Annotated in this window: 48 protein-coding genes and 1 pseudogene (2 of these 49 running past the window's edge); 39 read left to right on the top strand and 10 right to left on the bottom strand. The window is 59.8% G+C overall.

From position 1 onward, the window contains the following. A protein-coding gene (gene smc / locus CQR48_RS03220; protein WP_101451997.1) for a chromosome segregation protein SMC crosses the window boundary here: on the top strand, window positions 1-2,082 show its 3' portion. The gene continues 1,584 nt to the left of window position 1, outside the view; 2,082 of the gene's 3,666 nt are visible here — the last part of the coding sequence; its start codon lies off the left edge, out of view; its stop codon occupies window positions 2,080-2,082. 73 nt (window positions 2,083-2,155) lie between these two features. Here the strand turns inward: smc and CQR48_RS03225 are convergent, their stop codons facing one another. The 3 genes from CQR48_RS03225 to CQR48_RS03235 form a co-directional block, all read right to left on the bottom strand. Then, on the bottom strand, window positions 2,156-3,400 hold the full coding sequence (locus CQR48_RS03225) for a carboxylate--amine ligase (RefSeq protein ID WP_101451998.1): 1,245 nt from the start codon (window positions 3,398-3,400) through the stop codon (window positions 2,156-2,158). A gap of 52 nt (window positions 3,401-3,452) precedes the next feature. Further along, entirely contained in the window at window positions 3,453-5,000 is a 1,548-nt protein-coding gene (locus CQR48_RS03230) for a UDP-N-acetylmuramoyl-L-alanyl-D-glutamate--2,6-diaminopimelate ligase (protein WP_101452187.1), read from the bottom strand. A gap of 131 nt (window positions 5,001-5,131) precedes the next feature. Further along, on the bottom strand, window positions 5,132-5,902 hold the full coding sequence (locus tag CQR48_RS03235; RefSeq protein WP_101451999.1) for an exonuclease domain-containing protein: 771 nt from the start codon (window positions 5,900-5,902) through the stop codon (window positions 5,132-5,134). Between the two features lie 169 nt (window positions 5,903-6,071). Here CQR48_RS03235 and CQR48_RS03240 point away from each other — a divergent pair, with 169 nt between their 5' ends. Next, complete coding sequence (locus tag CQR48_RS03240) at window positions 6,072-6,695, top strand: sigma-70 family RNA polymerase sigma factor (RefSeq protein WP_244898942.1); 624 nt, start codon at window positions 6,072-6,074, stop codon at window positions 6,693-6,695. 48 nt (window positions 6,696-6,743) lie between these two features. Beyond that, a pseudogene (locus CQR48_RS03245) lies at window positions 6,744-7,043 on the top strand (hypothetical protein); the annotation flags it as partial. A gap of 898 nt (window positions 7,044-7,941) precedes the next feature. Here CQR48_RS03245 and CQR48_RS09435 read toward each other — a convergent pair. Together CQR48_RS09435 and CQR48_RS03250 are read right to left on the bottom strand one after the other, a co-directional pair. Next, on the bottom strand, window positions 7,942-8,016 hold the full coding sequence (locus CQR48_RS09435; RefSeq protein WP_369803150.1) for a 50S ribosomal protein bL37: 75 nt from the start codon (window positions 8,014-8,016) through the stop codon (window positions 7,942-7,944). A 101-nt stretch (window positions 8,017-8,117) separates the two neighbouring features. Continuing rightward, a complete protein-coding gene (locus CQR48_RS03250; protein WP_101452000.1) occupies window positions 8,118-9,059 on the bottom strand; it encodes an aldose 1-epimerase family protein in 942 nt (313 codons plus the stop codon). Window positions 9,060-9,328: 269 nt separating this feature from the next. Between CQR48_RS03250 and CQR48_RS03255 the strand changes: the two genes are divergently transcribed. Beyond that, window positions 9,329-10,336, top strand: coding sequence for a 4-hydroxy-3-methylbut-2-enyl diphosphate reductase (locus CQR48_RS03255; RefSeq protein WP_033492365.1), 1,008 nt, complete (start codon window positions 9,329-9,331; stop codon window positions 10,334-10,336). A 462-nt stretch (window positions 10,337-10,798) separates the two neighbouring features. Here CQR48_RS03255 and ybaK read toward each other — a convergent pair whose 3' ends face one another. From ybaK to CQR48_RS03270, 3 genes are all read right to left on the bottom strand, one after another. Further along, a complete protein-coding gene (gene ybaK / locus CQR48_RS03260; RefSeq protein ID WP_033492368.1) occupies window positions 10,799-11,308 on the bottom strand; it encodes a Cys-tRNA(Pro) deacylase in 510 nt (169 codons plus the stop codon). A 97-nt stretch (window positions 11,309-11,405) separates the two neighbouring features. Continuing rightward, window positions 11,406-12,461, bottom strand: coding sequence for a type I glyceraldehyde-3-phosphate dehydrogenase (gap, locus tag CQR48_RS03265; RefSeq protein WP_015450196.1), 1,056 nt, complete (start codon window positions 12,459-12,461; stop codon window positions 11,406-11,408). A 289-nt stretch (window positions 12,462-12,750) separates the two neighbouring features. Next, complete coding sequence (locus CQR48_RS03270; RefSeq protein ID WP_101452001.1) at window positions 12,751-13,539, bottom strand: thiamine diphosphokinase; 789 nt, start codon at window positions 13,537-13,539, stop codon at window positions 12,751-12,753. 351 nt (window positions 13,540-13,890) lie between these two features. Between CQR48_RS03270 and infC the strand changes: the two genes are divergently transcribed. The 11 genes from infC (at window position 13,891) to CQR48_RS03325 (ending at window position 24,477) form a co-directional block, all read left to right on the top strand. Next, on the top strand, window positions 13,891-14,592 hold the full coding sequence (infC, locus tag CQR48_RS03275) for a translation initiation factor IF-3 (RefSeq protein WP_015450199.1): 702 nt from the start codon (window positions 13,891-13,893) through the stop codon (window positions 14,590-14,592). 84 nt (window positions 14,593-14,676) lie between these two features. Continuing rightward, on the top strand, window positions 14,677-14,871 hold the full coding sequence (rpmI, locus tag CQR48_RS03280) for a 50S ribosomal protein L35 (protein ID WP_015450200.1): 195 nt from the start codon (window positions 14,677-14,679) through the stop codon (window positions 14,869-14,871). A 49-nt stretch (window positions 14,872-14,920) separates the two neighbouring features. Continuing rightward, window positions 14,921-15,304 carry a 50S ribosomal protein L20 gene (gene rplT, locus CQR48_RS03285; RefSeq protein ID WP_033492307.1) on the top strand — a complete coding sequence of 128 codons (384 nt, stop codon included), beginning with the start codon at window positions 14,921-14,923 and terminating at the stop codon, window positions 15,302-15,304. A gap of 429 nt (window positions 15,305-15,733) precedes the next feature. After that, entirely contained in the window at window positions 15,734-16,684 is a 951-nt protein-coding gene (gene xerD / locus CQR48_RS03290) for a site-specific tyrosine recombinase XerD (RefSeq protein ID WP_101452002.1), read from the top strand. 285 nt (window positions 16,685-16,969) lie between these two features. Continuing rightward, window positions 16,970-17,809: a ParA family protein gene (locus tag CQR48_RS03295; protein WP_029576527.1), complete on the top strand. Its 840-nt coding sequence runs from the start codon at window positions 16,970-16,972 to the stop codon at window positions 17,807-17,809. 98 nt (window positions 17,810-17,907) lie between these two features. Continuing rightward, window positions 17,908-18,720: a segregation and condensation protein A gene (locus CQR48_RS03300; RefSeq protein ID WP_044282214.1), complete on the top strand. Its 813-nt coding sequence runs from the start codon at window positions 17,908-17,910 to the stop codon at window positions 18,718-18,720. Then, window positions 18,717-19,400, top strand: a complete 684-nt coding sequence (gene scpB, locus CQR48_RS03305) for an SMC-Scp complex subunit ScpB (RefSeq protein ID WP_015450205.1) — start codon at window positions 18,717-18,719, stop codon at window positions 19,398-19,400. The genes CQR48_RS03300 and scpB overlap by 4 nt, the downstream gene beginning before the upstream one ends. Window positions 19,401-19,559: 159 nt before the next feature. Next, the gene (typA, locus tag CQR48_RS03310; RefSeq protein WP_015450206.1) at window positions 19,560-21,488 is read left to right on the top strand and encodes a translational GTPase TypA; all 1,929 of its coding nucleotides are present in this window, start codon (window positions 19,560-19,562) and stop codon (window positions 21,486-21,488) included. 195 nt (window positions 21,489-21,683) lie between these two features. Next, on the top strand, window positions 21,684-22,217 hold the full coding sequence (locus CQR48_RS03315) for an alcohol dehydrogenase (protein ID WP_101452003.1): 534 nt from the start codon (window positions 21,684-21,686) through the stop codon (window positions 22,215-22,217). After that, complete coding sequence (locus tag CQR48_RS03320; protein WP_101452004.1) at window positions 22,214-23,263, top strand: prephenate dehydratase; 1,050 nt, start codon at window positions 22,214-22,216, stop codon at window positions 23,261-23,263. Before CQR48_RS03315 ends, CQR48_RS03320 begins: the two co-directional genes overlap by 4 nt. A gap of 128 nt (window positions 23,264-23,391) precedes the next feature. Next, window positions 23,392-24,477 carry a prephenate dehydrogenase gene (locus CQR48_RS03325; RefSeq protein WP_371836378.1) on the top strand — a complete coding sequence of 362 codons (1,086 nt, stop codon included), beginning with the start codon at window positions 23,392-23,394 and terminating at the stop codon, window positions 24,475-24,477. 249 nt (window positions 24,478-24,726) lie between these two features. On the opposite strand, the gene CQR48_RS03330 is transcribed toward CQR48_RS03325, so the two are convergent. Further along, window positions 24,727-25,005, bottom strand: a complete 279-nt coding sequence (locus CQR48_RS03330; RefSeq protein ID WP_033492383.1) for a DUF6725 family protein — start codon at window positions 25,003-25,005, stop codon at window positions 24,727-24,729. Window positions 25,006-25,414: 409 nt separating this feature from the next. On the opposite strand from CQR48_RS03330, the gene CQR48_RS03335 reads away from it, so the two are divergent. The 13 genes from CQR48_RS03335 to CQR48_RS09390 all read left to right on the top strand — a co-directional run bounded on the left by CQR48_RS03335 (window position 25,415) and on the right by CQR48_RS09390 (window position 41,503). Beyond that, on the top strand, window positions 25,415-26,455 hold the full coding sequence (locus CQR48_RS03335) for a tyrosine recombinase XerC (protein WP_101452006.1): 1,041 nt from the start codon (window positions 25,415-25,417) through the stop codon (window positions 26,453-26,455). Window positions 26,456-27,034: 579 nt separating this feature from the next. After that, window positions 27,035-28,672: a peptide ABC transporter substrate-binding protein gene (locus CQR48_RS03340; protein ID WP_101452007.1), complete on the top strand. Its 1,638-nt coding sequence runs from the start codon at window positions 27,035-27,037 to the stop codon at window positions 28,670-28,672. Between the two features lie 310 nt (window positions 28,673-28,982). Beyond that, on the top strand, window positions 28,983-29,909 hold the full coding sequence (locus CQR48_RS03345) for an ABC transporter permease (RefSeq protein ID WP_101452008.1): 927 nt from the start codon (window positions 28,983-28,985) through the stop codon (window positions 29,907-29,909). Between the two features lie 19 nt (window positions 29,910-29,928). Further along, window positions 29,929-30,897 (top strand): ABC transporter permease, encoded by a 969-nt coding sequence (locus tag CQR48_RS03350; RefSeq protein WP_033505221.1) that lies wholly within the window; start codon window positions 29,929-29,931, stop codon window positions 30,895-30,897. A 13-nt stretch (window positions 30,898-30,910) separates the two neighbouring features. Further along, window positions 30,911-32,944, top strand: a complete 2,034-nt coding sequence (locus tag CQR48_RS03355) for a dipeptide ABC transporter ATP-binding protein (protein ID WP_101452009.1) — start codon at window positions 30,911-30,913, stop codon at window positions 32,942-32,944. A gap of 245 nt (window positions 32,945-33,189) precedes the next feature. Beyond that, window positions 33,190-34,050: an exodeoxyribonuclease III gene (locus CQR48_RS03360; RefSeq protein WP_101452010.1), complete on the top strand. Its 861-nt coding sequence runs from the start codon at window positions 33,190-33,192 to the stop codon at window positions 34,048-34,050. A gap of 126 nt (window positions 34,051-34,176) precedes the next feature. Continuing rightward, entirely contained in the window at window positions 34,177-35,118 is a 942-nt protein-coding gene (locus CQR48_RS03365) for a DUF3710 domain-containing protein (RefSeq protein ID WP_101452011.1), read from the top strand. 8 nt (window positions 35,119-35,126) lie between these two features. After that, the gene (locus tag CQR48_RS03370; protein ID WP_101452012.1) at window positions 35,127-35,873 is read left to right on the top strand and encodes a DUF3159 domain-containing protein; all 747 of its coding nucleotides are present in this window, start codon (window positions 35,127-35,129) and stop codon (window positions 35,871-35,873) included. A 183-nt stretch (window positions 35,874-36,056) separates the two neighbouring features. Then, window positions 36,057-37,358 carry a class I SAM-dependent RNA methyltransferase gene (locus CQR48_RS03375; protein ID WP_101452013.1) on the top strand — a complete coding sequence of 434 codons (1,302 nt, stop codon included), beginning with the start codon at window positions 36,057-36,059 and terminating at the stop codon, window positions 37,356-37,358. Between the two features lie 276 nt (window positions 37,359-37,634). Further along, window positions 37,635-38,183: a GNAT family N-acetyltransferase gene (locus CQR48_RS03380; protein WP_015450220.1), complete on the top strand. Its 549-nt coding sequence runs from the start codon at window positions 37,635-37,637 to the stop codon at window positions 38,181-38,183. A gap of 392 nt (window positions 38,184-38,575) precedes the next feature. Continuing rightward, window positions 38,576-38,944, top strand: a complete 369-nt coding sequence (locus CQR48_RS03385) for an ACT domain-containing protein (RefSeq protein ID WP_218971660.1) — start codon at window positions 38,576-38,578, stop codon at window positions 38,942-38,944. A 357-nt stretch (window positions 38,945-39,301) separates the two neighbouring features. Then, on the top strand, window positions 39,302-39,907 hold the full coding sequence (locus tag CQR48_RS03395; RefSeq protein ID WP_101452014.1) for a YczE/YyaS/YitT family protein: 606 nt from the start codon (window positions 39,302-39,304) through the stop codon (window positions 39,905-39,907). Window positions 39,908-40,891: 984 nt separating this feature from the next. Beyond that, complete coding sequence (locus CQR48_RS09390; protein ID WP_101452015.1) at window positions 40,892-41,503, top strand: type IV pilin protein; 612 nt, start codon at window positions 40,892-40,894, stop codon at window positions 41,501-41,503. A gap of 182 nt (window positions 41,504-41,685) precedes the next feature. Here CQR48_RS09390 and CQR48_RS03410 read toward each other — a convergent pair whose 3' ends face one another. Continuing rightward, window positions 41,686-41,982: a TetR-like C-terminal domain-containing protein gene (locus CQR48_RS03410; RefSeq protein WP_101452016.1), complete on the bottom strand. Its 297-nt coding sequence runs from the start codon at window positions 41,980-41,982 to the stop codon at window positions 41,686-41,688. Window positions 41,983-42,076: 94 nt separating this feature from the next. Between CQR48_RS03410 and CQR48_RS09120 the strand changes: the two genes are divergently transcribed. From CQR48_RS09120 to CQR48_RS03465, 11 genes are all read left to right on the top strand, one after another. Beyond that, window positions 42,077-42,214, top strand: coding sequence for a hypothetical protein (locus tag CQR48_RS09120; protein WP_180334526.1), 138 nt, complete (start codon window positions 42,077-42,079; stop codon window positions 42,212-42,214). Between the two features lie 178 nt (window positions 42,215-42,392). Beyond that, entirely contained in the window at window positions 42,393-42,887 is a 495-nt protein-coding gene (locus CQR48_RS03420; RefSeq protein WP_101452018.1) for an Rrf2 family transcriptional regulator, read from the top strand. Between the two features lie 81 nt (window positions 42,888-42,968). Then, window positions 42,969-44,045, top strand: a complete 1,077-nt coding sequence (locus CQR48_RS03425; RefSeq protein WP_101452019.1) for an NADP-dependent oxidoreductase — start codon at window positions 42,969-42,971, stop codon at window positions 44,043-44,045. 186 nt (window positions 44,046-44,231) lie between these two features. Beyond that, window positions 44,232-44,693: a sugar ABC transporter substrate-binding protein gene (locus CQR48_RS03430; RefSeq protein ID WP_143252468.1), complete on the top strand. Its 462-nt coding sequence runs from the start codon at window positions 44,232-44,234 to the stop codon at window positions 44,691-44,693. Window positions 44,694-45,028: 335 nt separating this feature from the next. After that, window positions 45,029-46,105 (top strand): YeiH family protein, encoded by a 1,077-nt coding sequence (locus CQR48_RS03435; protein ID WP_244898926.1) that lies wholly within the window; start codon window positions 45,029-45,031, stop codon window positions 46,103-46,105. Window positions 46,106-46,329: 224 nt separating this feature from the next. After that, a complete protein-coding gene (locus tag CQR48_RS03440) occupies window positions 46,330-48,108 on the top strand; it encodes an oleate hydratase (protein WP_015450234.1) in 1,779 nt (592 codons plus the stop codon). A 147-nt stretch (window positions 48,109-48,255) separates the two neighbouring features. After that, complete coding sequence (locus tag CQR48_RS03445; RefSeq protein WP_101452022.1) at window positions 48,256-49,116, top strand: LysR family transcriptional regulator; 861 nt, start codon at window positions 48,256-48,258, stop codon at window positions 49,114-49,116. A gap of 96 nt (window positions 49,117-49,212) precedes the next feature. Further along, window positions 49,213-51,762 (top strand): HAD-IC family P-type ATPase, encoded by a 2,550-nt coding sequence (locus CQR48_RS03450; protein ID WP_101452190.1) that lies wholly within the window; start codon window positions 49,213-49,215, stop codon window positions 51,760-51,762. 88 nt (window positions 51,763-51,850) lie between these two features. Next, on the top strand, window positions 51,851-54,568 hold the full coding sequence (acnA, locus tag CQR48_RS03455; protein WP_101452023.1) for an aconitate hydratase AcnA: 2,718 nt from the start codon (window positions 51,851-51,853) through the stop codon (window positions 54,566-54,568). A gap of 150 nt (window positions 54,569-54,718) precedes the next feature. After that, the gene (locus CQR48_RS03460) at window positions 54,719-56,839 is read left to right on the top strand and encodes a GmrSD restriction endonuclease domain-containing protein (protein ID WP_101452024.1); all 2,121 of its coding nucleotides are present in this window, start codon (window positions 54,719-54,721) and stop codon (window positions 56,837-56,839) included. Window positions 56,840-56,984: 145 nt separating this feature from the next. Then, a protein-coding gene (locus tag CQR48_RS03465) for a hypothetical protein (RefSeq protein ID WP_101452025.1) crosses the window boundary here: on the top strand, window positions 56,985-57,671 show its beginning. 1,422 nt of this gene lie beyond the right edge of the window; only the first 687 of its 2,109 coding nucleotides appear in the window; the start codon lies at window positions 56,985-56,987; its stop codon lies beyond the right edge, outside the window.

Genomic DNA, 57,671 nt, shown 5'->3' on the forward strand with positions numbered 1-57,671 from the left:
GCCCTCGGCGACTATGCGAGCGCGATTGTCGTCCCCGGGCAGGAGCAGATGCTCGCTGCTCTGGAACGTGCGCAGAACTATGCGCTCGGCAAGGCGGTGCTGCTGCATCCGCTCGGCGGGCAAACGGATGATGCTGCTGTTGGCACTGATGGCACTGATAACGCTGGCACTGATGATGCTGGTATCACTGCTGATACTGCCGCAAGCCGACCAAAACCGCACGAATCCACCGCCGCGCTGGTCGACGCGAACCCGCATGCTCAAGACCCTGAGTCCGCCCGTCGTGTCACAGCTGCGGTGCGTGCACTACTCGCCGACACCGCCGCGAAGGAGACCCGTGACGATGCCCTCAAGGCCGTCAATCAGGGCCCGTGGAAACGAGCGGTAACCCGTCAGGGAGAGGTACTTACCGCGGTGGGGGCGCAAGGCGGATCATCCCTGTCGCAAAGCGATTTGTCGCTGGCCGCAAAGCGAGACAAGGCGCTTGCCGACATGCAGGGATTGCGCTCCCGGCTTGCCGACGTCGACGCGTCGGTGGCTGAGTTGACTGAGAAACGCGACCAGGCCCGGCTCGACGTCGACCGTCAGGCGCAGTTGCGTACCGAGGCGCGAGTCAAGGCGCAACAGGCGCAACGAACGCTGAAGGCGGCGCAGGAACGGGCAGAGACCGCCGCACGGCAGCTCGCACGCGTCGAAGAGACGTTACACAGCGCGTCACAAGGGCGGCAGGACCATCAAGGCAAGCTTGAGGATGTGCGCAAGGCGTTGGCGACCGCACAGGAATCGCAGGATACGAACGCCGACCTTGACGACCTCGCCGCTCGCGAACATCAGCTCGAGCAGCAACTCGGGCAGACGCGCGAACAGGAGGTGTCCGCGAAACTCGCATGGAAGGAAGCCGACCGGCAAGCCCAGTCCTTGCAACGGCAAATCGGGCTGTTGCGCGACAATGCCGAACAGGCGAGACAACGACAAGTGCGAATCCAAGAACAGAACGACACCCGTCGTCGGCGGGCGGATGCGGCGAGCCAGGTCTCGAATGATGCCGCCGCCTGTGCACGGCTCGCCCATACGAGCGTCGCCCGGGCAGCGCAGCGCCGCGATCGTTTGCAAGCCGAACTGTCCACCCATGATGAGGAACTGAAAGCATTGCGGGCGGAGCGCGACCGGTTGGAACCCCAGGTGCAGCGTCTGCAGCGCGACGAACATGAGCTTGATGTGGAGCGTGAACGGCAGGCTGCCGCTTGGGGACAGCTCACCCAGAAGGTCGCGGACACGCTCGGTATGGATATGGACGAGCTGGTCGAGCAGTATTCCCCTGATCACCCGGTGCCGGTGTTGTCGCCGGAGCATGCCGCTGCTCCGGGGGAACACCAGTCGGAAGCGCAGAACGAGGATCAGGCAGCCCCGGCGACCGTCCCGTACGTGCGGCAGGAGCAGGTCAAACGTCTGGAACGCGCCCAGCGCGACCTCAAGGCCTTGGGCAAGGTCAACCCGCTCGCCGCCGAGGAATATGAGGCGCTCAACGCGCGCAACCAGTATCTGCACGACCAGCGTGATGATGTTGCGAAAAGCCGTCAGGACCTGCTCAAACTCGTGCAGGACTTGGACCAGACCATGGTCAGTGTGTTCTCCAGCGCGTTCGAAGACACGGCCGCCGCATTCCAGCATGTGTTCGCCACCCTGTTCCCGGGTGGTACCGGCCGGCTCAGGCTTGAAAACCCGGACGACATGCTGGGCACGGGCGTGATTGTCGAAGCGAGTCCCGCCGGCAAGCGCGTCAAGCAGCTGAGCCTGTTGTCGGGCGGCGAACGTTCGCTGACCGCGCTGGCCCTGCTGTTCGCGATATTCACGGCCCGCCCCAGCCCCTTCTACGTGATGGACGAGGTGGAAGCCGCGCTCGACGACGTGAACCTGACGAGGCTGCTGGACGCGCTGGACGACTTGCGCGAGCATGCCCAGCTCATCATCATCACGCACCAGCAGCGTACGATGGCCATCGCTGACGCGCTCTACGGCATCACCATGCGCGCTGACGGCGTGAGCGCCGCCATCAGCCAGCGGTTGGAACGTCGCGGTTGACGGTTGACGGCTGTTCCGCCAGCCGCCGCCGCCATGCTGGCTGATGGCAGCGCCGGCTGATGGCGCAAGCCGGTCAGAACTTCAAGCGCATATGCTCGAAGTTGACCCGGCCCCAGAACCGCTGCCTCAAGGTATCCTCGCGGCACAGCAGTGGGCTGCTCCAATGGCCCGAGTCGAACATACGCATGGCGTCATCATGCTTGGCCCCATGTGTCTCATGGTCGATGACGCTGCGCGGAACCATCGTGAACAGGAAATCGTCGTCGGCGGCAAGTTCCTTGGCGGACAGAGCATCATGCAAATCATGATGCATGACGAAATGCTCGATTAACGGCTTGACGAACGGGCACCCGGCCAGACTGACATAGTAGGTGTTCCTGCCGGGACGCGTGTTGACTTCCAGGAAATGGGGGTTGCCGTCGGCGTCATCCATGACGTCGAAGTTCGCATAGCCCTCGTAACCGGTATCCGCAAGGAATCGCCCGGCTGCCTCGAGCAAATCATGATGCTTGCCCGTGGACATGATAACCAGAGGATTGCCGATGCCGGTGGCGCTGCGGTCCTGCACAAGCACATCGCCGCTGACTGCCACGATGGCGGTGCCGTTGGCGTCCGAGAACGTGGTCAGCGTATGCAGCGACTCGTCGCTAGCGGACAGACGCTCCTGAATCAGCAAAGCATGCGAATAGCTTGACGCGGCGACGGCATCGTAGATAGAGAACAGCTCCTGTTCGGAAGAGACGATATAGACTTTGTTTTTCCCGGGGATATCGGCATAATGCCAGTCGGCGGAGTTCGAAGGCTTGGCAATGAGCGGATAGCTCAGTCCAGACAGTTCCCGCTTCTCGCGCACGACACGCATCGACGTGCCGGCAAGCACAGAATCGTCATATGAATCGGAGAACGGCACGACGATGGTCTTCGGATACGGTATGCCCAGTCGGTCGCAGCGGGCGTAGAAGCGGTCCTTTTGCGTAATGTCGTCGAGCAGGTCGAAATCGATATACGGAATCACATATCCCAGTTCTTCCAGCTCCTGCTTGTGCTTCGACAGGTTGCGCACATGCCAGTCGCTTGCCCCGGCGATGACCACGGGCTGCGCGTCGAAATGACCCGCATGGGCGTGGAGCCACTCCATCAGTCGCTGTTCTTTGTCGATATCTTCGATGGTGTGGTAATCGGTGAATCTACTGGCTGAAGAGTACTTGATGTCAGCGCCCGCCAGCATGGTCGTCTTGCTGGAATAACACCGGTGAAGCTCTCGCGCGTATGAATATCCGAGAGTGTCTCCGCCAAGAACGATTGGCTCAAAATCCATAATTATTCCTTACCTGTCATGAATGTCGAATGCGTTCGCTCTGTATGCCGCGTCAACCCAGCAAGCGTGCAAAAATCGCGTCATCGCCCTCATACGGTGTATGCCGGTTCAGTCGCTTGATCCAGCGTTCGTTCCCCTTGCCGATGGCGAGGATGACGTCGAGACGCTCCGGATGGCTTTTCGCGGCTGTCACGGCGTTTTCAACTGCCTGTGCACGATCGAGGATGATGTCGTACTCGACTTGCGGGTCAGTAACATAGCCTGCCATCTGCTTGCAGATATCCTCCGTGGGCTCCGTATTGGTGTCATCCTCGGTGAAGATGAACCGGCCGATTCGATGCTGGGCCGCTTCAACGATCTCCTTGCGGCGGTCGTACGCCTTGTTACCCGCGGAACCGGTGATCACGGTGATATTCGGGTGACGCGTGCCGAAGCGTTCGTTGACATAATCAAGCAACGCCGTCATGGAAATCCCGTTATGCGCGTAGTCGACGATGGCGACGGTATTCGTGGACGGGTCTTCGAAGCGTTCCATGCGTCCGGCAATCTTCACGTGCTCCATCGCATGCAGGGCTTCCGGCGACGCGTCAAGCCCCAAAGCGTGGACGATCGCCAGCGCCGCGGCGGCGTTCGCATAGTTGAAATCACCGTCAATTGCGAGCGAGAACAAGCCGAAATCGACGCCATCGGCCTCGATCCGGTACTGCGTGTGGGCGGGGTCCGCGGGGCTTGCCACAACATCGGCGGGCGTGGTGGGTTTCGCCTCGTCATGTAGCGCGAAGGTGACGATGCTCCGCCGGTCGCGCTGCGCCTGCTGCCTGATCAGATCGGCATGATCCGCGTCGGCGCCGAGCACGAGCGTGCGGCAGTTGTCGACGATCTGCCGCTTGCACCACAGGTAGTCCTCGAATGTCGGGTGCTCGATAGGGCTGATATGGTCGGGGGAGATGTTCAGGAACACGCCCACGTCGAAGGTCAGGCCGTACACGCGATTGACCTTGTACGCCTGCGAAGAGACCTCCATGACCAGATAGCGCATGCCGTGACTCACGGCCTCGCCCATCATGCGGAAGGCATCGAGCGATTCCGGCGTGGTCAGATCGGATTCCACATACGTGTGGCCGTCTACGCAGTTGTCGACCGACGAGAACAGCGCCGCCTTGCCGCCGCTGAGGGCGCTGAGCACGGCGTGGGTGAAGTAGGCGGTCGTGGTCTTGCCCTTGGTGCCGGTGATGCCGACCACGGTCAGCTTCTCCTGCGGACGACCGTAGAATTCCGCGGATAGCAGGCTCATCGCCTTGCGCACGTCGGACACGATCAGCCCCGGGGCGGTGGTGCGCTCGTGGAACTCGGTTTCGGACACGTATGCCGCCAGCCCGCGCACATCGATCCCGTCAAGATATTCCGGGCGGAACGCGCCCTTGCAGAACAGCAGCGTACCGGCTTCCACCTTGCGCGTGTCATAGGTGACCGAAGAGAACGGAGTGTCCGAACCCTCGAATTCGCCGGCGTCCAGCGTCCAGCGGTCAGCCCGGACGATTTCGTGCAGCAGATGATGCTGTTGCAGTAGCTGTGCGGCCGAAGCCAGAGTCAAAGCCATGATCGAACCTTTCTTGTCGTTCCCCGTCTGCTCGCCCTCATTGTAGACGGTGCGCTGTGTCGGTTCCGTGCAGGCGCATGCCGAGAGTCCGGCGGTGCCGTCTGATTTTCGCCTGATATCTGCCGATGCGGTCACAGCCACTGATCGTGCAGCGGGGTACGGCCGCGGCTTTCCAGCCACTGATTGAACGATGTCTGCCAGGCATCATGCGCTTGCCGCTGCCAATCCATCAGCTCACCCAAGGTCAGATGCCCGACCTGGGGGTACAAGGTGCTCATCGGCTTGATGAGATCCACCGCGGCGACCGTGTCCGCCGTGGCGTTGTGGAAATCGCCGGTGGGGACGACACCGTAATATTCCGTGGTCAAGGTCAGGGTACGCTTGCCGTGGCGCTTGGATACCGCGCGGTCGATGACCAGCGGGTCGACCACCAGCATGCCGTTGGACGGTTCCGCGGGATTTTGGCGCTCGCTGACTTGGGGCAGCTTCCAGCGATTCAGATCGCCTTCGAGCATATGGACGTCAAAGGGGGCGTTATAGGCCAGTAGCGGGATGTTTTTATCCTGCGCTGTCGCAATCGCCCGGGCGATCTGGTCGATTGCGTCCGTCGGCTCCATACCGTGTTCGGCGAGATAGTCATCGGTGAAGCCGTTGACGGCGCTCGCCCTTGGATTCATCCGCCGATGCGGGTTGATCACCCACTCGGCCTCGGCGTCGCCTTCATGGCCGCGCTGCGGATCGCGCAATACGAGGGTCGCGGACACGATGGCGTCACGTCCCGCCGCAACACCCGTGGTTTCGGTGTCGAAGCCAAGCAGCCACGAAGAGCCAAGCTGCGTGTCATCGCTTTGTTGTGGCGCTTCCTCCAACGCCGCAATCAGTGCGTCATAAGTCATGGTCATAAGGAACATTGTGCGATGCGAAACAGACAATCACCGGCAGAACGCTACCGCGGCTCGCCGTCGTCGCCGAATACGAAACGCCGAGTGCGGTGCGTCATAGAATAGTGGGGTGAGCAACGAGCTGAACGAATCAACAGAAGAGAAGCGAAAGCGCTTCGAAAAGCTCGCCATGCCCGCGGTGAACACGTTGTACCGTCAGGCAATGAAACTGACCAATAATCCCGATGATGCGCAGGATCTGGTCCAGGACACCTTCGAACGGGGATTCAAGGCGTTTGACAGCTTCAAACCGGGCAGCAATTTCGAAGCGTGGATGACCACGATCGAGCGCAACTCGTATTTCAACCAGTACGCCAAAGCGAAGCGGCGCCCGCAGCGCGCGAACGATTCGACCGGGGAATACGATGACTGGGATATCTACTCCGCCTCCGAACATGCTTCGCAAGGCTTGGAGTCGGCTGAACAGCAGTATCTCGACACGTATGCGCCTGAGGAAATCATGGCGGCGCTCAACAAACTCAGCCCTGAGCGCCGGCAGGTGTTCATCGACGCTGCAATCGACGGCAAGTCCTATCAGCAGGTGGCGGACGAGCAAGGTGTGAAAATCGGTACGGTGATGAGCCGGCTCAACCGTGCACGTACCCAACTCAAGCAGGAACTCGCCACGTATGCGAAAGAACGCGGATATGGTGTCGGGCGCACTCGTGCAAGCGAAGCTGATTCCTCTTCGCCGGTCGCGAATTCACCACGTCGCGGCCATACCAAGTCAGTCACGGCGGGCCATAATGAATAGCGACACATGTAAGCCAGCATGCCGCGGGCATCGCAGGAAGGAGTCGGCATGAATCAGTATGAGCATCATAGCCATATCTCCATCACCCGCCATACCCGCGAAGGCGTGACGCGCACCGATGTGCATATCGCGCAGATTGGTTCGTTCTCGGGCGAGGACGGCGATCCCGAAGGCGTTGAAGCCGTGCGTGACGGTGGGCATGAGTGTTTCGATCCCGAATCCTGTTGCGATGCGCAGGAGCGGGCGCTCATCGCGATGATGCGCGCCTATCTGCGTCCGCAAGCGGCGCCGGAATGTCTGATCGAGCGGTTGCATCGCACCTTGGATGCATGCTGCCGTGAAGAGGAATGCAGGCATGATGATGTCCGTGATGCGCGTGATGTTCGCGACGCCCGTGACCTCCATGTCGCCGACGGCGTTGATGGGCATGTCACAGATCTGCAGCCCGATGATGTCGTACGCCACGCTGATGCCCCGCGTCCGGCTGGCGGCACGGTGGTGGTACGCCGTGTGCGGGTGCCCGGCACGGAGATTGTGACGGTCACCGATTTGTCTGTCCCCGAAGGCTGGACTTTCCCCACATACCCCGACGCACATTGAACCACCGTCGCGCGGTAATTCGCCGTGTTGACTGGTTTGTTGGCTGGTTTGTCGGCTGATACCCGTTGCTGAAATGTTGGGTTGCGTATGTCTCGGCATACGTTGTGCGTTGGATAGGAAGCATGCGGTCCTGTCTGGAGACCGGAATGCTGGGTTGCGTATGTCTTGGCATGCGTAGTGCGCCGGCTGGAAGGTGTGCTGCCCAGTCTGGAGGCCGGAATGTTGGGTTTTCGTGTATCCCGGCATACGTTTCGCGTCGGATGGAAGTCGTCCTGCCCTGTCTGGGAGTCATTACACCGAACCGTGTATGTTCCGGCATACACAGCCCGCCGAATACGGTTCCGACGCGCTGCGTCCCGGTGGGGTTCGACAAGTCACGTATGCCATGGCATGCAGAATGTGCGGGAAACACACCGGCCAGAACCCTTGATTGGCTTCCACTCGCCGCCACCGGTCACACTTCTCGCAATACTCCTGTTCGCCACGGACACCCGATGATCATGAACCCCAACGATTTGCGGCAAAGAAAAACCCTGCGGGCGATATTCATGTCATCACCCACAGGGTTCATGCAGCTTGTGCTGCGATGCGATGTCGCGGATGCCGCCACCGTAGACCGGCGTGTCGCGACATCCGTCAGCGCAACTCAGGCATTTGGCCTTTTGCCGTGATTAGCGGCTTTTTTGCGACGTGCCTTGCGCTTGCGTCCACGCATACCCATAATGGACTCCTTTGCTAAAGATTGGTAAGCCTACGGGATTATCGCACATCGGCGGGACGTTTACAAATCGACGGGCCGCTTCAGCGTTATCCGACCAGGATTCAGCGTTGTTCCGCAGAGATGCGGATGCTCGTGACACTCGTATCGCCCGGCTTGATGACGATGAGATCCTTGCCGCTGCGGAATGCGTTCGCGTATGCTGTCTGGGGTTCCACAGCGACACCTTGCGGGCGGATTGCCTCGGGGAAGCCGGTTCCCGTGCACACTTGGAACGACGTGATGGTCGGGCCGCCGCTGGCGGTGATGGTCATGCCGTCCGGGCGAGTGAGCACGGCGGATGCATTGCCCTCTTCATCATGATGCAGGTCGGTCCAGGCGTCGTCGAAAGGCCGCCCTTCCAAGGTCGGGTTGTCTCGCAGATCGTAGATGGTGCCGTCCACGGGTTCCGTTCCTCGCGGCAGGAGCCTGTCATCGGCAATGACGTGCGTGTCTGCCTGCACGCGCAGATGGCATTCGGCATTGTCCTGCTCGATTGCGTCTCCGGTGCTGTGCCGTCCGTTGGCCAGCCAAGGGTGCATCGCAGCGGCCCACGGCGCGTCGGTCGAGCCGTTGTTCAGCGCGCTGAGCGTCAGGGACAGGCCGTGCTCGTCTAGTCGGTAATCCGCGGTGACGACCACGTCGAACGGGTAGCCTTCCAATGCGGGCGCACGCCATTGCAGACTGACGCTGTTGTCCGTGCGCGCAAGCCGCGTCCAATACGCGCGGTAGCCGTACCCGTGAATCGCGTTATGGCGTTCATGCTCGTCAATCGGCAGCACATACTGTGTTCCTTCGAACTCGTATTCGCCGTCTTCGATACGGTTGGGGAAGGGGATGAGCAGCTGCCCGCGGCAGCAATTGGGAATATCGTCTTCATCGAACGGCACGATGATGTCCTTGCCGTCGAGAGTGAGGCTGCGCAATGCTGCGCCTTGCTCGGTGACGGTCGCCTCATACCTGCCGAATACGAGATGATACTGCTGTCCTGTCCTTGGTGAGAACATGCCCTGACTCCTGTCCGCTAAACATATGCGCCGCTGCGGATGCCATCGCTTCGGCGCGGGTCGCTGGATTCCATGCTATCGCGATGTACGCCTAGGCGCGTATGCGGTGGTTTTGTACGGCACATGATGCGGACATGCGCGGCGTGTTGTGCACGAACTGCGTGAGGCTCGCCGAAACCGTGTTGGCGATGGTGGCAGGCATTACGATGAATGGTGCCTCGAACGGGGTGCGCAAACGCGTTGAGACACAGATGGGAGCGACAAGCGGTATGAGCGGCGACGGCAAGCATATTATTCTGGCTGATCCGAGGGGGTTCTGCGCCGGCGTGGACCGCGCAATCGCCACCGTGCAGACCATCGTGAAAACCGCGCACCCGCACAGCGGCCTGCCACCGGTGTATGTGCGCCGCCAGATTGTGCACAATCGCCATGTGGTCGACGATCTCGCTGCCCAAGGCGCGGTGTTTGTCGAGGAACTGTCCGAAATCCCCGATGATGCGGTCGCTGCGGGTGTGCCGGTGGTGTTCTCCGCGCATGGCGTGTCGCCGCAAGTGCAGGCGGAAGCTAAACGGCGCGGCATGTTCATCGTTGACGCGACGTGCCCGTTGGTGAGCAAAGTCCATCGTGAGGTGCTGCGGTTCGTCCGTGAGGGCTATGAGATCGTGTATATTGGGCATCGCGGGCATGATGAGGCCGTCGGCGTGGTGGGGGAGTCGCCGGAGCATGTCCATCTGATCGAACATGAGGATGATGTCGCTGATCTTGATTTCCGGCCCGGTCAGAAGCTGGTGTTGCTCACTCAGACTACGTTGAGCGTCGATGAGACCGCCGGCGTGGTGGCAGCGCTCAAGAAGCGCTTTGATTGGATTGAGGAGCCGCCGAGCTCAGACATCTGCTATGCAACGCAGAACCGGCAGACCGCGGTGAAAACGGTTGCTGAACGGGCGCAATGCGTGGTGATTGTCGGGTCGGCGAACTCGTCGAATTCAGTGCGGCTGATGGAAGTCGCCCAGGAAGCGCTGGGGGAGCGGGGACGCGCTCACCGTGTCGATGATGCCGCGGAAATGGATCCGGCTTGGTTCGAGGGCGTTGACACGGTCGGCGTCTCCTCGGGCGCCTCGGTGCCTGATTCGCTGGTCGACGGGGTGGTTGAGGCGCTTCGGCCCCTTGGATTCACCGATGTCTCCTATGTCGAGACTGTCAAGGAGAACATGCATTTTGTGCTCCCCGCCGCGCTGCGCAAACGCGAAGGAAGCGCCGGCAAGCGGCCGGAGTAGTTGTCTCGGCGTGACGAAACCTCGGTTCGTGCATGCTCGGGCATACGCAACTCGTCGTCTGCCTGCCGACGCTCCCGGCGCGTAGGTTGATTCGCCCGATGATGTATGCCACGGCATACGTAAGTTGCCGAATCCGTGTGAGGCGTTGCGGTGTTTGGAACGCTCTGCTGGGATTTGCATGTCGGGGGATGCACAACCTGTCGAATCCCGTCCACAGCGCCGGCTGATGCTGGCGTTGCGCTGAATCGCGTATACCGTGACGCACATCATCTCATCAATCAGAGCGCCGGATTCAGAACGCCTGATGATGATGCGCGATATCATGTCGTATTTGCATGCGACAGGAGAGGCGGACGGAGCAGACGAGACTGGTGAGGCGGGCATAGTCATCACCAGCTGGCATGTCAGCAGTCGTAGTATGGCGCTAAGCCTCGCGCGTCGCCGCGCATTGCCGGTCGCCGTTCACCACGTGCCGATCGGCGCGGTCGTCGCGTTGAGCACAGCGACCAGATCGTGCGGATTGACGCCGACGCTCAGGCCGCGCTTGCCACCGGACACAAGGATTTCATCGAATTGCAGGGCGCTGTCATCCAGCACGGTTTTGTGCCGGGTGCGCTGACCGAGCGGGGAGATGCCGCCGACCACATAGCCGCTTTCACGCATCGCGACTTTCGGGTCAGCCATTGCTGCTTTCTTCGCACCGACCGCTGCCGCCAGGGCCTTCAAATCCATATGGCCGCTGACCGGGACGACACCGATTACGCGCTCCTTGCCGGTATCCGCCATCAGGGTTTTGAACACCTGCTTGGGATTGAGACCAAGTTTTTCCGCCGCTTCGACACCATACCCCTCATCCATGTGGTCGTTCGAGTGGTCGTATTCGTACAGTTTGAACTCCACACCGGCGCGTTCCAGTTGCAGGGTCGCCGGAGTTGAGCCCATGCCTTTGTCGTTGTGTTTCTTCTTGCCCATGCCCCACATGCTTGCACCACCGGTTGACGGGCGGCATAAGAAAACCCCTCGGAATCGCTTCCGAGGGGTTGTTCAGCGCTGGAACGCTAGGCTAGGCTCACTTGTTGAGCTCAGCGAAGTACAGCAGGGTACGGATCATGTTGGAGGTGAAGCCGTACTCGTTGTCGTACCAGGAGACGGTACGAGCCAGCGTCAGGCCGTCAACGGTGTTGACGTCGGTCTGCGTCGGATCGAACACGCCACCGTGGGTGTCGCCGATGATGTCGGAGGACACGATGCCGTCAGCGTTGTAGCCGTAGTAATCGGTGTTGGAGAAGGCTTCCTTGAAGGCTTCGTTGATCTCGTCAACGGTTGCGGCCTTCTCAAGAACGGTGGTCAGCTCGGTGACGGAGCCGTCCGGGACCTGGATGCGCTGGGCATGGCCCTGGAGCTTGCCGTTGACCTCCGGGACGACCTTGCCGATGGCCTTCGCAGCGCCGGTGGAATGCGGAATCGTGTTGATCGCAGCGGCACGGTTGTTGCGGGCCTTCGGGAAGCGCGGGCCGTCGAGCAGCATCTGGGTGCCGGTGTAGGCATGGATGGTGGTCATGAAGCCAGCCTTGATGCCGAACTTGTCGTTCAGCAGCTTGACCATGGCGGCCATGGAGTTGGTGGTGCAGGAGCCGGCGGACACGATGGTGTCGGTCGGCTTCAGGATCTCGTGGTTCACGCCGAACACGACGGTCGGGGTGGTCTCGTCCTTGGCCGGGGCGGAGATCAGGACCTTCTTGGCGCCTGCGTTGATGTGCGCCTGGGACTTCTCAGCGGAGGTGTAGAAGCCGGTGCACTCGAGCACGTACTCAACACCGTCGTTCTTGACCCACGGGATGTTGTTGGCGTCCTTCTCGGCGTACACGGTGTATTCCTTGCCGTCCACGATGATGGAGTGATCGGTGGAGGTGACCTCAACCGGGGTGCCATCGTCATGACGGAAGGTGCCGTGGGTGCTGTCGTACTTCAGCAGGTAAGCCAGCATGGACGGGGTCGTCAGATCGTTGATGGCTGCGACCTCGATGTCACCGGCCTGACCACCACGAGCCTGCAGCTCGAAGATGCGGCGGAACGCAAGACGACCGATACGGCCGAAGCCGTTGATACCAATCTTTACTGTCATGTATATCTCCCTTAGGGATCAGGCTTCGGCGTGCGCGGGCGTAAGCGGGCACGCGCCTCAGCCATTGTTTACCAACGCTACCCACTGTAATGCTCACGGTGTACGAATGTCGCGGCAACGGTCATGCTGAAGGCGCAACTGTTATGTGATTTCCATGAGTGTCCTGTGCAACGTTGCTGAACGTCGTCGCACATTGCAAACGTCTGTTTTCGTAAGATGCTTGCAATGTGCGGCGAACGGTTTCCTTGGCGCGAAGAACCCGGGTGATTCCCTGCAATCGTGGTCATCGTCACGCCGATTGACGTGGTGTCGCAAGTGCCGTGGAAACCGCGGTGCTCAACGCGCCCAGGTCGCCGCTGAATGCGTGCAGACGTTCGACGCGGGGCAATCCCGCTTCGATGGGGAACGTGACGACGAGCGTGCCGGAGCCGACACTGATGACCGCGGGGGTGGCGGTCAGGAACTCGTTGCTGACGCCTTGGACCGTGTCGTTGAGCATAGTGGCGTGTTCGAGACGATACTTGAGGCCGCGTTCGGTGACGTCGGTCGATCGGTCGCTGTGCGAGAACACCGATACCATGCGTCCGGCGCCGCGTGTCGCGGCATCTGCGGAAAAGGAGAGCGAACCATCCGATATCGCGGTGACGATGGTGCCGTCGCCGAACAGGTAGCCGATGCCGCCATGGGCTGCCAGACGCGCCAAGATTTGTATATTGGCGATGGAATGATCGACACGCCCGCCGAGCGCACCATATATATGGAAAGTCCGGGCGCCCTGGGCCCAGCCGACTTTCAAGGCGGACAACAAATCAGGATCGTCCTTCTCTTCAGGCAGGCGGATGGTATCGGATTGTTCGGGCACCGGCCCGCTGATGGAATCGAAGTCGCCGATGACCGCATCCGCACGGATGCCCAGGGCATGTGCATGGTCGAGACCGCCATCGGCGGCGATGATGAATGCGTTCGGCGGGACCGAAGGACGCCCGCCGAAATATGCGCCTGCCGCGAAAACGACGCATGTCGTAGCCGCACTGTCGGTGTCGTGCGGTTGCTGGCGTCGCTGGCGTTCCTGTTCCATAGGGCTCCCTTCCTGATCTGCGACCAGTATAGTGTCGTCCGGTCAGATCGCGGGACTTGAGTCCGTCGGGGAGTTGCGTTGCCCGGACATCGCTCGCAACGATGTCGCGACACGCGGCTGCATTTGGTCCGGCCATGTGCTAAGCTATTGCACCGGCTTGAGAAATCAAGAAAGCGGGTGTTAACCCCACCTGGAAGCCTGTCGTGGTTTCGGGTTCAAGGCTAGACCTTGATGCGTGTCAACGCATTGTTGAATGACGATTTGGTTGTACGGGTTCGTATGACGAGATTGCGTCAGTGTCTTCCATGAACTCACCGCGAACGGTTCTGAGGGGAATCCGCTTCAGGAAATATGAGGATTGGAGTCATCATTAGCGACGAACCACGCATTAACGACGAGATTCGCGTCTCCCAAGTGCGCCTGATTGGCCCGAACGGCGAGCAGGTCGGCGTCATCGCGACCACGGTTGCGCTGAACTTGGCGAAGGAAGCGAACCTCGATCTCGTCGAGGTGGCACCGAACGCGAAGCCTCCGGTGGCCAAGCTCATTGATTACGGCAAGTACAAGTACAACGAGAAGATTAAGGCCCGTGAAGCGCGCCGAAATCAGAGCACAGCCGAAATCAAGGAGATCCGTTTCCGTCTCAAGATCGACGCCCACGACTTCGAGGTGAAGAGGGGCCATGTCATCCGCTTCCTTGAAGGCGGCGACAAGGTCAAGGTCACCATCATGCTGCGCGGCCGCGAGCAGTCCCGACCGATCGGCGGCGTGGAGCTTCTTGAGAAGCTCGCCGACGAGGTACAGGATTACGGCACGGTTGAATCCGCGCCGAAGCAGGAGGGCCGCAACATCATCATGACGCTTGCGCCCAAGGGCAAGAAGGTGCACACGCAGTCCGAGCAGCGCCGTCGCGGCGCCGAATCGCGTGCGGAGCGCCAGGCACGCCAGGCGGCTCGCCTCGCAGCCAAGCAGGAGTCGAAGGCCAAGGCGGCTCAGGCCGCCAAAGAGGCTGTCGCCTCCGTCGAACAGAAGGAAGACAAGCCTTCCAAGTAGGCCAAATGAATGTGTCGGATGGGCTGAGCCCATTCGCCCACGCTATCCAACACGATGTGATAGATAATCACAAGGAGGGCAGCAATGCCGAAGATGAAAACCAATTCCGCCGCTTCCAAGCGCGTCCGCGTCACCGGCTCGGGCAAGCTCATGCACGCTGGCACCGGTATGCGCCACAACCTCGAGCACAAGTCGGCCAAGAAGCGCCGTCACCTGTCCGCTGACGAGGTGCTGGCCACGTCGCAGGCGAAGAAGATGCGCGGTCTGCTCGGTCGCTGAGCCGAAGCCCGTTGAGTTACTAGACGAATAGAAAGCTGAGGAAATAACTATGGCACGAGTCAAGCGCGCAGTCAACGCCCACAAGAAGCGTCGCGTCGTTCTCGAGAGGGCTTCCGGCTATCGCGGTCAGCGCTCCCGTCTGTATCGTAAGGCCAAGGAGCAGCTGCTGCACTCCTTCACCTACAACTACCGTGACCGTAAGGCGCGTAAGGGTGACTTCCGCAAGCTGTGGATCCAGCGCATCAACGCCGCCGTCCGCGCTGAAGGCATCACCTACAACCGCTTCATGCAGGGTCTGCGTCTCGCCGGCATCGAACTCGATCGTCGTGCTCTTGCTGAGCTCGCCGTCTCCGATCCGGACACGTTCAAGACCATCGTCGACGCTGCCAAGGCTGCGCTGCCGGCTGATGTGAACGCCCCGGTCGCTGCCTGAGCGCATCTGTGAGCATAGCGGTCATGCGGAGATCTGAACCCCGCTGACCGTTGTAATGTCTCGCAATGCCCCGACTTCTCTAAGGAGCCGGGGCATTGTCGTATGTTCTGCCCGTTGGTCGGCACGTGTGCCCGACGGAGACGGATACGATGGTGTCCTGTCATGGATCGGGTGCCGTCGCCCACCTACCAAACTGTCTATGCCAAGACCGGTCTCAGCGTAGACAGTTTGTATGAGTAATGCGTAGTATTGACAGCACGTTGTATCCGACACCCATCAGGAACCGAGGCGTGGTGCTCGATCTTGGGAACTTGCGCGGTGAACGCAGGAACGGACAACCGTCGTCGTGTTGCCGTGCCTGCACCATATGCAACAGCACAACAGATGCAGATACACCGGCACAACACCGGCACGGGAGATGATGCAACGATGGCCGAGCGATTGAATCCGCCGACGACACTGTCGTCGTCGCTGCGCGACCAGCTGTCGGCGTTCATCGGGCATATCGCCGTGGAACGCGGCCTCGCGGACGCGACCGTCGACGCCTATCGGTCGGATCTCGAGCGCTATATCACCTGGATGGAAGATCACGGCATCCGCTCGATGGACGGAATTCGGCAGCAGGATGTGCAAGCCTATGCGCAATCGCTTGCCGGACAAGGCCAGAGCGTGGCAAGCCGCCGGCGTCATCTCGCCAGTATCCACGAATTTCACCGGTTCGCATTATCTCGTGGCGCTGTCAGCGACGATGCATCCGCGAAAGTACACGCCCCGAAAGGCGGATCACATCTGCCAGACGTTTTGACAATCGACGAGGTCTCGACGTTATTGGACGCCGCGGCGATGCACGGCAGCCAAGACCCCGTGGTTTTACGAGACAAGGCGTTGCTTGAATTCCTGTACGCCACCGGCGCCCGTATTTCTGAGGCCGTGGGCGTTGATTTCGCTGATATTGACTTCGATGACCGACTGGTCAGGCTCACCGGCAAAGGGTCAAAGCAGCGGTTGGTGCCGATCGGCAGCTATGCGTGTGACGCGTTGGAACGGTATCGAAGCATTGGCCGGCCTGCGCTTGCGAACAAAGCCAAGCAACCCGAGCTGCGGGCGGTGTTCCTTAACCGCCGCGGCCAGCGCCTGTCGCGGCAAAGCGCTTGGGACGCCGTACGCATTGCGGGAGAGCGGGCGCATCTGGCCCGTCCGTTGCACCCGCATACCTTGCGCCATTCCTTCGCCACGCATTTGATCCAAGGTGGCGCCGATGTGCGCACCGTGCAGGAACTGCTGGGACACGCGTCGGTCACGACCACGCAAATCTACACGCATATCGCGCCGGAAACATTGATGGAAACGTATATGACCGCTCATCCACGGGCTCGATGACCGTCCGGCATAATACAGCCGCTGGGACGTGCGGGCGATACGATGGTGTTCGGTGTGCGGCGGCGCGGTCGCACGTCAGGCGTATCCGCGGCGGATATGCGGGAAGGAGCAGGCGTGGATGACACGATGACCCCGATGCGCGACACCCGTCAGGGATTGTTGCCGATCATGGGCACGAATACCGGCGCAACGCGATCGATCCGTGCATCGGACGATGACGATGAGTTGGAAGGCGAGGATGGAACACAGCAGGACGTGGACACGCCGCTTGGTACAGTGAACGGTATGCCAACGGATTTACTGGGACGAGAATATGAGACGTTTCCTGCGCCACAGCCGCGCCATGAGCACGGGCCTGCGCGCGTCATCGCGATGTGCAATCAGAAAGGCGGCGTCGGTAAGACCACCAGCTCCATCAATATTGCCGGCGCGCTCAGCCAGTACGGCCGTCGTGTGCTGATCGTCGATTTCGACCCGCAAGGCGCGGCTACGGTCGGCCTCGGCATCAACGCGAACACCGTGGACAACACCGTGTACACCGCCCTGTTCGACCCGTCCGTCGATCCACACGACATCATCCAGCATACGGATTTCAAGAACCTTGACGTCATGCCCGCGAATATCGATTTGTCCGCGGCGGAAGTCCAATTGGTCACCGAAGTGGGGCGCGAGCAGATTCTCGCTAGCGTACTGCGCAAAGTACGCGATGAATACGATCTCATCATCATCGACTGCCAGCCGTCCCTCGGCCTGCTCACCGTCAACGCGCTGACTGCGGCGGACGGCGTCATGATTCCGGTTGCCGCTGAGTTCTTCGCGTTGCGTGGCGTGGCGCTGCTCATGCAGTCCATCGAGAAAGTCCAGTCGCGCATCAACCCTTCCCTGGAAATCGACGGGGTGCTGGTCACCATGTACACGCGTACCCTGCATTCCGAGGAAGTGCTGCAGCGCATCTATGAGGCGTTCGGCGACAAGGTGTTCCACACGGTGATCTCCCGGTCCATCAAATTGCCCGATGCGACAGTCGCCGCCGCGCCGATTACGATATACGCGCCGAACCACAAAACCGCGCAGGAATATCGTGAAGTCGCCCGCGAAATGGTCGCGCGCGGAGTCGTCGCCTGAACGTTGGCGGATACGCCGTGAGTGGACAGTCGCCATCCGCGCAGGGGTCGGTGCAGGCATCGGATGGTGTCCAAAGTGATGAAACCGGTACGCAGGCCATGACGGCAATGGCGGACATACCGGCCGCGGACGGTTTCTCCGTCAATCTGGACAACTACGCCGGCCCGTTCGATGTGCTGTTGGGCATGATCGCCAACAGACGCCTCGAACTGACCGAAGTGTCCTTGTCCGCCATCACGGAAGAATTTCTTGCATACGTGCGCACACTCGACACTGAGCGCAATATGGATGAGGCGAGTGCGTTCCTCGATGTGGCGTCCGTGCTCATCGAAGCGAAAAGCGCTGCCTTGTTGCCGCATGACGAAGACGGCACCCGAGACGAACGCAGCATGGAGGCGTTGCGGGAACGCGATCTCCTGTTCGCTAGACTGCTGCAATATCATGCGTTCAAACAGGCGGCGTCCGATTTCCGCGTTCGGATGGACGACAACGCGCGCCACGCCCACCCTGGCAACGCTGACCCTGCTCTCGCCGCGATGCTGCCGCAACTGGTGTGGACACTCACCCCGCAGGAACTTGCGGGAATCGCCGCGGCGGCATTGACGAACGCGCCGCTGGAACATGTTGCGACTCATCAATTGCATGTGCCGTTGGTTGATTTGCGGGAGCAATCCGCGTTGGTCCGCGATCGCCTGCGCGCCTTGCCCGCCGGAGAGGGCATGGCGTTCTCTAAGCTGTGCGAGGACGCACACGGTACGCTTGAGGTGGTCGCACGGTTCTTCGCCATTCTCGTGTTTTTCAAGCAGGGAGCAGTGCAATACCGCCAGTCTGGGCCGTTCGAACCGTTGTTCGTCAGGTGGATGCCGGGGCGTCAGAACACCGAATTGGTTGGCGAGAAGGATATGTCATGATCGAAGACGATACGAAGCGTGAGATGGCCTCTCAGAGCGGCACGGCGGCTCCGGGTGGCTTGGACAAACTACAGCAGGCATGGCAAGTGGATGATTTTCCCGGCGGCTTGCCGGCGTGTCTGGAAGCGGTGCTGATGGTCGCGGATGGGCCGCAACAGGAGCGGGACCTGGCGCGCGCGTTGCATTGCGATCCCAAGGATGTCCGCGACGCGCTCGAATCGCTTCAGCGTGAATACGATGGGGATCTCGAACACGGTATCGCCCCGCGAGGTTTCGCCTTGCGTAGCAGCGCTCGCGGATGGCAGTATGTCAGCCGCAGCGAGTTTGAGCCGGTTGTCGGAGCGTTCGTTACCGACGGGCAGACTTCGCGCCTGTCGCAGGCGGCGCTCGAGGCGCTCGCCATCATTGCGTACAAGCAGCCGATGACTCGCGCCCAGGTCGCTTCCATCAGAGGGGTCAATTCCGATGGCGTGATCCGATCGCTGACCGTGCGCGGACTGGTGCAGGAACATGGCGTAGACCCCCAGACGCACGCCGCATTGCTGGAAACGACCGGGTTGTTCCTCGAATACATGGGCCTCGATTCGTTGGACGATTTGCCGTCGTTGGCCCCGTTCCTTCCGGCCGACGCAGGACAAGTGGTCCGCGAGGCGGCGGGGGAGCAGCTTGGCGCGTTGTAGGCCGTCGCCGCGGCCGGCTTGTGCGCTTCGCGGACAGCCGATTCAACCTGTCGTGGTCCGCCGGTAATCTTGTGACGGTTTATGTGTAAGCGGTAGGTGGGTGATTCCCGCATCCGAGAGTGATACGTAGACAAATCATGCAATTAAGAGAGGTAATTGATGGCAGTTCGCGGTGATATCCGTAATGTGGCAATCGTAGCGCACGTCGATCACGGCAAGACCACCTTGGTCAACGCCATGCTCCAGCAGTCCCACGTCTTCAACGAACGTGAGGAAGTCCCGGACCGCGTCATGGATTCCAACGATCTGGAACGCGAGAAGGGCATCACCATCCTCGCCAAGAACACGGCGGTCAAGTACACCGGCCCGCTTGCCGCGAAGTACGGTGAGCCCGACGGCATCACCATCAACGTGATCGATACCCCCGGCCACGCCGATTTCGGCGGCGAGGTCGAGCGCGGCATCTCCATGGTCGACGGCGTGGTGCTGCTCGTCGACGCGTCCGAAGGCCCGCTGCCGCAGACCCGTTTCGTGCTGCGCAAGGCGCTCGAGGCGAAGCTGCCGGTCATCCTGTGCATTAACAAGACCGACCGCCCGGACGCCCGCATCTCCGAAGTCGTCAGCGAATCCACTGATCTGCTGCTCGGCCTGGCTCAGGACGTCATGGAAGAGGGCGTCGACCTTGATCTCGACTCCCTGCTCGACCTGCCGGTCATCTACTGCGCCGCGAAGGTCGGCTACGCTTCCGCTGACCAGCCTGCCGACGGCGCCCTGCCGGACAACGACAACCTCGAACCGCTGTTCGAATCGATTATCGCCAACATCCCCGCCCCGCAGTACGAGGAGGGCGCACCGCTGCAGGCCCATGTCGCGAATATCGACTCCTCCGACTTCCTCGGACGTCTCGGCCTCGTGCGCGTGTACAACGGCTTGCTCGAGAAGGGCAAGACCTACGGCCTGTCCCGCGTGGATGGCTCGATTGAGAACTTCCGTGTCTCCGAACTGCTGCGCACGCAGGGTCTGGACCGCATCCCGGTGGAATCCGCAGGCCCCGGCGACATCGTCGCCGTCGCCGGTGTGAGCGACATCATGATCGGCGAAACCATCGTCGACCCGAACGACCCGCGTCCGCTGCCGCTTATCCATGTCGACGACCCGGCGATCTCCATGACTTTCGGCGTCAACGATTCCCCGCTGGCTGGCCGTGAAGGCAAGGATCACAAGCTTACCGCCCGTATGATCAAGGATCGTCTCGACCGCGAGCTGATCGGCAACGTGTCCATCAAGGTGCTGCCGACTGACCGTCCTGACGCGTGGGAGGTTCAGGGCCGTGGCGAACTCGCGCTGGCTGTCCTCGCTGAGGAGATGCGCCGCGAAGGTTACGAGCTGACCGTCGGCCGCCCGCAGGTGGTCACCAAGATGATCGACGGCAAGATCAACGAGCCGATGGAGAACACCACCATCGACGTGCCCGAGGAGTACATGGGTACGGTCACGCAGCTGCTGGCCGACCGCAAGGGCCGTATGGATTCGATGACCAACCACGGTTCCGGCTGGGTGCGCCTGGAATTCACCGTGCCGTCTCGTGGTCTGATCGGTTTCCGCACCGCACTGCTGTCCGCCACTCGCGGTACAGGCATCGCGAGCTCCATCTCCGCTGGCTACGCCCCGTGGGCTGGTGAGATTGTGACCCGCCAGAACGGCTCCATGGTCTCCGATCGCGCCGGTGTCGCCACCCCGTATGCCATGCAGCGTCTGCAGGCCCGCGGCCAGTTCTTCGTCGAGCCGCAGTCCCCGGTCTACGAAGGCCAGGTCGTCGGCATCAACAACAAGCCTGACGAGCTCGATGTCAACATCACGCTGGCCAAGCATATGACCAATATGCGTTCCTCCACCGCCGACGTGCTTGAAACGCTCACCCCGCCGATCAAGATGAGCCTCGAGGAATCGCTTGATTTCGCGAACGAGGACGAATGCGTCGAGGTGACGCCGGAAGCCATCCGTGTGCGCAAGATCATCCTCAGCCGCGACGAATGGTACAAGTGGCGCGCCAAGCAGCGTCGCCAGAACAACGCGGCAGCCAAGTAAGGCATGACGCCGTCATCGCGCTCTTGAAGCGCGAAGACGATTGACGGTTTGACGCCGTCTGCACTCGGCATGGTCTGGGTGCAGACGGCGTCGTCGTTTTCGCGATGTTGTTTCGCGGTGTCGGTACAAGCGCGAGGGATTCGCCGGTGTGGAAGCAGCAGGGTGTTTTTCGTGGCGGGAAGGCATACTGGACATATGACTTCTTCACCAGCTTCGGGGCGCGACCTGCCGTGGTCGCATCGCCAGTCGTATCCGACACGGATGACCATTTCGCTGCTCGCCGGCGCCGCGGTCGGCGTGATCGGCACGCTTGCGCATCGGCTGGGCGCGTCCGCGAATATTCCGTACGGCCTAGTCCTCGCATTGCTTGTTATCGCGTTGTCGGCGTGGTGCGCGCGGTCACGCGCCGGCGCGCTGGGGCTGGGAGTCCATGTGGCGGCGTCCTCGATTGTTGCGTGGGGGCTTGCGGTGGCTCCCCGCGGTTCAGGCGCATTGGCGCCGGTGGGGTTCGGGGACCCCTTGGCAGTACCGTTCTGGAGCGAGCATGTCGGCATGATATGGCTGTACGGCATGATTGTGGTGCAAGTCATCCTGCTGTTTCTGCCGAAACGATGGTTCCGTATCACCGTGGATGACGACATCCGGCAGGCAGCACACGCGGCGGCTGCAAGCGGCACCGCCGATGACACAGACACTGGCAACACCGCGCAAGACAAGGAAGTCCAATGAGCCAAGACATCACCGACAACACTGTTTGCGACGGCAATCGCGCATTTGAGGCTGCAAGTCGGCGCCAGTCGCTCCCGTTGTATTATCTGGGCCCGCAAGGCTCATTCACTCATCAGGCGGCGGTGTGCGCAAGCCGGATGCTTGCACCGCTGTCGGAGAACATAACTCCGATGCCGGAAAGCACCATCCCCAAGGTCATGGCGCATGTGCGCGACGGCGAGGGATGGGGTGTCATCGCGTGGGAAAACAATGTCGAAGGGTATGTGGTCCCGAACCTCGATATGATGATCGACGCGGATGACGTTGTCGGCTTTGCCCATGTCGGCGTCGATGTCGTGTTCGACGCGTTTGTGCCACAGGGGAGCGCGAAACGGGGCGTCGCGCTCCGCGAAGCGACTGCACACCCGCACGGATTGGCACAATGCCAGCGGTTTATCGCCCGGCATCATCTCACGCTCATGCCTGCCACGTCGAACGCGGCCGCCTGCCGGGACGTGCGTGACGGCCAAGTGGCGCTCGGCCCATCGATTTGCGGCGAATTATACCATTTGGACACGCTGGAACACCATGTGCAGGATTATCACGGCGCTCGAACCGAGTTCCTTGTTCTCGCCCGTCGGGATGATGTGCCCTCGCTGATGGCGCAAGCCAAGGCGGACGGCAACAGCGAGTTCGAAACGATCATCGCGTTTATCCCGTTGAGCACAGGGCCCGGCGTACTGGCGAATCTCCTGGACGTGTTACGCGACGCCGGACTGAATATGACCAGCTTCATCTCTCGCCCGATCAAGGGGCATGCGGGGACTTACAGTTTCGTCGCTGCCGTGGATGCAGCCCCGTGGCAACCGCATTTCCGCAGTGTGCTGACTGAGGTCGTAGAACATGGCGACTGGGTGAAGACTCTGGCGGTCTACCCGCGCAGGGAGCGGCCGAATCCGCCGGTCAACGAGTGGATGTTGCCGCAAGGGGGAGTATGCTTCGAACTCCAATCCATCCCAGAGGCGTGGGATAGCAGTGTCGACGCTGCAAGGGAGTTGCTGTGGTGAGTGATGATTCCGGGCGATGGTTCGCATGCGGCCATGCAGGTGGCGTTACAGGCTCGGCGATCGCCGCGACCGATACGGCGAATACTGCAGGCTCGACGAACGCGACAGACTCGACAGGTATGGCGCACATGGCAGAACGAGGAAGGGAGACGGATATGATGGCAGACAAGACAGGCATAACAATCGGCATTGTCGGATTGGGCCTGATCGGCGGCTCCCTAGCGCGTCATCTGGCGGCCAACGGGTATCGGGTGATTGCGTGGAACCACCGCCCGCACCCGTATGAACGGGCCAGACGGGACGGCATCGTATGCGTGGACTCGCTCGAGGAACTCGCGGGGCATCCCGGTGCACGCCCCGATCTCATCGTATTGTGCAATCCGCTGAAAGCCATGCCACAGATGCTCTCCCGGCTTGCCCCGGTCATCGACCGCACAACGACCACCCTGACCGATGTCGGCAGTGTGAAAGCCTTGGTGCGGCAGCAGGTCGTCGCCGCGGGTCTGGGGGACTGCTATGTGGGCGCCCATCCGATGACTGGAACCGAGCGTTCCGGCTTCGAGGCTTCTGATCCAAGCCTGTTCGACCATGCCTTGTGGGCGATCACCGTGGACGAATCGACCGATTACCGGCGTTTCCTTGTGGTAGCGCGCATGATCACCGAGGGGTGCACCAACCGGTGCATCGTCATCGACGACGGCACGCATGATCGCGCGGCGGCGCTGATCTCCCACATGCCGCATGTGGTCGCCACGGCGCTGATCAACGAGCTGACGGACAATCCCGACCGCAATATCGCCGCAGCCCTTGCCGCAGGATCGTGGCGTGACATGACCCGAGTGGCGTTGACTGATCCGCAGCGAACCCGTGCCATGGTCGATGAGGATGCCAAGAATGTCGAAACGCTGTTGCGACATATGGCCGATCGTCTTATCGCAGTCGCTGACGCGTTGCACGACGGGGACGACCGGCAGATCGGAGAGTTTTTCGCCCACGGCCAACCATTCCGCGACTACAAGGCGGCGTGCGTGCGCGCGAATACTCAGGCGGAGACGCCGGAGACGATGGACATGCCGCTCAATCTCGCCACGTGGCGTGAGCAACTGTTGGAATCGGCACGTCGCGGCGAGCAGGTGACGGGCTGGCATTCGGATGCCGTCGCGGTGGTTGAGCGCCGCCCGGCGGTGGCGTCCGCTGCGCTAGCGCGCGCGTGACATCTGCCTGCCTGATTACGCGAACATCCACAGGATGGCCTGCGGCTTCGGTGGCGTGTGGTGTTGCGTGTTCGGTTTCGTGTATTTGATTTCGGTGGCCTGTAGTTTCACGTCATCGGTTTCGTGTCCCAGTTTTGACCGCCTCGATGGCTGAGTTGGCCGGGCACACCCGCACCGGCGTTGAATATTGGGAGAAGTCGTCTGATCGCGCGATTCGCATCTGAACTCCCAATTTGCGTGCGGTCGTTTCTAAGCCTTGGCGGATGCCTTTCGACGTGCCGCTGTGCCAGGGCGTTCCGGAATCGGCTTGAGCCGCACGATGCTATCGGCCTCAATGCTGACCTGCTGTTCGGGGCGAGACCCGTTGGCGGCGGCGTCGCGGATCATCTTCAGGGTGGTTCCGTTCCACTGCTGTACATGCCCGACAAAATCCCGATACGTCATTCTGCCGGTGTTCGGGTCCGTACCTGCCTTCGTGCGGACGACGATGCGGGCACCAGATGGAATCTCGCGTGGAAGCCTCGGCACCCCGCTCCCGCCGATGGCACCAGACAAGTCGCGCGGCTCTCGCTTCGCGGGCGGGACATCGGTGTTCCCCGAGGTGTTGTGCGGTTCGGGTTGTGGAACAATGAACATGGTCTCCTCGCTTGCTGGGGTTCCGCGCAGATCGGGTCTGCGGTCAACACCACGGATATGCGGATATGCGGATATGCCGCCGTGCCCATCTTATGGCCGTTCGTGCATCGGCGTAGACCGCGGCTGCATACTATGGCAACTATCATGGGCGAACAAGGATAAGCGGACGAGCGCGAACGAGTAGATACGGGCAGACGGAAGGTATACACGGATGGAACGGGAACGACGCAAACCGGGCGCTCGCCGGTCAGGTGGCGCAGCGGACGGACGGGCTTGTGACAAGAAGGAATCCTCGTCACAGATGGAGCAGCTCGTTGGCGCCCAAATCGAGGCGGTTATCGACGAGTTCCTCCATGATCTTCGCGTCAATCGCGCCGCCAGTGACAATACGCTGAAAGCGTATCGCATCGATGTGCTGGACTGCCTCGTCACCATGAATATCGATGGCCTCGAAGCGCTCGATCGGGTCAATGTCGACGATTTGCGGGCGTGGATGTCCAGTGAAAGCGCCCGCGGATACGCGCGTTCCAGCATGGCGCGCAGGACCGTGGCGGTCCGTGGCTTCTTCCGTTGGGCGCAGGATCAAGGGCTGATTGACAGCGACCCCGCTGCCCTGCTCATGACCCCGAAAATCCCTTCCGTGCTTCCGGCGGTATTGACCGAAGCACAGGCGAAAACCCTGATGGATGATGCGGATGCGTACACAGCGCGGGGAAGTGCAGGGGCGGCGCGAGAGGGACACCAGCAAGGACTTCAGCAAGGACAGCGTCGATCGGATCGCGGTGGGCAACAACCGGAATGCCAACGGCACCAGATCGGCGCTTCGCCTGCGGACCATGCAATCGCCGTCCGCGACGCTGCGATGATGGAGCTGCTCTATGCGACGGGCATCCGCGTCGGGGAACTTGTCGGCATCGACATTGCCGACATCGATTTCGCCCAGCACACCGTCCGCGTCACCGGCAAGGGGGATAAGCAGCGTGTCGTTCCGTTCGGAGCGCCGGCGGCGCGTGCTCTGGACCAGTGGCTGCAAGCCGGACGCCCCGCGCTTGCATGCGATCTTTCTGGGGAGGCGTTGTTCCTTGGTCGCCGGGGCGGCCGGATCGACCAGCGGATTGTCCGGCAGGTCGTACATCGCGAGGCTCGCAAGGCGGGTGTTCCGGACATCAGCCCGCACGCCTTGCGGCACAGTGCCGCGACCCATATGCTCGACGGCGGCGCCGATCTGCGTGAAGTGCAGGAGATGCTCGGGCACGCCTCGTTGCGTACCACCCAGCGGTACACCCACGTTTCGATGGAGCAGCTCAAGCAACGCTACCGGCAGGCTTTCCCACGCGCCTGAACACGGCGTTGTTGCGGCGGCCCGACATGCCTTGGCTGGATAATCCGCTACCGAACCGGAGAACGCATGCCGACAACCGATTCGGTTCGCAAGAGCGCTCGCCGTTATCCAAGTTGCGACCCGGTGCGCCCGGTCCGGGAGCATATTGCAACGACGAGCGAACGCTGTTTTTCCTCCGTCAAATCTATATTGGCAAACAACAAACCACACGCGGAACATCTAATCTGCATGTCCCTGCGCGCCCGCAGGCTTGTCGCGCGTTGTGCGCGGAACGAGAAGAAAATTAACCGACTCGTAACAATGGTTGCGAAAACATCGGCGGGCCACGTCGAGTGGCAAGTATCCGGCATGCCCTAGGCACCCTTGGAAATTCTTGTCATGTAAGGCCTTGGACGACGTCGCGATTGAACACCTGATGCGCGAGGCGTTGCAGATGGCAACGAGAACATCATCTTGCGTCTTGTCCCACAGAGGGGTAAGAATTGACGATGTTCAGCAACGAGGTTGGGGCGGGAGCCCGAGCCTCGTTGTTTTTTGGGATTCGTCCCAAAATCAAACACACACAGGAGAAAAACACATATGAAGAAGAAAGCAATTGCGCTGATCGCGGCGGCATGCTCGCTCGCGATGGCGCTCGGCGGCTGCGGTTCGTCGTCATCTTCGACTTCCGGTTCGTCCAACGGCGGCAAGGTCATCATCACCGCCTTCGGTTCCGAACCGCAGAACCCGCTCGTCCCGGGCAACACCAACGAAACTGGCGGCGGCCGCCCGGTCGAACTGATGTTCGCCCGCCTGGTGAGCTTCGACAACAAGGGCAACGCGAAGAACGAAGTCGCCCAGTCCATCAAGCCGAATGCCGACTCCAGCGAATACACCGTCACCCTCAAGAAGGGCTGGAAGTTCACCGACGGCACCCCGGTGACCGCCGAATCCTTCACCAAGGCGTGGAGCTACACCGCGAACGCGAAGAACGCCCAGAAGTGCGCGTCCTTCTTCTCCACCATCAAGGGCTATGACGACCTGCAGAAGGACGGCCTGAAGGGCGACGAGCAGCTCTCCGGCCTCAAGGTCGTCGACGACTACACCTTCACCGTCACCATGAACCAGCCTGACGCCACCTTCCCGGTCAAGGTCGGTTACGAGGGCTTCTCCCCGCTGCCGGAATCTTTCTACAAGGACCCGAAGGCCTTCGGCGAGAAGCCGGTCGGCAACGGCCCGTACAAGTTCTCCAGCTGGGATCACAACAAGCAGATCGTGCTGGTCAAGAACCCCGACTACAAGGGCAACGTCAAGGTCAACAATGACGGCGTGACCTTCAAGATCTACACCTCCACCGATTCCGCCTACGCCGACGTGCAGTCCGGCAACCTCGACGTCATGGATTCCGTCCCGGCGACCGCGACCAAGACCTTCCAGTCCGATCCCAGCGTCGAGGCTTACAACAAGGCCGGTTCCGTGAGCCAGACCTTCACCATCCCGTCCGATCTCGATCACTTCCAGACCAACACCGAGGAAGGCGTCCTGCGTCGCCAGGCCATCTCCATGGCCATCAACCGCAAGACCATCGTCGACAAGGTGCTCGGCGGCGTCGGCACCCCGGCCAAGGAATTCACCTCCCCGATGACCCCGGGCTATTCGGACTCCCTCAAGGGCGAAAGCAATCTGGAGTACAACCCGAAGAAGGCCAAGGAACTGTGGGCCAAGGCCGATGCCATCTCCAAGTATGACGGCACCCTCACCTTCTCCTACAACGCCGACGGCGGCGCCAAGCCGATCTACGACGCTGTGGTCAACCAGCTGAAGAACAACCTGGGCATCAAGGCCGCCACCAACCCGGTCCCGACCTTCCAGGAGTTCCGCACCGACGTGTCCAACCGCACCATCAAGGGCGCGTTCCGTACCGGCTGGCAGCCTGATTACCCGTCCCCGGAGAACTACCTGTACCAGCTGTACGACTCCGCTGCGGCCGACAACCAGGGCTCCAACGACGGCGACTACAAGAACCCGGCCTTCGACAAGCTCATGGACCAGGCGTACGCCGCGACCAGCACCGAAGCCGCGAACAAGATCTACCAGCAGGCCCAGGAAATCCTGCTCAACGATCTGCCGGCCATCCCGCTGTACTACGGCAACGCGTACGGTGTGGCTGCCAAGGGCGTGAAGAACTTCACGATGAACTGGCAGAACCAGCCGGTCTATTCGGAGCTGTCCAAGTGACGGCACGCCGATAGGCGTCTGATATTCTACGAGGGCGCATGACATGAATTCATGTCATGCGCCCTCGTCGTGTCAAACCCATCATTATCCGAAAAAGCAATGTTTCTACGCTGTTAACGTCCGGTATACGGAAACGGTCACCATGACGCCCCGAATGCCCTACAACACAGGGCGAGCGCGGTTTCAGGCCTTGTACAGGTGACGCAGGGGCAGAGGTGGGGTAGACTATCGTAAGTATTTTATGGCCGCAGTGCCGCCATGCCCGACAGGGCCCGGTGCGAACGGCCGAAGAGCAATAAGGAGCAACCCAATGGGCAAATATCTTCTGCGACGCATTCTGCAGATGATTCCCGTGGTCCTTGGCACGACCCTCCTGGTTTATGCTCTTGTCTTCGCGCTGCCGGGCGACCCGGTGAAAGCCATGTTCGGGGACAAGCCGGTCAACCAGGCGGTCGCGGCCCAGATCCGCGCCGAATACAACCTTGACAAGCCGTTCATCATTCAGTACCTGCTGTTCCTCAAGAACGCGCTGACCCTTGATTTCGGCAACACCTTCGCCGGCCAGCCGGTCATCGACGAAATCGGCCGCGCCTTCCCCGTGACCATCAGGCTCGCGTTGATGGCCTTCGTGTTTGAAGCGGTTTTCGGTATCATCTTCGGTATCATCTCCGGCCTCAACAAGGGACGTTGGGGCGACACGGTGATTCTGATCATCTCCCTACTGCTCATCTCCGTGCCGACCTTCGTCACCGGCTTCATCATGCAGTATCTCGTCGGCGTCAAGTGGAGGCTGCTGCCTGTCACCGCCGGCAACGATCCCGGCTTCGTCGACCTGATCATGCCGGCCATCGTGCTCGGCTCAGTGTCCATGGCTTATATCATCAGGCTCACCCGCGGTGAGATCTCATCCAACATGAACGAGGACTACGTGCGTACCGCCCGCGCCAAGGGCATGGGTCGCCGCCAGGTGTTCATGCGCCACGTCCTGCGCAACTCGCTGATCCCCGTGGTCACCTATCTCGGCCAGGATCTCGGAACGCTCATGGGCGGCGCGATGATCTCCGAAACCATCTTCAACGTGCACGGCATCGGATACCTCACCTATCAGAGCATCCTCAAGGGCGAAAGCAATATGGTCGTTTCCATCGTCACTCTGCTGACCCTGATCTTCGTCGTCACCAACCTCATCGTCGACCTGCTGTACGCGGCGCTTGACCCGCGCATCCGGTACGCGTGAGAGGAAGGAAGAGATAATCATGGCAGAACCATCACGCAATGACACCGCCCGCGTATTGCCCGGACAGGAACGATTCGTCGCACCGATCGACGAAACCCCGCTCCAGGCGGTCGACTCAATCGACGAATCCGCGCCGGCGGCCAGCATGTGGGCTGACGCGTGGCGCACGCTGCGTCGCAACCCGATGTTCATCATCTCCGCGATTCTCATCATCTTCGTCGTGTTCGTCGCCCTCTTCCCGGGCGTGCTCACCAAGCAGAACCCGAACTACTGCAACCTTGACAACTCCCTCGAGCCCGCCAAAGCAGGCCACCCCTTCGGCTTCGACCTGCAAGGCTGCGACGTGTATACCCGCACCATCTACGGGACCCGCACCTCGCTGAGCGTCGGCCTGCTGTCCACGATTTTCGTGGTGGTGATTGGCGCGTTCATCGGCGCGCTCGCCGGCTTCTTCGGAGGCTGGGTTGACGCGGTGCTCAGCCGTCTGACCGATATCTTCCTCGCGCTGCCGATTCTGCTCGGCGCCATCGTCGTGCTGCAGATGTTCAAGACCAGCACCTCGATCTGGAAGCTGGTGCTCGTCATCACGCTCTTCGGCTGGGTGTCCACTGCGCGTATCGCCCGAGGCGCGGTCATGGAAGCGAAGAACCTCGAATTCAACACCGCCTCCACTGCCTTGGGTTCGACGCCGTGGCGCAATCTGATTCGGCATATCATCCCCAATTCGCTGGCCCCGATCATCGTCATCGGCACCACGTCCCTCGGCTCCTACATCGTGCTTGAAGCGACGTTGAGCTTCCTCGGTGTCGGCCTGCCGACCACCACGGTCAGCTGGGGCGGCGACATCTCCAGCGCGCAATCCGTGCTGCGGACCAACCCCTCCGTCTTGTTCTATCCGTCGGCCGCGCTGGCGATCACCGTGCTGGCCTTCATCATGATGGGTGACGCCGTCAAGGACGCGCTCGATCCGAAGAGCCGTACGGCCTGACAAGGAGCATGTGATGACTGAGAACACCAATACCAATGCGAAGGCCGAGGCCGCACAGCGGCTCGAGGCGATGCAGCGCGAGCAGGGCCCGCTGCTGGAAGTACAGCATCTGAAGGTCGATTTCACCGACGACAACGGGCATGACGTCCACGCCGTGCGCGACGCCTCATTCAACGTCTATCCTGGACAGTGGGTGGCGATCGTGGGTGAATCCGGTTCCGGCAAATCAACGTCCGCTATGGCGGTCTTGGGCCTGCTTCCGGGCACCGGACACGTGGTCGGCGGCTCCATCAAGCTCGAAGGCCAGGAGATCTCCGGTCTCAAGGGCAAGGAGTACGACCAGCTGCGCGGCAGCAAGATGGGCCTGGTCCCGCAGGACCCGATGAGCAACCTCAACCCGGTGTGGCGTATCGGCACCCAGGTCAAGGAAGCGCTTGTCGCCAACCATATGGACATCTCGCATGAGAAGCGGTCCAAGCTTGCGAAAGCGCTTGCAGGCGATGAAGTCAACGTAAAAAGCGAAGATGACGAGACCTTCATCGGCTCGGCTGAACTTCCCGCGTTGCTTGACGCTGCTAAGCAGGCGCTCACCGAGATCGGCATGAGCGATAAGAAGCTTGACAATGCGATGGAGTTCTTCACTGAAGAATGGACGCCTGGCTCCGAGACCCGTTGGCGCGTGGCCGACGACCTCATCAAGGCCGGCGTGAACGATGACAAGGCCTGGCAGATCGCCAAGGAGCATGTCACCGGTTCGAATATGAACGACCGCATCGCCGGCCTGCTTGACGAAGCCGGCCTGCCGGACGCTGCGACGCGTGCGCGTCAGTATCCGCACGAGTTCTCCGGCGGTATGCGTCAACGCGCGCTGATCGCCATCGGTCTGGCATGCCGTCCTGACCTGTTGATTGCCGACGAACCGACGTCCGCGCTCGACGTGACCGTCCAGAAGCGCATTCTCGACCATTTGCAGACGCTCACCGATTCGCTGGGCACTGCAGTGCTGTTCATCACGCATGATCTGGGTCTGGCGGCGGAACGCGCGCAGCATATTGTCGTGATGTACAAGGGACAGGTTGTCGAATCCGGCCCATCGCTCGAAGTGTTGCAGCATCCGATGCACCCGTACACCAAGCGGCTGGTCGCGGCGGCTCCGTCGCTCGCCTCGCAGCGCATCATCTCCGCGAAAGAACGCGGTCAGAATGCGGATGCGTTGCTCGAGCACCAGGTCAAGGGCGAGCAGACGCTGGAGAAGAGCGAACACATTATCACTGTCGAGCATCTGACGAAGGAATTCAAGCTTCCGCGCAAGAAAGAGATGTTCAAGGCGGTGGATGACGTGTCCTTCTCCGTCAAGCGCGGTACGACGCTCGCCATCGTGGGAGAATCCGGCTCTGGCAAGTCGACCGTCGCGAACATGGTGTTGCGGCTGCTTGAGCCCACGTCGGGCAAGGTTTTCTACGAAGGCAAGAACATTTCGGACTTCGGCAAGGCCGAGCTGCTGGACTTCCGTCGGCATGTCCAGCCGGTCTTCCAGAACCCGTATGGTTCGCTCGACCCGATGTACTCGATCTACCGGTCCATCGAGGAGCCGTTGCGCATCCACCATATCGGCGACAAGAAGAGCCGTGCGAAGCGTGTGCGCGAGCTGCTTGACATGGTCGAACTGCCAGAATCCGTGATGACCCGGTATCCGAACGAGCTGTCCGGCGGTCAGCGTCAGCGCATCGCGATCGCACGTGCCATGGCGCTCGACCCGGATGTCATTATTTGTGACGAGGCTGTGTCCGCGCTTGACGTGCTGGTTCAGGACCAGGTGCTTCATCTGCTCAATGATTTGCAGGCGGAACGCGGGCTGAGCTACCTGTTCATCACGCATGATCTCGCGGTGGTCCGTCAGATCGCCGATGAGGTGGTCGTGATGCAGCACGGCAAGCTGGTCGAACATGCGACAACCGACGAGGTATTCGACCACCCGCAGCAGCAGTACACGCGCGACCTGCTCGACGCGATTCCGGGAGGCAAGCTCAAGCTCGGTCTCGACTGATTCGCAGCTGTTTCCAAGACGCCGCCACCCTCTGCCGACGCTGAGCACCTCCTCAGTGTCGGCAGAGGGTGGCGTTTCTGTTTCTGCCGACGTTGAAGGGCGTCTCAGTGTCGGTAGTGGGTTGTGGTCGTGTTTTCTGCCGACGTTAAGTACCTCCTCAGTGCCGGTAGAAGCAGCTGGGGGGATCTGTTTCGCGGTTGAAGAATGGCGTCCGCTCGTAGGGGAGCGCTGCTAGGCTCGAAACCATGAGCATTGTGATCACGACATCGAATGTCAACGGCTTGCGCGCGGCGAACCGCAAGGGCATTATGCATTGGGCGGGCGAGCATACACCGGACGTGTGGTGCATGCAGGAGGTTCGCGCCCCGCAGTCGGAAATCGACCCGATTTTCAACAACATCGCCGATACCTACGTGGATGCCGGCAAAGTCGCCGACCCAACCGGGCTGCACACCATGAATGAAATCTGCCGTATCAAAGGCCGTGCCGGTGTCGGCTTGCTGTCCACACTGCCGGTGGTCGCCAAGCGGTACGGTTTGCCGGGACTCGAAGAGGACGTGGATTCGGGCCGCTGGATCGAGGCCGATGTGCGCACCCCGCAAGGGTATGAGATCACGGTCGTATGCGTGTACGTGCATTCTGGCGATGTGGATGACCCGAACAAGATGCACCAGAAGTTCCGTTTCCTTGACACCATGCTCACCCGCATGGGCCAGCTGCGCGATGAGGCTGCGCACGGTGGGCGGCAAGCGGTGTTGTGTGGCGATTTCAATATCGCGCACACGCCGCTTGACATCAAGAACGCGAAGTCGAATGTGACGCATTCCGGCTTCCTGCCTGAGGAGCGTGCGTATATCGACAAGTGGCTTGACGAGTATGAGTTCGTCGATGTGATGCGTGAGCTCGCCGGCGACATCCAGGGGCCGTACACCTGGTGGAGCCAGCGCGGACGGGCGTTCGATAACAACACCGGCTGGCGTCTGGACTATCAGTTTGCCACTCCGGAGCTTGCGCAGACGGCTCGAGGGTTCACGATTGACAAGGCGCCCACCTATGACGCCCGGTGGTCTGATCATGCGCCGTTGAGCATCACGTACGACGTGTGATGCGACGAAATCTGTGGTCCTGAATGCCGCTATGACGGCTGTGCTGATACGCGACATCACGCTTTCAGCTGGCTCTCATTTGCGGTGTTATTCTTGGGACTGTCATATCCGTGGAAATGAGGAGCTATGGGATTGTTCGGATTCGGCAAAAAGAAGCATCATGATGATGACGCCGCGCGCGAGAAGGACGCGAAGAAGGCACGCCAGAATGCGGCGGATGCCGACGACGTGAACGATGCAGCCGCGGATGACCAGAAAACGCAGCAGCCGGAAACCGCCGCGCAAGCCAAGGAACAGGACGCATCCCAGGATGCCGGGGCGACTGCGGAATCGGAGCAGTCGCAGGGCGACGAGCAGCCGGATTATCCTACCGAGCCGAGTGAAGAGTATGAGGGGCGCGGCGAGGATTGGGGCCCGTGGGATGTGAACGACGAGTACGTTCCGGACTATGACGATTATCTCGATCTTGGCGCCTACTATATCCCGTTCATGAAAGGTATCGAGCTGCGCATCAAAGCCGCTCGGGCGAACAAGGCGGTGCTGGGCGCCACCATCACATACGGCACGTCAAGCTTGGAGGTCGAAGCGTTCGCAGCGCCGAAGACGCTGGGATTGTGGGACGACGTTCGTGCCGACCTGCTGGATTCCAAGAGCGATGTCGCCAAGGAGATGCCGGGCGTGTTCGGCACGGAGCTTATTTTGCCGGTCCCGATCAAGGAAGGCAAGATGGTGACCACCCGCATCGTGGGTGTGGACGGTCCGCGGTGGATGCTGCGTGGCATTTTCTCAGGTAAAGCCGCGACCGATCCGGATGATGAGGAAACCCGCGCACTGAATCGGTTCTTCTCGCAAATCGTCGTGGAACGTGGAGAAGAGCCGCTTGCGCCGCGCGACCTTATTCCGATGCACGCGCCGGTCACTCCGGGCGAACGCAGGGCAGCCCAGGAACAGGCACAGCAAGATGCCGCGCAGATTCCGGATCGTCCGAAGGGACCGTTCGATTCCGACCAGCAGGTAGAGCAGAAGACGACGCTGGCGCGTGGCCCGATGTTCTCTGAAGTGCGTTGAGCGGCACCATGCCGGATTCGGCCTCGAACCGCAAACCGCGTACCGGCGTCGCCGCGCTCACCCAAGCCGGGGATGGTGATTTTTCCGTCATTGATGCCATAGGCGGTCCGCGTGGCGTCGTGGAATCGATGCTGCCGGGCTTCGTCTTCGTCGTGATGTTTGTGATCACGTCCGATCTTCGCGCGACGGTGTTGGTGTCCGCGGTGTTGGCCGCGGTGCAAGTGGTGGCACGGCTCATCCAACGCCAGTCTGTGATGGGCGCGTTGAGCGGATTGGTGTCGGTCGCAATCTGCCTGGTGTGGGCGTGGCACAGTCATGAGGCGCGCAATTACTATATGTTCGGCTTCATCACGAATGCCGTGTATATCGTGCTGCTGGGCATCTCGTTGATTGCACGGGTGCCGGGGCTTGGGCTGGTGGTCGAGTTCATCCGGTCGTTGCCGACTGAGCATTTCCGCGATTGGTTCCGCGGTTGGATGGACGACAAACCGCTCAAACGCGCGTATATGACGATAACCGCGTTGTGGGCGGGTGTGTTCGCGCTCCGGCTGTTCGTGCAGGTTCCGCTGTATCTGTCTGACCGGGTGGCGTGGCTGGGTACGGCTCGTCTGCTGATGGGCATTCCGTTCTGGGCTTTGGCGATTTGGGTATCGTATTTGATTGTCGCCACGCCGATGCATCGACATCGTGAACTTGAGCGTGCGGTACAACGGCAATCAGCGGACAGTGGGGATCTGACAGCGGAACGCGGCTGATGATGTCATATGGCGGATGGTGTGCAGGGTGTGCGCATCATCCGCCATTATCGTGTTCTGGGCACCAGATTGTGCTAGGTTGTTGCACCAGCAAGTTGCGGTCGGCATGTCGATGTCCGGGCCGCTTGATTGGCCGGCGCGTACACCGCCCGGCTGTTGGCAGGTAGGAAAGTGATAGGAAACATGCAGGTAGAAGTGCGTATCGAACGGTATGCCGATCAGGGTCGCTGTGTCGGCCATATCGATGGCCGTGTGGTGTTCGTCAGGTTCGCGCTTCCGGGGGAGTTGGTGCGCGTCGAACTTGATGAGCCGCATGACCGTGATGACCGGTTCTGGACCGGCGAAGTGGTGGAGGTGCTTGAAGCAAGCCCGGATCGTGTCGAACCTGTCTGGCAGTTGGCAGGGCCGCTGGCGCAGGGCGGTGGCGTCGGGGGAGCGGACTTGGTGCATGTGAGTTTGCCGGGGCAGCTTGCTTGGAAGTCCGCGGTGATTACCGACCAGATGCGTCGCATGGGGCATGTCGAGTGTGATCCTGTGCCGGTTGAACGTGCCGATCACGATGTTGAACTCGGCGGGCTGAATTGGCGTACACGCATTGAGATGATCGCCGATGAGCATGGTATGCCGTCCATGCGCCGGCGAGGCTCGCATGTGCGGGTCCCGATTGACACCATGCCGCTTGCATCTCGTGCGCTGCTTGCGGTGGCGGACGAGGAACACATCTGGGATGGCGGTTTTGAGCCTGGTTCTCAGATCAGACTATCTGTGCCGGAACCACGTAGCATCGACACCACTCATGCAGATTCGCAGGCGTTGCTGAAAGCGGTCGGCAACAATTACGCCGTACTGGTTGACGGCGCATTGCGGTCGGGGTCGAAGCATGTGCGCGAATCTGTGACGGTTGCCGGCGGAACCTTCGATTATCGTGTGGATGCGAATGGTTTCTGGCAGGTGCATCGCATGGCTCCGGTGATGCTTGCCAATCATGTGGTGGACTTGGTTCGGCAGACGCTTGATGGCCGTAAGCAGGCTGTGTTGTGGGATTTGTATTCCGGCTCCGGGTTGTTCACGTTGCCGCTGAGTATGCTTGCCGCGGAGCGCACCCGCATGCTCAGTATCGAGGGCGGACGCACCGCGGTGCGCAACGCCCAGTATAATCTGCGGCATTGCCAGATCAGTTCCGTGGACGCCCGTGTTGGCGATGTTCGTCGCACGTTGCAGCATGTCCCCAGCGACTTGGCTCATCCTGATGTTGTTGTGCTTGACCCGCCGCGTGCCGGTGCGAAGGCGGCGGTGTGCCGTCAGATCGCCGAAAGCGGTGCGAAAGCGGTTATCTACATCGCCTGCGATCCGACGAGCCTCGCCCGCGATACCGCCACACTTGTCGGTGAGCTTGGCTATCGTCTCGCAGATATCCGCGCTTACGACATTTACCCGATGACCCACCATGTTGAGACAGTGGCTCTGCTAACAAGAACAAATTGAAAGAGGGCTGGCAAAGCCCGTGTTTAAGCAATTTCTGCGGCATCCGTCTTTCTGAGAAGATAGGCTGGTGCCGCGTTTTCTTTTAGAAAAAATGTGAAAGTTGGTCTGGTGTGACTGTGGGACGGCTTTTCTTTTTTTACGAATTCCAAACATGATATACTAAGTAACAAAATTGTGCTAACGAGAAATGGATATCATTGCTACTGATTTCAAAGCCACTTGGAAGAAGACAAGATATGTATTCCGAGATATAAATCGGAAGTTAGAGGATTAGACATGAATCATTGTGGAACCTATACGATAGAAACGAAAAGGCTGTTGTTAAGAGAATTTATGGTCGAAGATGCAGAGGCCATGTTTCAGAATTGGGCATCAGACAAAGAGGTTACAAAGTTTCTGACATGGCCTGCTTATACCAGTTTGGATACCGCAATTCATATATTGAATGAATGGACTGCGTCCTATGAAAAACCGGACTTTTATCAGTGGGCAATTGTGCCGAAAAATCTCAACGAACCGATTGGTTCAATATCTGTTGTATCAATCAATGAAAAAACGCAGATGGCAGAAATCGGTTACTGCATTGGCAGACCGTGGTGGAACCGTGGAATAACTTCGGAAGCATTGAGTGCAGTAATTAATTTTATGTTCGATCAGGTCGGTGCGAATCGCGTCCAGGCAAAACACGATGTAAATAATCCTCATTCAGGACTGGTTATGAAAAAATGCGGAATGAAGTATGAAGGTACCCTAAGAAGCGCGGCTGTAAATAATCAGGGCGTCTGCGATGTGAGCATCTATGCATTATTAAAGTCAGATCGATAACTTCCAGTTTGTCGCCTTGATTCCTTTAGATATGTTTCCTCATTTGATGCCTGAGTTTTAGATATGTTTCCGCAAACAGAGGCGAATTATTGACATGTTCCCGCAAACAGTCAGGCAGCGTGATTATGTTTTCAACTGTCTCGGGGCATGTTGAGACGGTAGCGTTGATGTCAAGGAAATAAAGTCGAGTGCCTGAAAGCGGCATATTTCCGGGCTTTTCGGAGGTTTGGATTTGAAGTCAGACTTCTGAAAAGCTCGGTGTTCTTATATGGAAACATATCCACTGCAAAATGTGTGTCAGGTTGTAACCTTGGATTAGATGTCACGATTTGAGACAGTGGATTAGATGTTAAGGGCGGTTATACAAATCGGAATTTGTGGAGGAGGGTAATTTGCTGGTATTACATAAATTAGAGCGGCTGCTAACGGTATGTAAAGTCAAGAATATTGATGATATAGATTTAAGCAAGGAATTCTACTTCATTGGTAAAACAGATGAAGAAATATCTCTTGTGTGTGAAACAAATGACGTTCCTGAAAACACAATAGAACGTGAAGATGGGTGGCGTGGTTTCCGTATTCAAGGGATTTTGGATTTTTCACTTATTGGCATTCTTTCAAAGTTGTCTGGAATACTTGCAGATAATAAAATTGGAATTTTTGCGGTATCTACATACAACACAGATTATATTTTAGTGAAAGATGCTGATTTTGAAAAATCATTGGCTGTATTATTAAACGCCGGATATACGGTGATATAGATTTCAGATGCCTTAAATACAAAGAAAATTATACGAGGGGTGAATTATTAGCATGTAAGTTCAGTATATTGCAATCGAAGGAAAATGTTTCTTTATCAATGCTGATATGATTGTCAGGCACAGTTCATACCCTTCTGATCTGCAGGAGTATAATATCGCATCTGAACTTTCAGGACTTGTGTGCAGAGGAGTAAGCTGCATTTTATGATCCATATGGGCATTGTTTGACAAAACCTGTCTGGGGTGAAGAAACTATCATTTACGCAGAACTTGATATGAATTTGCCTGACGCCTGCAAAATGGAGCATGATGCAATCGGACATTATGCCCGCACGGAAGTACTTGAATTAAAGGTAAATGAAAAATAACGATAACAAAACATTAAAGAAATTGGCAATCCTTGTAATGGGTTCTATGATTGCGGCTTATGGAATTACACTTGCACTGTATGCTGGATTTGGCGGAGCTACGCTTGCGGTGCTGTGGCAGGGGCTTGCAAGAACATTTCACATAAGCATTGGGGCAGCATCTTTTGTTGTAGCATTGGGAATGATTTTGTTTGCGCTCATTTACGATAAAAGTCAGATTCATATAGGAACTGTGTTGTACCAGATTGTATACAGTGCCTGTGTAGATTTGTTTGCTAACTGCCATATTTACAGTACCTATAAGTGGATCAATTTTTTAATTATGTTGTTAGGGGTGGTTTTGTTTGCTGTCGGAACAGGACTATACGCGTCGGCATCCCTTGGTAGAGGCTCCTATGAGGCAGTCACTTTTGCTTTAGCAGAAAAAAATCACTGGCAGATTAAATTTGTTCGAATGGCATTGGATATTTTGGTTGTTGTTACAGGTGTTTTGCTTGGTGGAAAGTTTGGTGTATGCACGATTGTTACAGTTATCATTTCAGGTCCAATTATTCAATTTGTTAATGCAAAAGCAAAACAAGTTTTAAAGATATGATAGTAGACTTCAATGGTCAAGACCGTGATATGGATGTCAATTTTGCCACAGATTGCATCTGTTTGCATCTGCGAATGCGCAATGTCAGAGGTGTGGACCTGTTTCCGTTTTGATAGGATATGTTTCCGCGAACGGGCGCAAAACCTGACATCAATCAGAAGGTATCGTGCCACGTTGAGACGGTGGCGTTGCTTGAGCGGGGCGAAGGAAAAGAGCAAGGAAAAGTAGTGAAAGTCGAGTATCATTGCGGTTACCGGGCACTTGGGCATGTCTGGCATCAGCAGACGGAGCGATTCGCGGTATCTTATCGAAGCACAAATCAGTTCAACAAGCGTGAGCATTGATTGCCAGTTAGATGTCGGGGGGTTGCGGCTGTAAGATAACTGTCAACGCCGGAAAACTTCATCTCTTCGCAACATTTACTGTATTCGATCATTGAACAATGTAAGGGGCAGCGTTGAAAATTGAGTATGTTGTCATTGCGATATGTATTGTGGCAGTGGCGTCCATTGTCGTTTTGCTCATGTATCGGAAACGGTGGGTTGCGACCTGATACAGAAGTTCTATGTCAGGCATTACCGAATGATCAATATCGTTCTGGCGTTGACTTTGCTGGAATGCGTCTGGAGTATGTTGCAGGTGTAGGACTTTCGGTATCAATGTCCAAAGCTTCTTTCTGCCTTGAAGCCGGCCGTCGGCGGGGTGTTTTCCGATGCTTTCTGGCAGTTGGGCAATCCAGGCGGCGATGTCATCGCATCGTGGGACGGGTAGACTGCATTCGTTGACACCGCGGCAGGGCAGGCGGGCCTGGCCATTTGTGAAGGCGGCTGCGGGATTCTGAAAACCGTTATATAATGAGCACATAGTCATCAGTAATGATGCTGATGAAGAACACGCATCGGAGCGTGCAAGCAAGTACTTGACTCCGATGGCTTATTCCACAGACCCAATGGTGGGTTTGCAGGAAGAAAGAGAGGTGAAGCCATGCGTGGTGTGTATCGGTCCCTGAGGCGGCGTGCCTCGGGACAATCGGGTTTTACTCTCATTGAGTTGCTTGTTGTCGTGATCATCATTGGCATTCTTGCATCAATCAGCGTGCCGATTTATCAGCAAGTGCGCGTAGCGGCATGGAACAGCGCCGCCGAGTCTGATCTGAAGCACGCAACAGACTCCATCGAGAATGCAAGCGTTGAACTCGGCGGTACGCTGCCTCCGAATTTCATGGTTGGAGCAAACCCCAAGGGACAGAAACACACGATAGCGGGCAACGTCAAATATGCCTACAGTAGCAAAATAACCCCTACTGACACGCAGGTTACGCTTTCCCCGGGCGTGTCGCTGTGCTACACAACAACTGGAACTGGCAACACCTACCGGATGTATACGACCAATAGCAACAATCTGAGTGTCTACTACGTGTATGATTCGGCGACTGGTCAAGTACTAAAGAAGGACAACCCCGACAAGATTGCCGCTGCCTCGAATACCCAAGACCAGATACAGTGGAATCCCGCTGGTAACGGGCACAGGAGACCGTGGAAGAAAACACTTGGTAAATGTGCAATCGAGCAGCACTACGGCGCGCCCAGCGCATGATTCTGGATGCCAAGCAGGTACCGGCGGCTCGCGCCGGGTGCGGCGAGAGTATATCAGTGGACGATCCGCGACGCATGTCCCGATTGACGAGAGCGTCCACGCGCTCAGCGGGTGCGGACGCCGGTAGTGCGCTGTGTGGAGGCCATGTGTCGTTGGCCGAATGGCCTCCACGCCAGGCAAGGTCATGGTCGGACGAATAGTTGGTTGAGGTTGGAGAGCACGTCGTCAACATAGCGTCTCAGTGATTCGTTCAGCTCGCCGGGTGTTTCTGGCATGCCTCGTTCGATCCATTCCTCGATCCATCCGCTGATTCCGTCGGCGGAAAACGCTTTCCGGTAGGCTTCCTCGTTCGCGAGTTCTTGCGTCAATCCGATTTTCTCTCGCAACGATGTTCGCAGGACGTTGTCCCGCCCTGTCGTGTGGATGACTTCGTAAAACGCCTGGTGCTTCTTCATGTGGCAAAACAGGCTTTCGAACATGGTCCACGGTTGCGAATCGGGGTCGGATTCGAATTCATGCGTCCACGTCTTGATTAGAAACCGGGCGTGTCGTGCGCTGGGCCAAGCCGGAGTGGTGAATGAACTCGTCGATCCGCTGAAAGAGGAGGGGCGCAAAATGCCGCATTGCTTTGTCGCGGAAGAAAGGAACGACCCCACTGCACGTAAGGCGCTCGACAGGCTGACCGACTTTTTGGACAGCCATAGCGTCTGAACCGTTGACGCCTGTCTTGCCGTCTGTTAAAGTATCAGTATCAGATACAATTACAGATGGTTGCCGGCGGTGATGATTGCGGACGTTTGCATATCCGGCGAATGAAGCGAACCGCGACATCTGAACCGCGTAATACTGAACTCCGCACAACGGGATGATGCAAAGGAAAGGGGGAGTGATGGACACCAGATTCTCGTCCGCGATCCATGCGCTGATCCTGATCTCGCAATCCGCAACGCCGGTCAATTCCGAACAGATCGCCGTGAGCGTAGGCACCAACCCCAGCTACATCCGCAAACTGACCGCACGCCTGAACAAGGCGGGCATCATCGAAGGCAGACGTGGCATCAGCGGATTCCGGCTGGTCAGGCAGCCAGGCGACATCACGCTGCTCGACATCTACCGGGCAGTGATGGACACGGATTCCGTGCATCTGTTCGACCTGCACCACAATCCCAACGACGCATGCATCGTCGGGCACAACATTCGTCCGGTGCTGGGAGGCATGTTCCAGCAGATGGACGATGACGTGAACCACCGGCTCCAAGGCATGACCCTCGCCGACTGCATCAGCGACATGCGCGCCTACATGGCACGGACCGGCCAAGCCGATTCTCGTCAGGACGCGGCAAACCATTCAAGCCGAACTGGCGCCGCCGACGCGCGAGAATAACCATCAACCGCCTGCACGCCCCATTCAACCCATGACAACCACGGCGAACGGCACAACGCCGACAAACGTACGGAGACCCTCATGAAAGCAGCCATCCTCACGCATTACGCCAAACACGGCACCGACCTCGAGATCCGCGACATCCCCGTCCCGGAGCCCGGCGACACGGAAGTGCTGGTCAAAATCATGGCCGCGGCGGTCAACCCGCTCGACAACATGATCATCCGCGGTGAAGTCAAACTCATCACCCCCTACAAGACGCCGCTGGTCATGGGCAACGAATTCGCCGGAATCGTCGAGAAAACCGGTAGGAACGTCACCCGGTTCACGGCAGGCGACCGGGTCTACGGCAGAATGCCCCTCAAGAAGATCGGTGCCTTCGCACAATACGCGGCAGTAGAGGAATCCGCACTCGCGACGATCCCCGAATACCTCTCATACGAGCAGGCCGCCACGATCCCGCTTACAGCGCTCACCGCCATGCAAGCCTTCGACGTCATGCACGTCAAGGCGGGCGAGTCCGTGTTCATCTCCGGCGGCACCGGCAGCCTCGGCGCCATGGCGATCCCCGTGGCCAAAAGCCTCGGCCTGCACGTCTACACCAACGGCAGCAGCAGCAACGAGGAGCGGGTGCGCCAGCTCGGCGCCGAACGGTTCATCGACTACAAGAAAGAGCACTACGTCGACGTGCTCTCCAACGTCGACCATGTACTCGACACCTTGGGCGACCGCGAGCTGCCGAACGAATTCAAGGTGCTCAAAGAAGGCGGCAGCCTGGTCTCCCTGCGCGGCATGCCCAACGGCCGGTTCGCCAAGCGCAGCGGCATGCCCGCATGGAAGCGCCTGCTGTTCTCCATCGCCGGCCGCAAATACGACCGCATGGCGGCGGCGAAAGGCCAGACCTATGACTTCCTGTTCGTACATGAGGACGGGCGCCAGCTCGAGCAAATCGGCAGGCTGTTCGACAAAGACCATCCGCTGGAAACCTCCATCGACACGGTCTACATGCTCGAGCAGGTCAACGAGGCACTCGCCAAAGTGAAACAAGGCAAATCCAAAGGCAAAACAAAACCATCATCGCCATCGGACAGTAGACGCCGCCCACCCTTGTTGCCGCCGACCGCACCCACAGTCAGCGGCGGGGGCGACCCCTCGTGACCACCGTTGATTAGGATGAGATGCATGACTCACCTTCTGCGACACCAGCGATCTGTGCGACGGAACACGGCTGCATGCGTCCTGGCGGTTGTCCTGTGCATGACCGGTGCGCTCGCTGGTTGCACTCCGCGCGGCGTGGCCGTAGGCAATTCGCATGATTCGTCGAGCAATGTTTCCCATGACAGCGTGGACAGGCAAGATATCGTCATCGGTGTGGTCGGGGCATTGGGCAATCCGCCGGTCGCCGATACCGCGGTGCTCAATGATCTTGCCAAGGCAAAGCTCGACGCCCGGTTCGCTTCCACAACCGACAACGCCGATGCGACGCAAGCCGCCCAGCAGGCTGTACGCGACTGGGCGTCCCAACGCGTGTCGGTGATCCTCATTAACGCGCTCGACGTCACGGATGCGACAGCGTCATCGTGGCACGATGCCTTAAACGAAGCGCGCAACGCGGGCATTCCGGTCGCCCTGCTCGACCCCTCCAATCCGCCGCAGGACACCACGTTGTACGCGGCGGTGCTGCGCATGGGCACGAAGCCCGCAGACAGTGATGCGGATGTCAGCTCGTCCACGGTTGGCTTGGATGCGGCGCTGTCCGCCATCATCAATGACAACCCGCACCCGGCGACCATGCGGATTGGCTGAAGTGACGCTGGCGGTCTCCTGCAACCGCTGAAATCGCGGGTGTGGGGGGAATAGGGGCGCCCAGGCGTCTCGCGCCGGCGAGAGCAGGCAGGGCAATGGCGGAATCCGACGATTGGTCGCCGCGCCTCGGTTGCCTATGAGCCTTGCCGTCACAGTGGCCTTGCCATACATTCGTTTCGCCCATCGATACGTGATGTATGGAATCCAAGTATCGTCCACAACCCCTCGCCCTTGTCCGTATCCTCGCCGCTCCTGCCGATAATATCGGGAAACCCGATACCAGCCATTGAAGACACGCATTTGATTGATACTTTGGCATCGGCGAAGATGACAACATGACAAGAATCACGACCACACTCACATCATTACGCTCTCGCATATGCACCCGAGAGATGCTGCTTGTCGCGCTCGTAACCTGCGCTGCGTCCATCATCGGGTCCCTGATGGCCGGCCTGCCGGTGTTCAGCCTGTTCGGCGCGCTCATCATCGCACTGATCATCGGTATGCTTGTACAGATCCCGATGCACGCATGGCTCGCCCACGCCGCCGCCAAGCGTGCGGAAGGCATCGGTAACGCCGCGGCACTGATTTCCAACAAACTGCTGCGGCTGGGCATCATCCTGCTCGGTTTCAAACTCAATCTCGACGTGCTGTTCGCCACCGGGGTCAAAACCATTGCGGTGGCAGCGATCATCGTCACACTCACCATCGCCGTCACCTATCTCATCGCCAGAAAACTCGGCGTCGACGAGCATCTCGCCATCCTCACCGCGGGCGGCACAGGTATTTGCGGTGCCGCGGCCGTCATGGGGCTGTCTGGTTCCATCACCATGCCGAAAGACGAAGAGAAACGCGGACGCGATGACGAAGTCATGGCGGTGGCGACCGTAGCTGTTATGGGTACGGTATTCGCGCTCGCGGAAATCGCGTTGCGCCCGTTCCTGGGGTTGTCTGATGCGCAATTCGGCACGATGGGCGGCGCCTCGCTCCACGAAATCGCCCATGCGGTCGCGGTCGGAGGTTCTGCGGGGGACGCGGGCATGGACGCGGCGATCATCATGAAACTCTCCCGGGTGCTGATGCTTGCTCCGACAGCCATGATTATCGGCGCATGGTGGGCCCGCAGACACACCCAGCCCGGTGACGGCCCGCGCAAGGTGCCGATCCCGTGGTTCATGCTTGGCTTCCTCGTTGCGTCGATCGCCGGTACGTACCTGCCCTTCGTTGCACAGTTCACGGACATCTTGGTCAAGGCGGCCTATCTGGTGCTGGGCATGGCGATGGCAGCCCTGGGCATGAACGTCGATTTCAAGGCGATCGCAAGCCGCGGCCGCATGGCGGTGCTCGCCAGCTTCTTTGCCTCGATCCTGCTGGCGGGCGGCGCGTTTGTTGTCGCGAAGCTGATGTTCTGATTGAGAAGCGCGGGATGTGCGGTACACGCATTCCCGCGCGATTCCCAGCGACGCGATGTCGCGAAACGGCTTTCACACAATTGGACATGTTCCCGCCGATTGTCGATGGTTTTTCCCTCGAACCGATCCTATAATGGTGCTCGCCTCGACGTTGAGACTCGGTTTCGCAAAGGCTCCAAGCCTGCTGTGAGACCGGTGGACGAAATGACGGCAAAGGAGTCATCATGTACTACTCGGCTGGAAACTATGAAGCCTTCGCGACCCCGGAGAAACCTGAGGGCATCGACGACAAGTACGCGTATATCGTCGGGTCCGGTCTTGCCGGCCTGTCGGCGGCATGCTACCTGATCCGCGACGCCCAGATGCCCGGCGACCATATCACGGTCTTCGAATCCCTGCCGGTGGCCGGCGGCTCCTGCGACGGCATCTACGATGCGACACGCGGCTACATCATGCGCGGCGGCCGTGAGATGGACAACCATTTCGAGGTCATGTGGGACCTGTTCCGTTCCATCCCGTCCATCCAGAACCCCGGAGAGACGATTTTCTCCGAATACTACAAGCTCAACAAGCACGACCCGAACTTCTCCCTGTGTCGCGTCACCGAGAAGCAAGGTCAGGACGCGCACACCGACAAGAAGTACGGGATGAACCCGAAGGCGACGCAGGAGCTGCTGCACCTGTTCATGGCCACGGACGAAGAGCTCGCCGACAAGACCATCGATGACGTGTTCGACGACGATTTCTACAAGACGAACTTCTGGGTGTACTGGCAGACGATGTTCGCGTTCGAGAAATGGCACAGCGCCATCGAGATGAAGCGCTATATGCAGCGTTACATCCATCACATCGACGGATTGCCCGATTTGTCCGCACTGCGTTTCACCCGCTACAACCAGTATGATTCCATGATCCGCCCGATGGTCAAGTACATCACGGACGCCGGGGCGAAGGTGCTGTATGACACGAATGTGACCAACGTGGTGTGCGAGGTGACGCGCAGCCGCAAAGCGGCCCGCCGCATCGAATACACGCAGGGCGGCGAGGCCAAGAGCATCGACCTGACCGATAACGACCTCGTGTTCGTCACCAACGGCTCGCAGGGCGATTGCACCGCGTACGGCGACCAGACACATGCGCCGGTCGTGTCCATCAAGAACGGCGAAGGGCCGTCGGTCGAACTATGGAGGAGGATCGCCGCCCAATCCCCGGATTTCGGACACCCTGAGAAGTTCTTCAAGGACATCGAGGAAACCAGCTGGGAATCGTGGACGGTCGACACGTCCAACAAGGAGGTGCTCGACGCAATCGAAGCGATCTGCCACCGCGACCCGCTGTCCGGCAAGATTGTGACCGGCGGTATCGTGACCGCCAGGGATTCGAGCTGGCTGCTGTCGTGGACCATCAACCGGCAAGGCCAGTTCCCCGACCAGCCGTCCGACCACTGCCTGATCTGGGTGTACGGCCTCAACTGCTGGCATGACAACGGCGATTTCGTCAAGAAGCCGATGGCGCAATGCACCGGCGAGGAACTGTGCGAGGAATGGCTGTACCATATCGGCATCCCGCAGGACAGAATCAAGCAGTTGGCGAGCGAGGCATGCAACACGACCGCCGCGATGATGCCGTATGTGACGAGCTTCTTCGAACCGCGTCGCGACGGGGACCGGCCGAAGGTCGTGCCCGACGGCTCCGTGAATCTCGCCTTCGTCGGCCAGTACGCCGAAACGCCGCGCGACACCGTGTTCACCACGGAGTATTCGATCCGCACCGGCATGGAAGCGGTGTACACGCTGTGCAATGTCGACCGTGGCGTGCCGGAAGTATGGGGCAGCGTCTTCGACGTGCGTGACCTGCTGACCGCGACGGTCAAACTCGCCGACGGCAAGAAACTCACCGAAATGGACCTGCCGCTCAAAGATCGTCTCGCCCTGCGTGAACTGCTCAAGAAGGTACAGGGCACCGAGGTCGAGAAGCTGCTCAAGGCGTGCGGGGCGTTGTGATCCATCGGCAGGATGTGCTTGCCCGCCATGGTGTGAATTAGACGTCATTGATTGATACGGAGCCGTGTTCCGGATTTTCCGGGATACGGCTCCTTTATCCAACGGGATAGTATTCAATGGGGTAGCGCTCAGTGGGATAATACCTGTGTGTTCCCTTTGCTTGAAACGTTTGTGGCGGTGTATGAGACCGGGCAGTTCTCGATTGCGGCCGACGAGTTGCGCGTCTCGCAGTCGACGGTTTCGGCTCGGATCGCGCAGCTGGAGCAACGGTTGGGAACACCATTGTTTGAACGTCATGCGCGTGCCGATGTGACTGCGACGCGCGCGGGGGAGACACTCTACCGTTCCGCTGTGAAGCTTCTTGCGCAATGGCGGCAGACGCAGGAGGATGTCAATCGGGCGGGGCAGGCGCACGACCCGTTCCTGCTCATGATGTCCAACACCGCCGCGGTGGCGCTGCTGCCGCGTATTCTCGGGGGCTTGCGGGCACAGGGCGCGCTGGAGCGTGTGGATTTGCGTGTGATAACTGCGAATTCTGATGAGATTGTCGAAGCGGTGGAATTGCATCGGGCGCAGATGGGTATCGTGGAGAAGCCGGTGCCAGCGGAGGGTGTTGTCCGTACCGCCCTGTGCGATGACCGGCTGGTGCTGGCGGGGGAGCATGCGCATGACCCGGAGAACCCGGCGACGGTGTGGCTGTTGCGTGAGCATGGGTCGGGTGTGCGCTACTACACGGATCTGTTCTTTTCCCAGCGTTCGATTCAGCCGGCGCATCGCATCGAGATATCCGGCAACGCGTCGATTTGTGCGTGTCTTGCCGCGGGTTTCGGCACGTCGCTTGTTTCGCAAGGCGTGGTGCCGGCTGGTGTGCCGACCGCGGAGCTCGGCATGGACTTCTCCAGACGGTTCTCGGGCGTGACGCCGCGTTCCGGGCTGACCGGCGTGCAACGACAGGTCTGCGGGCTGATTACTTCGCTGTTTGCCGCGCGGCTCCATCCCGGAAGCTGAACTGGTGATATGCGGCGTGTCGCGCTGCTATCGTGGGATGAACGCGGTGGTGCCGAGACGTGGGATGCGGACTCGGCGGATATGAAGGAGGCTGGTATGGCGGCGACTCAGGGGAAGGTTGCAAGCGCGGGCATGCCACTTGTGGATGAGCGCGGCCTTGGTGATGAGGCCGTGCAAACCCGTGTGGAACAAGGCCAGACCAACCGTACGGACGAGAGCACGTCCCGTTCGGTGGGCTCAATCATCCGCGCGAACGTGTTCACTTTGTTCAACGCGATTATCCTTACCGCGATGGTGGTCGTGCTGCTCACCGGGTCATGGAAGGACGCGGTGTTCGGACTGGTCATCATCATCAACACCGGTATCGGCATCGTCACTGAACTGCGGGCGAAGGTGACGCTCGACCGCCTGTCGATCCTGGTCGCCTCGCCTGTGCTGGTGCGCCGTGGCGGCAAAGATATCGAGGTCGCGCCAGCAGACATCGTGCTGGGGGATTTGGTGTGGGTCCGCGCGGGGGAGCAGGTACCGGCCGATGCCAAGATCCTGCACACGTGGGGACTTGAGCTTGACGAGTCCATGCTCACCGGCGAATCACGGACGGTGCGCAAGAAGGAAGGCGATGCTATCTATTCCGGGTCCACCGCGGTCTCCGGCATGGCGCTCGCCCAAGTGGAGGCGGTCGGGGAGCACAGCTATGCGGCGGGGCTCACCGCGCAGGCGAAAGTCTACAAACGCAATCTGTCCGATCTGAGCCGCGGTATCAATACGATTCTGCAGGTCATGTCCTTCGTGGTGGTGCCGTTGTGCATCCTGCTGATCTGGTCGCAGTTGCATACGGTCGGCGGGCTTGGCAACGCGATCGCGACCGGGGCATGGCGTCAGGCGGTCGTCTCGGCGGTGGCCGGCGTCGTTGGCATGATTCCCGAAGGCTTGGTATTGCTCACTTCGCTCAACTTCGCCATCGCAGCCATGCGTCTGGCGCGGCACAACACGCTCGTGCAGGATCTCGAATCCGTGGAAACGCTTGCCCGTGTGGACTGCCTGAATCTGGACAAGACCGGGACCATTACCGATGGTGGCATCGAGGCTGACGCACTGATTCCTGCAACAGCCGACGATTGGGGGCATGCAGGGCTGGACCATGACGAAGCCATGCAAGCCACCTACGACCTGTGCAACGAGGAGAATCCGAACGCCACCGGCAGAGCGGCCATGGAGCTGTTCGCCTCACAAGGCGTGCACCCGGGTACGGTCGCCGCGCGCGTACCTTTCTCGTCCGCCCGCAAGTGGAGCGCTATCGTGCGCGACGACCGCAGCGTATGGGTTATGGGTGCGCCGGAAGTTCTCGCTCGCGGGTTCGTTGACGCCGCACGGCAGGCGGACAGAGATGCGTCGGCAACAGAAGCTCTGTTTGCCCCGGTGCTCCAACGCGTCCAAACCGAAGCCGCTCAAGGCCATCGTGTGCTCCTGATCGCCCGCGCGCAACTTGTACAAGGCCAGAGTCCCACCATGTTCGCGGACAACCCGGTTCTGCCGTCTGATGCTCGGCCAGCTGCCCTGCTGCTGTGTAGTGAACGTATTAGGACGGACGCCGAGGTGACCTTGCGCTGGTTCCGCGACCAAGGGGTGCGTTGCCGCGTCATCTCCGGCGACAACCCGACTACCGTGCGTGCGATTGCCGCGAAGGTGAAACTGACCGGTGAGCGTGAGCCGGTAGCCGTTGACGCCCACGACCTGCCCCAAGATATCGATGAACTCTCCCGTGCGCTGGAAGGCATTGACGTGGTCGGTCGCGTGCTGCCTGAACAAAAGCAGGCCATCGTCAAGGCGCTGCACGCCTCACGGCATGTGGTCGCGATGACTGGCGACGGTGTCAACGATACGTTGGCGCTCAAAGAAGCCGATCTCGGGGTCGCGATGGGCAATGCCGCGCCAGCCACGAAGGCGGTCGCCGAACTCGTACTGGTCGACTCGAAATTCTCCCATTTGCCTGACGTCGTGGCACGTGGCCGCCAGGTCATGGCCAATATGGAGCGGGTCGCGAGCCTGTTCCTGACCAAAACCGTTTACTCCGCGCTCATTTCTCTCGGCGTCGTCCTGTTGGCGATGCCTTTCCCGTACCTGCCGCGGCACATCTCCTATATCGGCGCCTTGACCATCGGCATGCCTGCGTTCATCCTTGCGCTCGCCCCCAATACGAGACGTTACATCCCCGGATTTTTGGGGCGTGTCGTGCGTTTCGCGTTGCCCGGCGGCATCGCGGTGGGGTTGTCCGTGCTGATCGCCGAAGCCGCGATGCCGGGCGTGCTTGGATGGAACCTGTCCGTACCGGCGGACCTCGCATTGCAGCGTTCCTGCTGCGCGATGATCGTCTTCACGCTCGGAGTGCTGGTGCTTGCCCTCGTGGCAAGGCCATTGGCTTCCTGGCGAGGGGTTCTTGTCGCGGTCTTCGCGGCCGCAGGGGTCATCGGCCTGTGCATCCCGCCGGTCGCTGACTTCTTTGCGCTGCATCTGCCGCAGGGGAGCGCGCTGGTTGTGCTTCTTGTCGCGCTGGTCGCATCGGCTGCGATATTCGTGCTCTGCCAACTCGCGAGCCGCGTGTTCGCGCGCATTTTCTCACATAACAGGCAGACACGCCAGAGTTGAAACCGCGTCACGATACAATACAGGGGAAAGCACTAATCGGCATCCATACCGAATTCAACCATCTGGCATTCGCCGGCTCGGAGGTAGCATGTCATTCAAAGACAGTCAACTGTCCACACTGACCGTGGGCGACACCACATTCGACTACGTCAACATCGCAGATTTGCCTGGTGTTGAGCATCTGCCGTACTCGCTCAAGGTGCTCGTCGAGAATCTCGTCCGCAACATCGACGGCAAGAACATCACCGACGAGCATGTCAAGGCGTTGCTCGACTGGGATCCGCAGGCGGAACCGAGCCACGAAATCCAGTTCACGCCGTCGCGCGTGGTCATGCAGGATTTCACCGGCGTCCCCTGCATCGTCGATCTGGCCACCATGCGTGACGCAGTCAAGGATTTGGGCGGCGACCCCGAAGTCATCAACCCCCAGGTGCCGGCGGACATGATCATCGACCATTCCGTGCAGATCGACAAGTACGGTGTCGCCGACGCGCTGCAGCAGAACATGGACATCGAATACCAGCGCAACGGGGAACGCTACCAGTTCCTGCGCTGGGGCCAGCAGGCGTTCAGGAATTTCCGCGTGGTGCCTCCGGGGACCGGCATCATCCACCAAGTCAACATCGAATACCTCGCCAAAGTCGTGATGAGCAAAGATTCCGGTTTGGGTGACGGCCGTAAGCTCGCATACCTTGACTCCTGCGTAGGCACGGATTCGCACACCACCACCGTCAACGGTCTCGGCGTGCTCGGCTGGGGTGTCGGCGGCATCGAAGCCGAAGCCGCGATGCTCGGCCAGCCCATCTCCATGCTCGTGCCGCGCGTGGTCGGGTTCAAGCTCACCGGCTCCATCCCCGAAGGCGTCACCGCGACCGACGTGGTGCTCACCATCACCGACATGCTCCGCAAGCACGGCGTGGTCGGCAAGTTCGTTGAATTCTACGGTGAGGGCGTCGCCTCCGTTCCGCTCGCCAACCGTGCGACCATCGGCAATATGAGCCCTGAATTCGGCTCCACCTGCGGTATCTTCCCGATTGACGACGTGACGCTCGACTATCTGCGCCTGACCGGTCGCAGCGAGGAACAGGTCGAACTCGTCAAAGCCTACGCGAAGGCGAACCGCCTGTGGGGCGACACCAAGGACCCGCAGTATGTCGAACCGCAGTATTCGGAATACATGGAACTCGACCTCGGTTCCGTTGTGCCGAGCATCGCCGGCCCGAAGCGCCCGCAGGACCGCATCACCCTCGCCACCGCGAAGAAGACCTTCGAAGACACGCTGCCCGCGTATGAAACCGACAAGACCGTGCAGCAGCCGATCCCGGTGAGCACCGACTTCCGTGGCGATTTCGACGTGAAGAACGGCGATGTCGCCATCGCCTCCATCACCAGCTGCACCAACACATCGAACCCGTCGGTTATGATCGCCGCCGGCCTGATTGCACGCAATGCCCACGCCAAAGGCCTCAAGCCCAAGCCGTGGGTCAAGACCTCCCTCGCCCCGGGCTCCCAAGTCGTGGCCGACTACCTCAAGAAAGCCGGCCTCCAGAACGACCTCGACGCTCTGGGCTACCAGCTCGTCGGCTTCGGTTGCGCCACCTGCATCGGCAACTCCGGTCCTCTGCTGCCCGAAATCTCCAAGGCCATCAACGACAACGACCTGACCGTCACCGCCGTGCTGTCCGGCAACCGCAACTTCGAAGGCCGCATCAGCCCCGACGTCAAGATGAACTACCTCGCCTCCCCGCCGCTGGTGATTGCCTACGCGCTCGCCGGCACCATGGACTTCGACTTCGAAACCCAGCCGCTGGGCCAGGACGCGGACGGCAACGACGTGTTCCTTCGTGACATCTGGCCGAGCAACGAGGACGTCCAGCGCGTGGTCGACGAGACCGTCTCCCGTGAGATGTTCGTCAAGGATTATGCGAGCGTCTTCGACGGCGATTCCCGCTGGCAGGGTCTCGACGTGCCGAAGGGCGAACTGTTCTCCTGGGATCCTGATTCCACCTATGTGCGTCGGCAGACCTTCTTCGACGGCATGGGCGCCACGCCTGCCCCGGTGGAGGATATCCACGGCGCCCGCGTGTTGGCGTTGCTCGGCGATTCGGTGACCACCGACCACATCTCCCCGGCAGGTGCGTTCAAGGCGTCCAGCCCGGCAGGCAAATACCTGGTCGAGCACGGCGTCGAACCGAAGAACTTCAACTCCTACGGTTCCCGCCGCGGCAATCATGAGGTCATGGTGCGCGGCACCTTCGGTAACATCCGTCTGCGCAACCAGCTGCTCGCCTCCGTTGGCGAAGAGGTCACCCCCGGCGGATACACGTATGATTTCCTGACAGGCAAGCCGTCCACGATCTTCGACGCCTCGCTCGACTACCGCAAGGCGGGCGTGCCGCTCGTCGTGCTCGCCGGCAAGGAATACGGCACCGGTTCGTCCCGCGACTGGGCTGCCAAGGGCACGGTCATGCTCGGTGTACGTGCGGTCATCACCCGCAGCTTCGAGCGCATCCACCGCTCCAACCTGATCGGCATGGGTGTGCTTCCGCTGCAGTTCCCTGAAGGCGAATCCGCGGAATCACTGGGCTTGAACGGCACAGAAACCTTCGACATCGAAGGCATCGACCAGCTCAACACCGGTGAAATCCCGCACACCGTCCACGTGACCGCCACCAAGGGCGACGGCACCAAGATTGAGTTCGACGCGACCGTACGCATCGACACCCCCGGTGAAGCGGATTACTACCGCAACGGTGGCATCCTGCAATACGTGTTGCGTAACCTCATGGCCGGCAAGCGGGCCTGAGTCGCACGGATTCCAGACGGGCCGCGACCTTGCCACCTCATGGCGGCTGGCCGCGGCCCGTCACGCTTTCACCGGTTTTCCGCCACCTGAGGGATGGCGTAGAATCGCAACAAGAGACAACGCCGCACAAGCGCGGCAAGGGGAGGCACCATGGCAATCAGCGCGTCGGAAGAGCCGCTGGGCAGAGTATTCACATCGGATTATCGTCTGTCCATCCCATCATTCCAACGGGCATATTCCTGGCGCCCGGGCAACGTGCTTCAGCTGCTCGACGATATCCGTTCAGCATCACAGACCCCGAACACCCCATACTTCCTTGGTTCGCTCATCCTCGTCCACGACGAGGGCAACGCATACGAGGTAATCGACGGCCAGCAGCGCCTGGTCTCCCTGACCATCATCATCGCCGCCATGCGCGAACTCGAAGACGACCCGGCTCTTTCGCGCGATCTGACGAATCTCATCATCGATCCGGGCGACCGGCTACGGCATATCGACACTGCCCCCAGACTCACACTGCGCGAACGGGACGCCTCATTCTTCGCATCCTACGTGCAGGAAGGCAATCTCGAATCCCTGTTCGACCTGCGCGATATGGATATGGAAACGAACGCGCAGCGCAACATCCACGACAATGCGCAAGCCGCCTATGACGCGTTAGCCGGTATGAAACCTGAAGAGCGGCGTACGCTGGCCTCCTACATGGTCAACATGGTGACGCTGGTCATCGTCTCCACGGATGATCTGCAAGGCGCCCATCGCGTATTTGACGTGATGAATATGCGCGGCATGCCGCTGACGGTGTCTGACGTGTTCAAAGCCAAGGCCGTCGCCGCGATTGACGAGCCACGACGCGATCTGTACGCCGCGCGTTGGGACGACATTATGGACCCGCTCGGAGACGACCCGGTATCCTGCGAGAGTTTCTTCAGGGATCTCCATCTGATTGTCTCCCGGAAAGTGGAATGCTCACGTCTGATCGACCAGTTCCTACAAGACGTGCTTGACCCATGCATCAACGGCGGCGACAAAGGTAACACGTCGGTTCCCGGTTTCATCGATGACATCCTGTCGCCGTACGTGCGCGCATGGCGTGTGCTGGAACGGCCGACGGATACGCTGCTGCCCGCAGATGTCATTGCAGCGATTGTCGCGTTGCGTGATTATCCGAATGATGACTGGAAACCAATCGCGATGTGGGCATTGGTTCATTCCATTCGCAATCTGGGCGACAGCGACGCCGTCGTGTTCCGCCCATCGTCAGCACATGCGAAGCCTCGTGGCGGTGCCGACAACGAGACCGCGCCCGAACTGCACGACGTGGACCGTCTGCTGCAGATACTGCGGGCGACCGAACGCGCCTGGGGAGTGGACTGCCTCAATCGGGCCACATCACTCGACCGTCGTCGCCGTGCCGCGACAACCGTCCGCGATTTGGACAAGGGCATGGCGCCAAACGCCATACCCGGCCTGACTATCGACCAGTCTTCTGCCCGCCGCGCGCTGATCCGTCTGCGCGGCGAAATGCCCAACGACCCATCGTTGCCGCGTCTGCTGCTTATCCGTGCGAACGAGCAGAGCAACGGTTTTGCCATCGTCCGGCCACGCAGCCTGCAAGCCGTGCGGATCATGCCCGAGCCGACGGGCCAAGACCAGTTGGAGGACGGATGGACCCAAGCTGACTTGGAGTACTGGTCGGGCCGGCTGGGCAATATGGCGCTGAGCCAGACGAACAACACGAAATTGGAACACGTGACATCCTTCCGCGAACGCCGCGACCGGATGCTCACCATGAGCGCGTCCAAACGCTTCCCGCTGACCCGCCAGCTGGAAGACATCGTCACCTGTACGCCGCAGACGCTTGCCGGCCGCCAACAGGAGACCGTTGAGCTCATCGCCCAATACTGGCGGATTCCGTATGACCATCAGGAAATCCTGCCGGCGTCCACACAGCCCAATCAGCATGTGGCCGATGAGCCTGACGAACCGCGAGTGAGGACTTCACGCCGGGTGACCATCGCCGCGGTATTGCGCGCCGGGCTGTTGACCGCAGGCGAACAGCTGGAATGGAAACGGCCGCGCAAAGGCGAACTGTGGAAAGCGGAAATCACTCCGCAAGGCACAATGCGTCTGGAAAACGGCGAGGAGTACACCACACCGACCGCGGCCGCCCGCGCGGTAGGCGGCGGCAGCCAAGGGCTCAACGTGTGGAAACGCAGTGACGGCACCAGCTTGGCTGATATCTGGAAGCAATACCGTATGCGTGGCTGAGCCCCCGAATCCCGTTTTCGCCAGGTCGCCCGCGGCGGTGTGCGGCGAATCTGTGCCGACTTCAGATTCCGTGGCGTCCAAAGGCACGGCATGGGCTAGGGTTGGAAGCGATTGATGATGATGGTTGCGGAGGGACATTGAGCAGATGAGCGTCATACGATATTGCCCGCATTGCGGTTCTGAGGTCTTTTACGACGGGGATATCTGCATGAATTGCGGTGGTACGCTCGAAGGCCCGGACCCTCGCGGATCCGACACGCCGACACAGGCGATTCCGCGCCGCATGCAGCCTGCGTCGTCGTATGACGCCCAAGAACAACCTACGCGCCCGATTTCGCGGCGTGAATACATCCAGCAGGCGCAGATGGCCGCCATCAACGGGTCGGCTGATCTCGCCGCGCTCGCCGCGTCCGCCCATTCGGTCATTCCGCACGCCAAAACGCGTCCGGGTGCCGCACAGAGCGCCGTCGGGACGGTTGATGGAGCGCATTCGGATGCCGCTTCGGGGAACGCTCAGGGGGATGCACGCGAAAATGGCCAATCGTCAGATTGCGCGGGGCAGGGGTTGTCCGCCTCAGGGGAAGTCGATACGTCGGCTGCGGAGCCTGCACAGACCGAAGCCGCGAAGAAGGACTACCATTTCGCGCTCGATTGGGCGTCGGATACGTGGGGAATCCCGTCGTTGCCGGAAGGAATCTGGAGTCTGAACACCGACAATGCCGAAGAGCAATCCACAACGTCGTCGCAACAGCAATCCGACCATCAGCCGGTTGCGCAATCCCCAGACGAGGCTGACAACGCGGCCGATGATGTATCCGAAGCTTCCGGCGAC

This window comes from Bifidobacterium thermophilum, from assembly GCF_002846655.1.
Lineage (GTDB): Bacteria > Actinomycetota > Actinomycetes > Actinomycetales > Bifidobacteriaceae > Bifidobacterium > Bifidobacterium thermophilum.

What these genes read in the sequence shown, in the direction of transcription:
- CQR48_RS03225 (WP_101451998.1), bottom strand. Translation starts at nt 3,400, where the DNA reads ATGGATTTTGAGCCAATCGTTCTTGGCGGAGACACTCTCGGATATTCA.
- CQR48_RS03230 (WP_101452187.1), bottom strand. Translation starts at nt 5,000, where the DNA reads ATGGCTTTGACTCTGGCTTCGGCCGCACAGCTACTGCAACAGCATCAT.
- CQR48_RS03235 (WP_101451999.1), bottom strand. Translation starts at nt 5,902, where the DNA reads ATGACCATGACTTATGACGCACTGATTGCGGCGTTGGAGGAAGCGCCA.
- CQR48_RS03240 (WP_244898942.1), top strand. Translation starts at nt 6,072, where the DNA reads ATGCCCGCGGTGAACACGTTGTACCGTCAGGCAATGAAACTGACCAAT.
- CQR48_RS03250 (WP_101452000.1), bottom strand. Translation starts at nt 9,059, where the DNA reads ATGTTCTCACCAAGGACAGGACAGCAGTATCATCTCGTATTCGGCAGG.
- CQR48_RS03255 (WP_033492365.1), top strand. Translation starts at nt 9,329, where the DNA reads ATGAGCGGCGACGGCAAGCATATTATTCTGGCTGATCCGAGGGGGTTC.
- ybaK (WP_033492368.1), bottom strand. Translation starts at nt 11,308, where the DNA reads ATGGGCAAGAAGAAACACAACGACAAAGGCATGGGCTCAACTCCGGCG.
- gap (WP_015450196.1), bottom strand. Translation starts at nt 12,461, where the DNA reads ATGACAGTAAAGATTGGTATCAACGGCTTCGGCCGTATCGGTCGTCTT.
- CQR48_RS03270 (WP_101452001.1), bottom strand. Translation starts at nt 13,539, where the DNA reads ATGGAACAGGAACGCCAGCGACGCCAGCAACCGCACGACACCGACAGT.
- infC (WP_015450199.1), top strand. Translation starts at nt 13,891, where the DNA reads ATGAGGATTGGAGTCATCATTAGCGACGAACCACGCATTAACGACGAG.
- rpmI (WP_015450200.1), top strand. Translation starts at nt 14,677, where the DNA reads ATGCCGAAGATGAAAACCAATTCCGCCGCTTCCAAGCGCGTCCGCGTC.
- rplT (WP_033492307.1), top strand. Translation starts at nt 14,921, where the DNA reads ATGGCACGAGTCAAGCGCGCAGTCAACGCCCACAAGAAGCGTCGCGTC.
- xerD (WP_101452002.1), top strand. Translation starts at nt 15,734, where the DNA reads ATGGCCGAGCGATTGAATCCGCCGACGACACTGTCGTCGTCGCTGCGC.
- CQR48_RS03295 (WP_029576527.1), top strand. Translation starts at nt 16,970, where the DNA reads ATGCCAACGGATTTACTGGGACGAGAATATGAGACGTTTCCTGCGCCA.
- CQR48_RS03300 (WP_044282214.1), top strand. Translation starts at nt 17,908, where the DNA reads ATGACGGCAATGGCGGACATACCGGCCGCGGACGGTTTCTCCGTCAAT.
- scpB (WP_015450205.1), top strand. Translation starts at nt 18,717, where the DNA reads ATGATCGAAGACGATACGAAGCGTGAGATGGCCTCTCAGAGCGGCACG.
- typA (WP_015450206.1), top strand. Translation starts at nt 19,560, where the DNA reads ATGGCAGTTCGCGGTGATATCCGTAATGTGGCAATCGTAGCGCACGTC.
- CQR48_RS03315 (WP_101452003.1), top strand. Translation starts at nt 21,684, where the DNA reads ATGACTTCTTCACCAGCTTCGGGGCGCGACCTGCCGTGGTCGCATCGC.
- CQR48_RS03320 (WP_101452004.1), top strand. Translation starts at nt 22,214, where the DNA reads ATGAGCCAAGACATCACCGACAACACTGTTTGCGACGGCAATCGCGCA.
- CQR48_RS03325 (WP_371836378.1), top strand. Translation starts at nt 23,392, where the DNA reads ATGGCAGAACGAGGAAGGGAGACGGATATGATGGCAGACAAGACAGGC.
- CQR48_RS03335 (WP_101452006.1), top strand. Translation starts at nt 25,415, where the DNA reads ATGGAGCAGCTCGTTGGCGCCCAAATCGAGGCGGTTATCGACGAGTTC.
- CQR48_RS03340 (WP_101452007.1), top strand. Translation starts at nt 27,035, where the DNA reads ATGAAGAAGAAAGCAATTGCGCTGATCGCGGCGGCATGCTCGCTCGCG.
- CQR48_RS03345 (WP_101452008.1), top strand. Translation starts at nt 28,983, where the DNA reads ATGGGCAAATATCTTCTGCGACGCATTCTGCAGATGATTCCCGTGGTC.
- CQR48_RS03350 (WP_033505221.1), top strand. Translation starts at nt 29,929, where the DNA reads ATGGCAGAACCATCACGCAATGACACCGCCCGCGTATTGCCCGGACAG.
- CQR48_RS03355 (WP_101452009.1), top strand. Translation starts at nt 30,911, where the DNA reads ATGACTGAGAACACCAATACCAATGCGAAGGCCGAGGCCGCACAGCGG.
- CQR48_RS03360 (WP_101452010.1), top strand. Translation starts at nt 33,190, where the DNA reads ATGAGCATTGTGATCACGACATCGAATGTCAACGGCTTGCGCGCGGCG.
- CQR48_RS03365 (WP_101452011.1), top strand. Translation starts at nt 34,177, where the DNA reads ATGGGATTGTTCGGATTCGGCAAAAAGAAGCATCATGATGATGACGCC.
- CQR48_RS03370 (WP_101452012.1), top strand. Translation starts at nt 35,127, where the DNA reads ATGCCGGATTCGGCCTCGAACCGCAAACCGCGTACCGGCGTCGCCGCG.
- CQR48_RS03375 (WP_101452013.1), top strand. Translation starts at nt 36,057, where the DNA reads ATGCAGGTAGAAGTGCGTATCGAACGGTATGCCGATCAGGGTCGCTGT.
- CQR48_RS03380 (WP_015450220.1), top strand. Translation starts at nt 37,635, where the DNA reads ATGAATCATTGTGGAACCTATACGATAGAAACGAAAAGGCTGTTGTTA.
- CQR48_RS03395 (WP_101452014.1), top strand. Translation starts at nt 39,302, where the DNA reads ATGAAAAATAACGATAACAAAACATTAAAGAAATTGGCAATCCTTGTA.
- CQR48_RS09390 (WP_101452015.1), top strand. Translation starts at nt 40,892, where the DNA reads ATGCGTGGTGTGTATCGGTCCCTGAGGCGGCGTGCCTCGGGACAATCG.
- CQR48_RS03410 (WP_101452016.1), bottom strand. Translation starts at nt 41,982, where the DNA reads ATGTTCGAAAGCCTGTTTTGCCACATGAAGAAGCACCAGGCGTTTTAC.
- CQR48_RS03420 (WP_101452018.1), top strand. Translation starts at nt 42,393, where the DNA reads ATGGACACCAGATTCTCGTCCGCGATCCATGCGCTGATCCTGATCTCG.
- CQR48_RS03425 (WP_101452019.1), top strand. Translation starts at nt 42,969, where the DNA reads ATGAAAGCAGCCATCCTCACGCATTACGCCAAACACGGCACCGACCTC.
- CQR48_RS03435 (WP_244898926.1), top strand. Translation starts at nt 45,029, where the DNA reads ATGACAAGAATCACGACCACACTCACATCATTACGCTCTCGCATATGC.
- CQR48_RS03440 (WP_015450234.1), top strand. Translation starts at nt 46,330, where the DNA reads ATGTACTACTCGGCTGGAAACTATGAAGCCTTCGCGACCCCGGAGAAA.
- CQR48_RS03450 (WP_101452190.1), top strand. Translation starts at nt 49,213, where the DNA reads ATGGCGGCGACTCAGGGGAAGGTTGCAAGCGCGGGCATGCCACTTGTG.
- acnA (WP_101452023.1), top strand. Translation starts at nt 51,851, where the DNA reads ATGTCATTCAAAGACAGTCAACTGTCCACACTGACCGTGGGCGACACC.
- CQR48_RS03460 (WP_101452024.1), top strand. Translation starts at nt 54,719, where the DNA reads ATGGCAATCAGCGCGTCGGAAGAGCCGCTGGGCAGAGTATTCACATCG.